Source organism: Pseudomonas sp. 9Ag, assembly GCF_902506445.1.
Classification (GTDB): Bacteria; Pseudomonadota; Gammaproteobacteria; order Pseudomonadales; family Pseudomonadaceae; genus Stutzerimonas; species Stutzerimonas stutzeri_AB.
Genome location: NZ_LR733836.1, coordinates 2,112,994 through 2,167,652 on the forward strand (window position 1 = coordinate 2,112,994; position 54,659 = coordinate 2,167,652).

Annotated in this window: 58 protein-coding genes, 4 tRNA genes and 1 riboswitch (1 of these 63 running past the window's edge); of the genes, 15 read left to right on the forward strand and 47 right to left on the reverse strand. The window is 58.7% G+C overall.

Annotation, left to right across the window (positions count from 1 at the left end; genetic code table 11):
- Positions 1-302 precede the first annotated feature (302 nt).
- From ALTERO38_RS09235 to ALTERO38_RS09315, 18 genes are all read right to left on the reverse strand, one after another.
- Positions 303-770, reverse strand: a complete 468-nt coding sequence (locus tag ALTERO38_RS09235) for a tetratricopeptide repeat protein (protein WP_159968198.1) — start codon at positions 768-770, stop codon at positions 303-305.
- The gene (locus ALTERO38_RS21515; RefSeq protein ID WP_102836179.1) at positions 771-1,166 is read right to left on the reverse strand and encodes a hypothetical protein; all 396 of its coding nucleotides are present in this window, start codon (positions 1,164-1,166) and stop codon (positions 771-773) included. It abuts the gene before it with no gap.
- The gene (locus ALTERO38_RS09240; protein ID WP_148926243.1) at positions 1,148-1,474 is read right to left on the reverse strand and encodes a helix-turn-helix transcriptional regulator; all 327 of its coding nucleotides are present in this window, start codon (positions 1,472-1,474) and stop codon (positions 1,148-1,150) included. The genes ALTERO38_RS21515 and ALTERO38_RS09240 overlap by 19 nt, the downstream gene beginning before the upstream one ends.
- A gap of 141 nt (positions 1,475-1,615) precedes the next feature.
- Entirely contained in the window at positions 1,616-2,083 is a 468-nt protein-coding gene (locus ALTERO38_RS09245) for a YkvA family protein (protein WP_159968199.1), read from the reverse strand.
- Positions 2,084-2,555: 472 nt separating this feature from the next.
- Positions 2,556-2,873 carry a helix-hairpin-helix domain-containing protein gene (locus ALTERO38_RS09250; protein ID WP_159968200.1) on the reverse strand — a complete coding sequence of 106 codons (318 nt, stop codon included), beginning with the start codon at positions 2,871-2,873 and terminating at the stop codon, positions 2,556-2,558.
- 125 nt (positions 2,874-2,998) lie between these two features.
- Entirely contained in the window at positions 2,999-4,270 is a 1,272-nt protein-coding gene (flgL, locus tag ALTERO38_RS09255; RefSeq protein WP_159968201.1) for a flagellar hook-associated protein FlgL, read from the reverse strand.
- A gap of 11 nt (positions 4,271-4,281) precedes the next feature.
- Positions 4,282-6,315 (reverse strand): flagellar hook-associated protein FlgK, encoded by a 2,034-nt coding sequence (gene flgK / locus ALTERO38_RS09260; RefSeq protein ID WP_159968202.1) that lies wholly within the window; start codon positions 6,313-6,315, stop codon positions 4,282-4,284.
- 2 nt (positions 6,316-6,317) lie between these two features.
- Positions 6,318-7,511, reverse strand: coding sequence for a flagellar assembly peptidoglycan hydrolase FlgJ (gene flgJ / locus ALTERO38_RS09265; RefSeq protein WP_159968203.1), 1,194 nt, complete (start codon positions 7,509-7,511; stop codon positions 6,318-6,320).
- Positions 7,512-7,521: 10 nt separating this feature from the next.
- Positions 7,522-8,625, reverse strand: coding sequence for a flagellar basal body P-ring protein FlgI (locus ALTERO38_RS09270; protein ID WP_019342803.1), 1,104 nt, complete (start codon positions 8,623-8,625; stop codon positions 7,522-7,524).
- Between the two features lie 13 nt (positions 8,626-8,638).
- Positions 8,639-9,334, reverse strand: a complete 696-nt coding sequence (flgH, locus tag ALTERO38_RS09275; RefSeq protein ID WP_102836172.1) for a flagellar basal body L-ring protein FlgH — start codon at positions 9,332-9,334, stop codon at positions 8,639-8,641.
- A 29-nt stretch (positions 9,335-9,363) separates the two neighbouring features.
- The gene (gene flgG / locus ALTERO38_RS09280) at positions 9,364-10,149 is read right to left on the reverse strand and encodes a flagellar basal-body rod protein FlgG (RefSeq protein ID WP_159968204.1); all 786 of its coding nucleotides are present in this window, start codon (positions 10,147-10,149) and stop codon (positions 9,364-9,366) included.
- Between the two features lie 44 nt (positions 10,150-10,193).
- Complete coding sequence (flgF, locus tag ALTERO38_RS09285; protein WP_159968205.1) at positions 10,194-10,934, reverse strand: flagellar basal-body rod protein FlgF; 741 nt, start codon at positions 10,932-10,934, stop codon at positions 10,194-10,196.
- 188 nt (positions 10,935-11,122) lie between these two features.
- Entirely contained in the window at positions 11,123-12,448 is a 1,326-nt protein-coding gene (gene flgE, locus ALTERO38_RS09290) for a flagellar hook protein FlgE (RefSeq protein ID WP_159968206.1), read from the reverse strand.
- A gap of 31 nt (positions 12,449-12,479) precedes the next feature.
- Positions 12,480-13,160: a flagellar hook assembly protein FlgD gene (flgD, locus tag ALTERO38_RS09295; RefSeq protein WP_159968207.1), complete on the reverse strand. Its 681-nt coding sequence runs from the start codon at positions 13,158-13,160 to the stop codon at positions 12,480-12,482.
- Between the two features lie 18 nt (positions 13,161-13,178).
- The gene (flgC, locus tag ALTERO38_RS09300; RefSeq protein WP_159968208.1) at positions 13,179-13,622 is read right to left on the reverse strand and encodes a flagellar basal body rod protein FlgC; all 444 of its coding nucleotides are present in this window, start codon (positions 13,620-13,622) and stop codon (positions 13,179-13,181) included.
- A gap of 14 nt (positions 13,623-13,636) precedes the next feature.
- On the reverse strand, positions 13,637-14,041 hold the full coding sequence (gene flgB, locus ALTERO38_RS09305) for a flagellar basal body rod protein FlgB (RefSeq protein ID WP_159968209.1): 405 nt from the start codon (positions 14,039-14,041) through the stop codon (positions 13,637-13,639).
- Positions 14,042-14,241: 200 nt separating this feature from the next.
- The gene (gene cheR / locus ALTERO38_RS09310) at positions 14,242-15,066 is read right to left on the reverse strand and encodes a protein-glutamate O-methyltransferase CheR (RefSeq protein WP_159968210.1); all 825 of its coding nucleotides are present in this window, start codon (positions 15,064-15,066) and stop codon (positions 14,242-14,244) included.
- Between the two features lie 37 nt (positions 15,067-15,103).
- A complete protein-coding gene (locus ALTERO38_RS09315; protein ID WP_102836166.1) occupies positions 15,104-16,036 on the reverse strand; it encodes a chemotaxis protein CheV in 933 nt (310 codons plus the stop codon).
- A gap of 158 nt (positions 16,037-16,194) precedes the next feature.
- Between ALTERO38_RS09315 and flgA the strand changes: the two genes are divergently transcribed.
- From flgA to ALTERO38_RS09335, 4 genes are all read left to right on the forward strand, one after another.
- A complete protein-coding gene (flgA, locus tag ALTERO38_RS09320; RefSeq protein WP_159968211.1) occupies positions 16,195-16,947 on the forward strand; it encodes a flagellar basal body P-ring formation chaperone FlgA in 753 nt (250 codons plus the stop codon).
- Positions 16,948-17,052: 105 nt separating this feature from the next.
- Complete coding sequence (flgM, locus tag ALTERO38_RS09325; protein WP_159968212.1) at positions 17,053-17,382, forward strand: flagellar biosynthesis anti-sigma factor FlgM; 330 nt, start codon at positions 17,053-17,055, stop codon at positions 17,380-17,382.
- 44 nt (positions 17,383-17,426) lie between these two features.
- The gene (locus tag ALTERO38_RS09330; protein WP_159968213.1) at positions 17,427-17,897 is read left to right on the forward strand and encodes a flagella synthesis protein FlgN; all 471 of its coding nucleotides are present in this window, start codon (positions 17,427-17,429) and stop codon (positions 17,895-17,897) included.
- Between the two features lie 73 nt (positions 17,898-17,970).
- Entirely contained in the window at positions 17,971-18,720 is a 750-nt protein-coding gene (locus ALTERO38_RS09335) for a flagellar brake protein (protein WP_159969672.1), read from the forward strand.
- 666 nt (positions 18,721-19,386) lie between these two features.
- Here the strand turns inward: ALTERO38_RS09335 and ALTERO38_RS09340 are convergent.
- Positions 19,387-19,463, reverse strand: a tRNA-Arg gene (locus tag ALTERO38_RS09340).
- 262 nt (positions 19,464-19,725) lie between these two features.
- Between ALTERO38_RS09340 and ALTERO38_RS09345 the strand changes: the two genes are divergently transcribed.
- The 3 genes from ALTERO38_RS09345 to ALTERO38_RS09355 all read left to right on the forward strand — a co-directional run bounded on the left by ALTERO38_RS09345 (position 19,726) and on the right by ALTERO38_RS09355 (position 20,692).
- The gene (locus tag ALTERO38_RS09345) at positions 19,726-19,929 is read left to right on the forward strand and encodes a hypothetical protein (protein ID WP_159968214.1); all 204 of its coding nucleotides are present in this window, start codon (positions 19,726-19,728) and stop codon (positions 19,927-19,929) included.
- Between the two features lie 38 nt (positions 19,930-19,967).
- Positions 19,968-20,150: a PA3371 family protein gene (locus tag ALTERO38_RS09350; RefSeq protein ID WP_159968215.1), complete on the forward strand. Its 183-nt coding sequence runs from the start codon at positions 19,968-19,970 to the stop codon at positions 20,148-20,150.
- Positions 20,151-20,365: 215 nt separating this feature from the next.
- Positions 20,366-20,692 (forward strand): Arc family DNA-binding protein, encoded by a 327-nt coding sequence (locus ALTERO38_RS09355; RefSeq protein ID WP_019342837.1) that lies wholly within the window; start codon positions 20,366-20,368, stop codon positions 20,690-20,692.
- Between the two features lie 188 nt (positions 20,693-20,880).
- Here ALTERO38_RS09355 and ALTERO38_RS09360 read toward each other — a convergent pair whose 3' ends face one another.
- From ALTERO38_RS09360 to mgtE, 4 genes are all read right to left on the reverse strand, one after another.
- Positions 20,881-22,017 carry a sodium ion-translocating decarboxylase subunit beta gene (locus ALTERO38_RS09360; RefSeq protein ID WP_102836158.1) on the reverse strand — a complete coding sequence of 379 codons (1,137 nt, stop codon included), beginning with the start codon at positions 22,015-22,017 and terminating at the stop codon, positions 20,881-20,883.
- Between the two features lie 10 nt (positions 22,018-22,027).
- Complete coding sequence (gene oadA / locus ALTERO38_RS09365; RefSeq protein WP_159968216.1) at positions 22,028-23,809, reverse strand: sodium-extruding oxaloacetate decarboxylase subunit alpha; 1,782 nt, start codon at positions 23,807-23,809, stop codon at positions 22,028-22,030.
- A gap of 22 nt (positions 23,810-23,831) precedes the next feature.
- Positions 23,832-24,074 carry an OadG family protein gene (locus ALTERO38_RS09370; protein ID WP_159968217.1) on the reverse strand — a complete coding sequence of 81 codons (243 nt, stop codon included), beginning with the start codon at positions 24,072-24,074 and terminating at the stop codon, positions 23,832-23,834.
- A 137-nt stretch (positions 24,075-24,211) separates the two neighbouring features.
- Entirely contained in the window at positions 24,212-25,660 is a 1,449-nt protein-coding gene (mgtE, locus tag ALTERO38_RS09375) for a magnesium transporter (RefSeq protein ID WP_148926261.1), read from the reverse strand.
- Between the two features lie 310 nt (positions 25,661-25,970).
- On the opposite strand from mgtE, the gene ALTERO38_RS09380 reads away from it, so the two are divergent.
- Positions 25,971-26,462 (forward strand): DUF4124 domain-containing protein, encoded by a 492-nt coding sequence (locus ALTERO38_RS09380; protein ID WP_159968218.1) that lies wholly within the window; start codon positions 25,971-25,973, stop codon positions 26,460-26,462.
- Positions 26,463-26,509: 47 nt separating this feature from the next.
- Here the strand turns inward: ALTERO38_RS09380 and ALTERO38_RS09385 are convergent.
- The 11 genes from ALTERO38_RS09385 to rnd form a co-directional block, all read right to left on the reverse strand.
- A tRNA-Arg gene (locus tag ALTERO38_RS09385) sits at positions 26,510-26,586 on the reverse strand.
- Positions 26,587-26,654: 68 nt separating this feature from the next.
- A tRNA-Arg gene (locus ALTERO38_RS09390) sits at positions 26,655-26,731 on the reverse strand.
- Positions 26,732-26,842: 111 nt separating this feature from the next.
- Positions 26,843-26,933: transfer RNA gene (locus ALTERO38_RS09395), tRNA-Ser, on the reverse strand.
- 62 nt (positions 26,934-26,995) lie between these two features.
- Entirely contained in the window at positions 26,996-27,181 is a 186-nt protein-coding gene (gene csrA / locus ALTERO38_RS09400) for a carbon storage regulator CsrA (RefSeq protein ID WP_003085981.1), read from the reverse strand.
- 180 nt (positions 27,182-27,361) lie between these two features.
- Positions 27,362-28,597 (reverse strand): aspartate kinase, encoded by a 1,236-nt coding sequence (locus ALTERO38_RS09405; protein ID WP_159968219.1) that lies wholly within the window; start codon positions 28,595-28,597, stop codon positions 27,362-27,364.
- 151 nt (positions 28,598-28,748) lie between these two features.
- Positions 28,749-31,373: an alanine--tRNA ligase gene (gene alaS, locus ALTERO38_RS09410; protein ID WP_159968220.1), complete on the reverse strand. Its 2,625-nt coding sequence runs from the start codon at positions 31,371-31,373 to the stop codon at positions 28,749-28,751.
- 179 nt (positions 31,374-31,552) lie between these two features.
- The gene (gene ltaE / locus ALTERO38_RS09415; protein ID WP_159968221.1) at positions 31,553-32,557 is read right to left on the reverse strand and encodes a low-specificity L-threonine aldolase; all 1,005 of its coding nucleotides are present in this window, start codon (positions 32,555-32,557) and stop codon (positions 31,553-31,555) included.
- A 63-nt stretch (positions 32,558-32,620) separates the two neighbouring features.
- Positions 32,621-33,847, reverse strand: coding sequence for a hypothetical protein (locus tag ALTERO38_RS09420; protein WP_159968222.1), 1,227 nt, complete (start codon positions 33,845-33,847; stop codon positions 32,621-32,623).
- 52 nt (positions 33,848-33,899) lie between these two features.
- Positions 33,900-34,349: a YcgN family cysteine cluster protein gene (locus ALTERO38_RS09425; RefSeq protein WP_102836411.1), complete on the reverse strand. Its 450-nt coding sequence runs from the start codon at positions 34,347-34,349 to the stop codon at positions 33,900-33,902.
- 117 nt (positions 34,350-34,466) lie between these two features.
- Entirely contained in the window at positions 34,467-34,760 is a 294-nt protein-coding gene (locus ALTERO38_RS09430) for a YcgL domain-containing protein (RefSeq protein ID WP_159968223.1), read from the reverse strand.
- Entirely contained in the window at positions 34,757-35,881 is a 1,125-nt protein-coding gene (gene rnd / locus ALTERO38_RS09435; RefSeq protein ID WP_159968224.1) for a ribonuclease D, read from the reverse strand. Before rnd ends, ALTERO38_RS09430 begins: the two co-directional genes overlap by 4 nt.
- Before the next feature lie 146 nt (positions 35,882-36,027).
- Here rnd and ALTERO38_RS09440 point away from each other — a divergent pair, with 146 nt between their 5' ends.
- Together ALTERO38_RS09440 and ALTERO38_RS09445 are read left to right on the forward strand one after the other, a co-directional pair.
- Positions 36,028-36,873, forward strand: coding sequence for a sulfurtransferase (locus ALTERO38_RS09440; RefSeq protein WP_159968225.1), 846 nt, complete (start codon positions 36,028-36,030; stop codon positions 36,871-36,873).
- A gap of 174 nt (positions 36,874-37,047) precedes the next feature.
- Positions 37,048-38,328 (forward strand): OmpP1/FadL family transporter, encoded by a 1,281-nt coding sequence (locus ALTERO38_RS09445; RefSeq protein ID WP_159968226.1) that lies wholly within the window; start codon positions 37,048-37,050, stop codon positions 38,326-38,328.
- Positions 38,329-38,367: 39 nt separating this feature from the next.
- Here the strand turns inward: ALTERO38_RS09445 and ALTERO38_RS09450 are convergent, their stop codons facing one another.
- Positions 38,368-38,916 carry a glutathione peroxidase gene (locus ALTERO38_RS09450; RefSeq protein ID WP_159968227.1) on the reverse strand — a complete coding sequence of 183 codons (549 nt, stop codon included), beginning with the start codon at positions 38,914-38,916 and terminating at the stop codon, positions 38,368-38,370.
- Between the two features lie 151 nt (positions 38,917-39,067).
- Between ALTERO38_RS09450 and ALTERO38_RS09455 the strand changes: the two genes are divergently transcribed.
- Genes ALTERO38_RS09455 through modC form a run of 4 tightly spaced genes read left to right on the forward strand, consistent with a single transcriptional unit; the run spans position 39,068 to position 42,422 of the window.
- On the forward strand, positions 39,068-39,880 hold the full coding sequence (locus tag ALTERO38_RS09455; protein WP_159968228.1) for a TOBE domain-containing protein: 813 nt from the start codon (positions 39,068-39,070) through the stop codon (positions 39,878-39,880).
- Positions 39,881-39,888: 8 nt separating this feature from the next.
- The gene (gene modA / locus ALTERO38_RS09460; RefSeq protein WP_159968229.1) at positions 39,889-40,641 is read left to right on the forward strand and encodes a molybdate ABC transporter substrate-binding protein; all 753 of its coding nucleotides are present in this window, start codon (positions 39,889-39,891) and stop codon (positions 40,639-40,641) included.
- Positions 40,642-40,644: 3 nt separating this feature from the next.
- Positions 40,645-41,334 (forward strand): molybdate ABC transporter permease subunit, encoded by a 690-nt coding sequence (gene modB, locus ALTERO38_RS09465; protein WP_159968230.1) that lies wholly within the window; start codon positions 40,645-40,647, stop codon positions 41,332-41,334.
- The gene (gene modC, locus ALTERO38_RS09470; RefSeq protein WP_159968231.1) at positions 41,331-42,422 is read left to right on the forward strand and encodes a molybdenum ABC transporter ATP-binding protein; all 1,092 of its coding nucleotides are present in this window, start codon (positions 41,331-41,333) and stop codon (positions 42,420-42,422) included. Before modB ends, modC begins: the two co-directional genes overlap by 4 nt.
- A 9-nt stretch (positions 42,423-42,431) precedes the next feature.
- Here the strand turns inward: modC and ALTERO38_RS09475 are convergent, their stop codons facing one another.
- Genes ALTERO38_RS09475 through btuB form a run of 12 tightly spaced genes read right to left on the reverse strand, consistent with a single transcriptional unit; the run spans position 42,432 to position 53,736 of the window.
- A complete protein-coding gene (locus ALTERO38_RS09475) occupies positions 42,432-43,163 on the reverse strand; it encodes an adenosylcobinamide-GDP ribazoletransferase (protein ID WP_102836140.1) in 732 nt (243 codons plus the stop codon).
- Complete coding sequence (gene cobC, locus ALTERO38_RS09480) at positions 43,148-43,741, reverse strand: alpha-ribazole phosphatase family protein (RefSeq protein ID WP_159968232.1); 594 nt, start codon at positions 43,739-43,741, stop codon at positions 43,148-43,150. Before cobC ends, ALTERO38_RS09475 begins: the two co-directional genes overlap by 16 nt.
- Positions 43,738-44,787, reverse strand: coding sequence for a nicotinate-nucleotide--dimethylbenzimidazole phosphoribosyltransferase (cobT, locus tag ALTERO38_RS09485; protein WP_102836138.1), 1,050 nt, complete (start codon positions 44,785-44,787; stop codon positions 43,738-43,740). Before cobT ends, cobC begins: the two co-directional genes overlap by 4 nt.
- The gene (gene cobU, locus ALTERO38_RS09490; protein ID WP_159968233.1) at positions 44,784-45,305 is read right to left on the reverse strand and encodes a bifunctional adenosylcobinamide kinase/adenosylcobinamide-phosphate guanylyltransferase; all 522 of its coding nucleotides are present in this window, start codon (positions 45,303-45,305) and stop codon (positions 44,784-44,786) included. Before cobU ends, cobT begins: the two co-directional genes overlap by 4 nt.
- A complete protein-coding gene (locus ALTERO38_RS09495; protein WP_159968234.1) occupies positions 45,298-46,770 on the reverse strand; it encodes a cobyric acid synthase in 1,473 nt (490 codons plus the stop codon). The genes cobU and ALTERO38_RS09495 overlap by 8 nt, the downstream gene beginning before the upstream one ends.
- Positions 46,767-47,759, reverse strand: a complete 993-nt coding sequence (gene cobD / locus ALTERO38_RS09500) for a threonine-phosphate decarboxylase CobD (protein ID WP_159968235.1) — start codon at positions 47,757-47,759, stop codon at positions 46,767-46,769. Before cobD ends, ALTERO38_RS09495 begins: the two co-directional genes overlap by 4 nt.
- A complete protein-coding gene (cbiB, locus tag ALTERO38_RS09505) occupies positions 47,752-48,663 on the reverse strand; it encodes an adenosylcobinamide-phosphate synthase CbiB (RefSeq protein WP_159968236.1) in 912 nt (303 codons plus the stop codon). The genes cobD and cbiB overlap by 8 nt, the downstream gene beginning before the upstream one ends.
- Positions 48,660-49,310, reverse strand: a complete 651-nt coding sequence (gene bluB, locus ALTERO38_RS09510; RefSeq protein WP_159968237.1) for a 5,6-dimethylbenzimidazole synthase — start codon at positions 49,308-49,310, stop codon at positions 48,660-48,662. Before bluB ends, cbiB begins: the two co-directional genes overlap by 4 nt.
- On the reverse strand, positions 49,307-50,602 hold the full coding sequence (locus tag ALTERO38_RS09515) for a cobyrinate a,c-diamide synthase (RefSeq protein WP_159968238.1): 1,296 nt from the start codon (positions 50,600-50,602) through the stop codon (positions 49,307-49,309). The genes bluB and ALTERO38_RS09515 overlap by 4 nt, the downstream gene beginning before the upstream one ends.
- 43 nt (positions 50,603-50,645) lie before the next feature.
- Positions 50,646-51,257 carry a cob(I)yrinic acid a,c-diamide adenosyltransferase gene (gene cobO / locus ALTERO38_RS09520; protein ID WP_159968239.1) on the reverse strand — a complete coding sequence of 204 codons (612 nt, stop codon included), beginning with the start codon at positions 51,255-51,257 and terminating at the stop codon, positions 50,646-50,648.
- Positions 51,254-51,823, reverse strand: coding sequence for a hypothetical protein (locus ALTERO38_RS09525; protein ID WP_159968240.1), 570 nt, complete (start codon positions 51,821-51,823; stop codon positions 51,254-51,256). The genes cobO and ALTERO38_RS09525 overlap by 4 nt, the downstream gene beginning before the upstream one ends.
- 38 nt (positions 51,824-51,861) lie before the next feature.
- Positions 51,862-53,736, reverse strand: coding sequence for a TonB-dependent vitamin B12 receptor (btuB, locus tag ALTERO38_RS09530; protein WP_159968241.1), 1,875 nt, complete (start codon positions 53,734-53,736; stop codon positions 51,862-51,864).
- A gap of 109 nt (positions 53,737-53,845) precedes the next feature.
- Positions 53,846-54,064, reverse strand: a riboswitch (cobalamin riboswitch).
- A gap of 159 nt (positions 54,065-54,223) precedes the next feature.
- Between btuB and ALTERO38_RS09535 the strand changes: the two genes are divergently transcribed.
- Positions 54,224-54,659: the 5' portion of a metallophosphoesterase gene (locus ALTERO38_RS09535; RefSeq protein WP_159968242.1), read on the forward strand. It continues 368 nt past the right edge of the window; the window shows 436 of its 804 coding nt (coding positions 1-436); it begins with the start codon at positions 54,224-54,226; the stop codon falls past the right edge of the window.

Genomic DNA, 54,659 nt, shown 5'->3' on the forward strand with positions numbered 1-54,659 from the left:
CGGACGTAAGCGCCGGTACGAAATCTGTGTATTACACTCAGCCGGCAGACTGAATGAGCAGGCGTATCGTGCAACCTACCGGTTATCGACTGACAATACCTCAGCTGTTTTGGCCCGCGTGATCAGCGCCCGACTGCTAGATGGAAAATCGATGATTTCAAGCGTTTAGGGACTTCAACGGCCACGCGATGGCCGAAAAGCGCTTGCTGGGTGGACCGCCGGCTCGATGGCGCTGGATGCCATGCACCAGACCTAAAGTAAGCAGTCTGCGCATATAGAGCACTCTCGCTCGTATTAGGCAATCAAAGACCGAGTCTGGCAGCGCTGGCTTTGTAATGCTCTGCCTGCTGAGTGTCTCGAGCCAGCCCATGGCCGCCAGCCATGTACAGCTGGGCCAACCGTGCCGCAGCTAACGGGTGCCCTGCCTCGACGGCAAGCTTCCACCAGTGCGCGGCTTTTGCACCGTCTGGCCCGTGAGTAGCGTCTTCGCCCAGGCAGATGACACCCATCTGGTAGGCAGCCTTGGCATCGCCTTTCTCAGCCGCCAGGCGCAGCAAACGTATGCCTTCCTGCCTTGCACCGTAACCTTGACCACGGAACAGCAGGATATGGCCATAAAAACTCTGCGCTTTGATATCACCAATCGCAGCCATCCGCGAAAACTGGCCCTCCATCCACCGCCACATTTTCGGTTGCCGAACAACCCGTCGAGAGCTCATCAGTCTGCGCGCAACCAGATAGCCGACTCGCGCTCGAATGTTGTTCAACATCTAAGGAATCCCCGGATAATCAAATTCGAACACTCGCGCAACCTCGCCCGCATGCCAGGATGCGGCAGCAGAACCATCTGCCGGACCAGAAAAGCGCCCGAGGCGCGTCGCACACTCGAAAAATCCTGTTCTTGGTAACCGACTGGCACCTTGACTGACGACCAATGCACTACGTAGCGGCCGATCAGCATGGGCATCCAGAGCCGCCAGATGCTCCAACGCGGCAGTCAACGTTTGCATGGCAGGCGCGGGTAGCTGGAGGCGTTCTATCAACGCTCGGTAGGTGACCAAATGGCGTTGTCGCCGGACTTCAGCTAATTCGTCCATCAACGCCTGCCAGTGAGGACGACTGATGCGAATTGACGCTGCGGTGCCTGTTACGCCTCCTGCTGCCATCCTTCAATCTCCAATGCACGGGCAAGTGCGCGACGTATAGCCTCACCAGGTTGGCGTTCGCCCCGCTCGATTAGATCCAGGTAAGCAGGGCTGATGCCGGCAGAGCGTGCCAGTGCCTCCTGGGTCAACCCTTTGGCCTCTCGCAACACCGGCAACGTGTTGAACTTCGGCAATGTGCCTGAAATACCGGCCCCCACCGGCACCGTGACACCTACGCTACGCCCGCTGCCTAATAGTGCCTGATACTCGTCCCAAGGCAGCACGGCATACTCCGGCATACCGTCCCGCATGATGACCTGAACGCTCATCCTCTACCCCGACCGTAGTCTCAAATTCAAAGACAAGATCTTATCAGCCCGGGCGACAATTCATTCATCATCAAACGCTCTACTAAAGAGTGAGGGGGGCGATGCTGAGTAAGCACTCGAAAGGATTAAGCCGTCGAGCTTCTAGAACTCGGGATTACGCCCTCTACCGACAGAGTCGGCGCCTGCTTCGTCAATGGAAGGCAGCTGATCGATATTTGCCCGCACATCTGCTGACTGGCTGTCTCGCCAGGTGCGAAACGCCTGCAACTCGCCAGACCATTTTCGGATTATCCAGCCCAGTACCGCCAGATCATCGACAAATCCGAGACCTGGAATCCAGTCTGGGATGGCGTCCATCGGTGACAGGAAATACAGCAAACCAGCGACTGCAGCGACCAGCGCGGGCCTGCTGACCTGCCGATACTCACCTCGCCACCACGCCACGCACAGCCCTTGCAACAGACTGAGATCTTCACGCAACCCTTTTACCAAGCCACCCCGAGCTGAGCGTTTTTTAGCGACCGCAAGCAGCACTATCGGTAACCTTCCACGAGCGAGAACGCCTCGCGCTACCGGCAGGTACTTTAAGAAATTCCAAGGTGCTTTCATCGAGTGCCTCCCACTAAAGCTGCTTTGCCACTGCCGGAAGAAATATCCACAGAACCTGTGGATAACCCTGTGAGCAGTTGCTTGATGACTAGCTGAAACGCCCGCGCGACGCGGCCTACGAACAGATCGGCGGCTTTTTGCCCAGAGCGCGTAACTCCTTTTAAATCAGCAACTTAAAAAACAGCACAGTACGCTTGGTGAGTCCGCAAAGACTCTCAGGCTTTACGAAAACGATTGTGAATAACCGTAACATGTCAACACCTTTTGGAAGGCCAATTGCACTTGAAAACAGGGTGCTAAAGCCGATTAAGCGTTCTAACAAGGACAACATCAGCCAGTCCACGTTCCTGCCCAACCGTCAGTCGTGACGCCGCACAACCAACACTATGGAGAGCAAGCGGCCAGCAACTTAAAATCACGGAAACAAAAAAGCCGGTCGAATGACCGGCTTCGTTGAAACAGGTTTTGGCTGTCAGTTTGCGCTCAACTTGGCTCTATTTTTTTCCAAAGTGGCCGCGCCTATTCCTTTGACTTCGAGCAATTGGTCGATCGAGCTGAATGGACCATGGGCATCGCGGTAGGCCACGATCGCCTTGGCCTTCGTAGCGCCTATCCCCTTGAGTTCACGGGTCAGGGTTTCAGCGTCGGCTGAATTGATGTTGATCGGCGCCACTTGGTGGGCCGCCGCAACCATCGCGGGTTCAGCGGACTTCGTCGGGCCAGCAACACTACCGAGAGAAACACTAGCGAGCAGAGCGATTATTGAAGCGGATAGCAAAGACTTAAGCATTGTTCATGTCCTTATGAGTATCGGATTAACGACGCGGTACTCCATGCGCCGCAATCACACTCTAAGTCGCACCAAGATCAAGTCAAATCGCGGTGCTTGTTCTGTGAACCGTGCCCGCCGGCGGTTCAACGCATCACGTTGAACAGGCTCAATCCAGCAATCTTCACATAACTTTGCTGGGCTGCCTCAAGCACCACCGTTTGCATCGATAGCCGAGACAGCGCCTCAGCGTAGTCGAGCTCCCGCAGCTCGGCCTGCACGCCCTTGTTGACTAGCGCAACGTCTTCGTTATCGGTTTGGGTGGTTTCGATGACGTTGAGACGAGCACCGATATTGCCGCGCGCCTGGTCCACACTGACCATACCGTGGTCAAGATTGGTTAAAGCCACCGCTACGGCGTCGCGTACGCCGGTATTGCCAGTGGAAGGGTTTTCCAGAGATGAGCGGAGGTTGGCGATGGTGTCGAGAATTCCCTGCTTGTTTCGAGGCTCGATTGGCGCGGTCAATTGAATCCTTTCGCCGCCCTGCGCCGCACCATCTAAATGCAGCGTTACTCCGCGGAATACAAGCAAGTCACTACTGCCAGCATCATCGTCCATGCTCAAATTGCTGTAACCCGGCAGGGCCGTATCGGTGAAATTGCCTGCCCCGTCATCCGTACGCGGCAACTGATAAATGGAATAAGAGGAGCCATCCGCAGCGAATTGTATTTCGATGCCTTGGGAAGGAAACGCCGGATCGCTCGCAAACGCTGTTTCATCACTAACCAGCGGCGCCGATACAGATAGCGTTGATTCCGGAGGCTTCGCAACGATATTGCTATTAAGGCGCCCCGCATTGGTCACGCTCTCAAATATAGATTTTCCGTTATCACTAATTGGAACGGTCAACGAGCTCGCAACTTGTAATTTCCGCTGCCCCTCGTCTCCCTTATATGTGTACTTACCGCCCTCCAGAACGAATGGGGGTGTTTTTCCCTGAAATCCCGAAAACAGGTACTCACCCCGAGCGTTGCGCGTGTTCATGAGCGACAGAAGCTCATCCTCGCGCTCGCCCAATTCAGCCGCGATGGACTTGCGATCCTGCGGATCCAGCGCACCGTTGCCGGCCTGTACCGCCAGCTCACGCACACGTTGCAAGACGGTGTTCACCGAGTTCAGGGTAACCTCTTCCTGAGTCAGGCTGTTCTTTGCCGCCGTCAGATTGGAGTTGTACCGGCTGAGCACATTCTGCTGCTGCTCAAGCTGCAACAGACGCACCGACGCAACCGGATCGTCCGCAGGCGTTAGGATGCGATTGCCCGTGCTGATCTGCTCCTGCGTACGAGTTGCATTGGAGTAGTTGCGCTGAATACCGGCTACACCGTTATTGAATGCTTGCAGTGTCGAGATGCGCATGGGCGGGCCTGTTACCTGAAGGTATTGATCAATGTATCGAACAAGGAGCGGGCAACTTGAATGATCTGAGCGGAAGCGTTGTAGTACTGCTCGAACTTGATCAGGTTCGCGGCTTCCTCATCGAGATTCACAGCCGACAGCGAATCGCGATTATCCGTGGCTTGCTTGAGAATCGCGCCGGTCGCTTCACTGTCCATGCGGGCCTGAGCGGTCAGGGTGCCGACGCGCTCAACCATTTCGCCATAACCATCGGTGAAGCTGAAGCCGGATCCTACAATCGCACTATCAACCCCGACCGTCTGTTTGGTCTGTAAATTGACCAGCGCTAGCGCGTTCCGGTTATCCGATACTCCGTTTGTATTGAAGCCTAGGCTGAACGCATCCCCCGACTGCGGACGACCACTTAGGGAAAACTCGAATAGGTAACGATCAGAGCTAGTCGATGGAGGGACTGGGGGTGGTGTATACGCCAGCCGTACAGTATTGGTAGTGCCGGACGCTAAGCTGGAGAGCGGATTGCCATTGCTATCGATCAGCTGCCACTCGGGCGGCAAGGTGCTAGACGAACTAAAAGTATAAGTTCCGTTTGCCACCGTGGCTTCAAACGCGGGAAGTGCGGCGAACGCACTTTTCAAACCGGGTACATCAATCGGCGACGGCCCGGATAGGAGAAGCGGTTGACTGATATTGCCAGTGCCCCGGTTCTGCAGGCTCGACTCACCGCGCACAATCGACGCGAAGGCCAACTGGTCCGCCTGATCCAAATCAACGGCGATATCGGTCGCGCCCCGGCGCGTCGGCATTGCCGTGTAGGTTGCGCCGGCCACACTAGCCGGTCCGACACTAAATCCCAGGCCCGCTATTTCACCGTTACTGACATCGAAGACCGTCGGCACACCGCTTGTTTGCAGCCAAGCGCCGCCTACGGGACGCACGCGAAACTGTTCCGTAGATCCTGAAACGAACTCAATCTGATAATCGCTGGTCGTCAGACTTGATGGGGTTTCGATTCGTACGTCCAACCCTGTTGGGTAGGTGCGTCTGCCGACTAGATCAGAGGAATTGATATCTTTGAACAGACCAACACCTACCTGCCCTTTTAGATCCAGACCTTGACCCAATTGGGTATTGACCTCATCGCTCACGACTAACGCCAGCCGCCCCAGCGAATTCATCGTCGAGTCCAACACCTCACTGCGATAGCGAATCAACCCGCCCAGCTCACCTCCGGTGATCTGCGAAGTGATGCCCTGCTCCGAGCCGCCGCTAACAAATCGAATCTCATGACGATTGGGATCGCTCAGCCCCGGAACAACCTTGAGCTGACTCACCGTCTTACCCACCACCAGCGGCTGACCACTGCCGACCGAGATATTGAAGCTATTGTCATCCTGCGGCGTCACGCTGATGCCGATATACGTCGACAATTGCCGCACGGCCTCGTCGCGCGCATCGAGCAAATCATTGGGCTGTTTGCCGTTGGCCGAAGCGGTCGCGATGGCGTCGTTCAAGCTGCCAATACTGCCAGCGAGCCGATTGACTTGGTCGGTCACCGCCGCCATCTGCTTGTTGGTGAAGTTGTTCTGCTCGGTAAGGCGGTCAGACACGGTGTTGAAACGGCGTGCCAAGCCTTCGGCTTCAGCCAACACCAGCTGACGTGCCGGAATATTGGCGGGGTCTTCCGCTGCGGTTTGCAGTGCCGAGAAAAACTTCTGCAGCGCTGGCGTGATGCCGGTCGTGCTGCCGGCCAGCAAGGAATCAAGCTGGTCGATCTGGCTTTTGTAGGCTTCGACATCGCTGCTCAGCGATGTGCTGCTGCGCAGCTGGCTAGTCAGAAATTCACTGTAGCTACGGCGTATTTCCACCAGCGTCGTGCCCGAGCCCACGTAGCCCGCGCCGCTGAATTGCGGCGTGCGCGTTGCTTGCGAGGCGTCCTGCCGGCTGAAGCCCGGCGTGTTGACGTTGCTGATGTTGTGACCCGTAACGGACAACTGGCTCTTGCTGGCGCTAAGGCCGGACAGGCCAATATTCAGTAGATCAGCCATGTTTAACCTCTAGTCCGAACCGCGGGCGACGTGCTGGCGTCGGCAATTGTCTGATAGGTCTGCACTTTTCGAGCGATCTGGTTGATCTTGCGTGCGTACTGCGGGTCGGTTGCATAACCTGCCCGCTGCAGTTCGTTAACGAAACGTTCAGAGTTGCCAGACGCACTGGCCACCTGAAGGGCTGGCTTGTAACGATCGTTGTTTTCCAACAGCCGGACGTAATCGTTAAAGCTGTGTTCGAACGAGTCATATGCCCGAAACCCGGCAACCTCTTTGGTTGCCTTGCCATTGATATATTCGGTCGTGGTGGCCTTCGCGGACGCACCGTCCCACCCTGTGGCTTTGATGCCGAACAGGTTGTGGCTATTGGTGCCGTCTTTTTGTTTGATCATCGACTTGCCCCAACCGGTTTCCAATGCGGCTTGTGCCACGAGGAAACGCGGCTCGACACCTAGGCGCTTCGCCGCTTTTTCGGCCATTGGCAACATGGTGGCGATGAATTCTGCGGGCGAGCTGAAACGCGTCTTGCTCGGCGCGCTTGGAGCAGTCGCCTCGACGCCGTTGATGGTCAACGGCGCGTCCTGAGGCGCTGCGAAAGCGGTAGCAGCCTTCCAGTCAAGATCGACCAGAGGCTGAGCCGTACCCGCCTGGCTAGCTTGAGCCGCCTGGGTATTTGCAGCTGTAACCTCCGCATGAGCGCGCTCGGCCAATCGTCCCGGCAATGCCAGACGACGCTGATTCAGCATTTGAGAATCGTTGCGCGCTGGGTCAACTGGAGCAATCTTCGAGTTGGGGTTGCTCGACCACTTTGCACCTTCGGTCTGTGCCACTTGGGCGAAAGGATTGGGCTTCTCGCTGGGCTCCTGCTGTTTACTAAGCTGACGAATCAGCACGTCGGCAAGCCCGATGCCACCGCCTTCTTTGGACAGCGTGACTGAAAGCTGCTGGTCGTGCATGTCCTGGTACTGTTTGCTGGCCTGGCTGTTGAATGGGTTGTCCTTCGACATGACTTCCGTGGCCGAACGCATCGACTTGAGCATCTCGTTCATGAACAGGGACTCGAACTCCTGCGCCACCTTGCGCACGTTCTCCGCACCATCCCGATCCTTGCCAACCTTGAGCTGGTTCAGACGATTCAGGTCGGAGTAGCTGCCACTGTCAGGCGTGCGCCGCCCGAGCCCCAGTCGATTTTCCATATCCCTGTCCTCAGATCACAATCAGGTCTGCTTGCAAAGCACCGGCCTGCTTGAGCGCTTCGAGAATGGCCATGAGATCGCTCGGCGCCGCGCCGACCTGATTCACCGCCCGAACGATTTCGTCCAGAGTCGTGCCAGGACCAAACTTGAACATCGGCTTGGCTTCCTGCTCTGCCTTGACCTTGGAATTGGGAACAACCACGGTCTGCCCATCAGAAAGCGGATTTGGCTGACTCACCTGCGGATCTTCGGAGATGGTCACGGTCAGGCTGCCGTGCGTCACTGCAGCTGGCTGAACGCGTACGTTCTGGCCGATGACGATGGTCCCGGTTCGCGAGTTGATGATGACCTTGGCCACCGCCTGCCCCACGTCCACTTCCAGATTTTCCAGGATCGATAGGTAATCCACACGCTGGCTTGGATCCAGCGGGGCGGTGATGCTGATCGAGCCGCCATCGAGCGCCTGAGCGACGCCCGGGCCTAGCAACTCATTTATGTGATCCACAATGTTCTTGGCGGTAGTGAAGTCGGGGCGATTGAGATTCATGGTCAGGGTCGTGCCCTGGTTGAAAGCGCTGGGCACCGGTCGCTCGACCGTCGCCCCGCCGGGGATTCGACCGGCAGAGGGAATGTTGACTGTGATGCGCGAGCCATCGGCGCCGCCGGCATCGAAACCGCCCACGACGAGATTACCCTGCGCAATCGCATAGACGTTTCCGTCGATCCCTTTAAGCGGCGCCATCAACAGGCTCCCGCCGCGCAGGCTTTTGGCATTGCCGATCGACGATACAGTGATGTCGATCGTCTGGCCCGGCTTGGCGAACGGCGGAAGTTCGGCGTGTATCGAGACAGCCGCCACGTTCTTCAGTTGGACATTGCCGCCCGCAGGCACCTTGATACCAAACTGCGCCATCATGTTATTGAAGGTCTGCACCGTGAAAGGCGTCTGGGTCGTCTGGTCGCCGCTACCGTTCAAGCCAACCACAAGACCGTAACCGATCAGCTGGTTGCTACGTACACCCTGAATGGTGGCGATGTCCTTCAACCGCTCGGCATGGGCCGGAAGCACCACTACACAGAGCAACGCAACCAAAATCGAGCTGAACAGTTTCATTGCCAGTACCTGCTTAGAACGGCCACAACGGGCTGATGAAGAAACGATCCAACCAACCTGGCTGGCTGGCATCGGCGAAGGCGCCGGTACCGGAGTAAGTGATACGGGCATCAGCAATACGGGTCGACGGGACGGTGTTGTCGGTGGCGATATCGTCCGAACGTACCAGCCCGGCAATTCGCACTAACTCATCACCAGTATTGAGCGTCATCCATTTTTCCCCGCGGATCGCGAGAATGCCGTTCGGCAGCACATCCGAGACGGTCACGGTGATCGAGCCGGAGAGGCTGTTGCTCTGCCCCGCCTGACCGGAACCAGAGGTATCCCGTGACGCTTCGTATTCAGCGCCCAACGTCATCTTGTTGTCAGTCAGCGGATTAACCATCGATACGGCACCGCCGAACAGCGAACCCAGCCCGATGTTGGCACTGCTGTCCTTGGCGATTTTCGAATTGGAATTCTTGCTCGCCTGGGTTTTTTCGTTGAGTGTGACGGTGATGATGTCGCCGACCCGATAGGCCTTACGATCGTCGTAAAAATTGGTCTCGAAGCCCGCCTGATAGATCGCGCCATTGTTCTGCGCGGCCGGCAGTGGCGTGCGCGGCAGAACTGGCGAGTAATAGGGATCGTTGGGCTTCGGAGCCGGCGCCATGCAACCGGACATAATCACGGCGGACACCAGTGGAAGGACAATCAACAAGCGGCGCATATTCACCTCAATCCAGCGGCTGACGGCTGTTACAGCTGCTGGGTGACAAAGGACAGCATCTGGTCGGCCGTGGAGATGACTTTCGAGTTCATCTCATAGGCGCGCTGCGTGGTGATCATGTTCACCAACTCCTCGACCACGCTGACGTTAGAGTTTTCCAGGGTGTTCTGCAGTACGGTGCCCAGGCCGTTGAGACCGGGTGTACTGACTTGTGGCGCACCGCTCGCGGCAGTTTCGAGGAACAGGTTGCTGCCCATCGCCTGCAGACCGGCCGGGTTGACGAAGTCAGCGGTCTGAATGTTGCCAATGATCTGTGGTGCCGGGGTGCCCAGCGTTGTAACGGAAACAGTGCCGTCCTCGCCCACGGTGAAGGTCTGCGTTTCCGGCGGCACGACAATCGCCGGCTCCAGCGAGTAACCGTTGGAGGTCACGATTTGGCCTTCGGCGTTCAGATGGAAACTGCCGTCACGCGAATAGGAGACTGTGCCGTCCGGCAGCAGCACCTGAAAGAAGCCCCGACCGTTGATCGCCATGTCGAGTGGCTGCTCGGTGGTTTGCAGACTGCCGGCGGTGAACTGCTTCTGCGTGCCAACGATTCGCACACCGGTACCCAGCTGCAAACCCGAAGGCAGCTCGCTGTCCTGGCTGGACTGACCACCCGGCTGCCGACGGATCTGATACAGCAGATCCTGGAATTCGGCCCGATCTTTCTTGAAGCCTGTGGTCGAGACGTTGGCCAGGTTGTTGGAAATGGTGGTCAGGTTCATGTCCTGCGCGGACAAACCGGTCTTGCTGACCCACAGTGCTGGAAGCATGTTCTTCTCCTCGTGCGCCGGAATTCGGGCGCCGCCTAGTTTGTTTAGCTGATCTGCAAGACTCGGGCCGCAGCGGCACCATCTTCTTCGGCAGTACGCATCATCTTCACGTGCAGCTCGAATTGCCGGGACAGCGCGAGCATCGAAGTCATCTCGGCAACGGCGTTGACGTTGCTCGCTTCAAGGAAGCCTGAGGTCACGCGAACCGCGGCGTCAGCCTCGACCGGCTGGCCATCCTTCATGCGGATAAGCCCGTCGGTGCCCTTCTCCAACTGCTTGGGGTCAGGATTGACCAGCTTCAAACGGTCGACCGTCACTACCACATTTGGATCTTCACCCAGCGCACGGATGCTGATCGAGCCGTCAGCTCCGATCTCCACTTTCTCTTCTGGCGGCACGGCGATCGGCCCGGCATTGCCGAGCACCGGCAAACCGTCGCCGGTCCGGAGCATGCCGAGCGTGTCGATATTCAGGCTGCCTGTCCGGGCATAGGCTTCACTGCCGTCCGGCGCCTGCACAGCGATCCAACCATCACCTTCAATCGCTACGTCCAGGTCTCGACCGGTCTCTTGCAAGGTGCCGGAACTGAAGTCCGTGCCTGGACGCTCGGTCATGGCGTAGACACGTGCCGGAAAGCTGTCTCCGAACACTTGCATCGAGCGCGCTTGCTCGAAGTCCCGCCGGAAGCCCGTGGTCGAGATGTTTGCCAGGTTGTTGGCATGTGCCTGCTGAGCACGAGCGTTTTGGCTCGCCCCCGTCATGGCCACATAGAGCATCTTGTCCATCGAACCTCCCCACGCAAATTGACGCTAACTGAACTGATATCAGCTACAAAGCAAGCGCTATGCCAAGCGACCAGTGCCTTATTAAGCTATTGAAACACATAGAGTTACTGGATAAAAAAAAGGCCCCGAAGGACCTTTTGAAAACGGAGCGGCAGTTTCCCGCCACCCCGCGCAGTGCCTGGTGGCAATTAACGGAGGTTGATGATCGTCTGGGTAATTGCGCTTTCGGTTTCGATCGTCTTGGCGTTGGCCTGGTAGTTGCGCTGCGCCACGATCAGGTTGACCAGCTGGTCCGAGAGTTCGACGTTGGAGTCTTCCAGTGCGCCAGCTTGCAACGAGCCCAGCGTGCCGCTGCCTGGCGGGTTGCGCACCGGCTCACCCGACTCGAACGACTGGACCCACTGCGTCTTGCCAACAGGAGTCAAACCCTGAACGTTGGCGAAGTTAGCCAGGATGATCTGCCCCTGCACCTTGGACTGACCATTCGTGTAACGAGCAAAGATTGCCCCGGTCTCGCTAATTTCCAGGCCCGCCAACTCACCCGTCGTGTATCCGTCCTGACTCACACTGTTTACGGCGAAGGCGCTGGCGTATTGTGTCGAGCCTCGCATATCAATTGTGACATCCAACCCATCAGCAGGCGCAGCATTGTTCAGCGACCAAGTTCCGTCGCTGTTCCGGACTGCTGGCTTCCAGTCGGATAGCACCACGCTGCCGTCAGTAGGGCTTTTCAAGCTTCCGGAAGGATTGAACTCAAGCGTCGTAACGGCGGGCTCGGTACCACTCCTAGCTTCTGTTGGAGGGATTACAGTCGTATCGGCTGGAATAGGAAGAGGTGACGCAGGATTGCGGCCGTCGACCAATACGTTCATTTGCCATGTATTGGCAGTGGCCGATTTAACGAAATATTGCGTCATGACGTGCGCATTACCCTGCTCATCGTAGATATTGGTAGAAGTCGACGCGTTATAGCTCAGCGGGTCAGCCGGGTTGAAGGGTGTGTTTAACGGCTGGACGTCTGTTGAGTTCAGGTTGAAACCCTGGACAACTTTAGTAGTAGCCTTGGGCTCTTGGCTGGCAGTCTGAATTTTAAGATCGCTCACCTGGCCAGTCTGGATGTTGCCATTGCCATCGACAGAATAACCCTGGAGGTTATAGCCAAAGTTGTCGACCAGATTACCTTCCTTGTCGGTACCAAAATAGCCAGCACGTGTGTAGCTCAACGCACCGTTGTTGCTAACTTGGAAAAAGCCGTTACCGTTAATAGCCAAGTCCAGTGCGTTCTGGGTGTAGTTGATATTGCCCTGATTGAACTGCTGCGACACGTTTGCAAGAAGAACTCCGCTTCCCTGAGGGTTCTTGCCTGTGCCAAGCACAGACGACGCGTAGACATCCGCAAACTCCGCCCGCGACTGTTTGAAGCCCGCAGTCCCAGCGTTGGCGATGTTGTTACCCGTGACATTGAGGTCTTTGCTGGCGGCACGCATGCCGCTGAGGCCGATATTGAACGACATGAACTGCTCCTGTTACCGGACGCGCCGGCAGTTACTGACCGATAACCTGGACTTGAGACAGCCCAATGCTGCCGACACCGGCTAGATTGAGCTGAAGCTCACCACCGTTTTGCCCAAGCGTGACGCTGTCAACGTTGGCAGGAAGCAGGGTATACAAGCCCTTCGTCTCGCCTTGATAAGTGGCTTGCGCCTCGAACCGATAAGTACCCGGCGGCAAGGTTTTGCCGCTCGAGTCCTTGCCATCCCACATGAATGAGATGTTGCCAGCTTGCTGCTGACCCATGTTGATTCGATTGACCACCGTGCCCGCGCTGTCGTAAACGTTAACCGCCACGTTGCTGCTGGTTGTGGGGAGAACGATGCTGGCCTTGAAGGTTTCGCTGGTATCTACGACTGCTTTGTCGGTCGGCACGATGACTTTGCGGCCGACCAGCGAAGAGGCTTGCAGCGCTTGGGATGACTGATAGCCGGACAGCATGGTTTCCATGCTTGAGTTCAGTTTTTCGACACCTTCAACGGTGCTGAACTGCGCGAGCTGGGCAATGAACTCGCCGTTTTCCTGTGGCTCCAGCGGGTTCTGGTTGTTCAGCTGGGTCACCAGCAGCTCCAGAAACTCATTCTTGCCAAGGTCGTTGCTTTTAACTTCGCGATCTTTGATCTGGTATTGGTCCAGTACCGAGCCGGTACCGCCGACGCCGCCTGTCGTGCTCATGGCAATCTCTCGTTAGGGTTACTGGCCCAAGGTCAGAACTTTCTGCAGCATGGTTTTGGCTGTATTCATCAATTCGGCATTGGTCTGGAACGAACGACTGGCAGAAATCATGTCGGCCATTTCTTCCACCACATTGACGTTTGGGTAGTACACGTAGCCCTCGTTGTTCGCCGCAGGATGGTTGGGTTCATAGCGGGCTTGCAGCTCGCTCTGGTCTTCCACGACACCAAGCACCTGAACGCCTGCGCCCGCCTGATCCTGTTCGGCGAACAACGACTCGTTCGGTGAACCGTTAGCCTGTTGCAGCATGGTCGCGAACACCGGGTGACGTGCACGGTAGGTTTGGTCAACGCTGGATGAGACTGTTTCGGCGTTAGCGATGTTGCTGGAAATGGTATTCAGGCGAGTGCTTTGGGCACTCATGCCGCTGCCGGCGATGTTAAAGACGCTGCTGAGGGACATGATTTTCGCTCCTTTTATTCGCCGCGCAGGGCGCTCATCAGCCCCCGGAACTTACTGTTGAGCAAGGTAAAGCTTGCCTGGAAGTCGATGGCATTCTCGGCGTAAGCCGCCTGCTCAACCTGAGCATCTACGGTGTTCTGATCGAGCGACGCATGCGCAGGGGTGCGGAAGCGCAAGCCAGGATCGGCAATTTCCATACCTTCGGCAGCGATATGTTTGCTGCTGGTTACGGCCACGCCGAATCCGCCCTGATTCTTGCCGTTCTGCGCAGCAAGAACCGAGCTGAAATCCAGATCACGCGCCTTGTAATTGGGGGTGTCAGCGTTGGTAATGTTGTTGGCCAGCACTTCGGCGCGCTGAGCGCGAAAGCCGAGTGCCTTCTCGTGGATGCCAAGTGCCTTGTCGAAACTGATGCTCATGATCTGGCCCTCTGCCGGATACAAGTCTGCTTAGCAAACCACCAGCAAAGCCCATGCCATTTTGTCAAATAGCTGATCTATAAGGATTTTTTTTTGAAAGGCTTGGGTTGCGCGTCAAAAGCGGCAAAGCGTGACCATGCTTTTGCCGCTTAGTAAGCCCGAAGCGACAGATTCCTGCCGCTACTCCGGCAAACGTAAGGCTACTTGGCCTTATAGATAATGCCCGGGCTGCACTGGACCATCTGATACAGCTCGGGAAGGCCGTTCAGCGCTTCGGATGCTCCCAGAAACAGGTATCCGCCTGGCTTCAGCGTTGCGTGAATCCGCTTGAGGATGTCTTTCTTAACATCGGCGGAGAAATAAATAAGGACGTTGCGGCAGAACACCAAGTCGAACTTGCCGAGCACCGCATAGCTGTCGAGCAGGTTTTGCACACGAAATTCGACGCGACTGCGGACTGCCGGCTTGACTACCCAACGGCCCGGGCTTTTCACATCGAAATAACGCTGCAGACGCTCGCTAGACAACCCGCGAGCAATGGCGAGACTGTCGTATTCGGCCGCTTTGGATGCCGCAAGCATGGCCCCGGACAATTCAGTGGCCACTATCTGTATGGTCGTTTTCGGCTGGCTAGGGCTGCTGCGTTCGTACTCATCGATGGTCATCGAAAGCGAGTAAGGCTCCTGCCCCGACGAACAAGCGGCAGACCAGATACGCAAGCGCTGACCCGGGGAGCCTTTCAACAGCTCAGGCAGAACCCGGCTCCGCAGCACCTCGAACGGATAGGTATCCCGAAACCAGAGCGTTTCATTGGTCGTCATCGCATCCACGACCTGCTCGCGCAGGCCGCTTCGCGGCTGAGCCTGGATCTTCCTGACCAAGTCACCGAGGCTCTTTAGGCCCTGCTGCTCCATCAGCTTGTTTAACCGGCTCGACACCAGGTACTGCTTGTTGCTACCCAGTAGGATGCCGCATGTCTTCTCGAGAAAGACGCGAAACTGATCGAAATCGGGATCAACAGACACTAATACTGCCCACCAGTCGAATTGAGAGGACGAGGCCTCATTTCTTATCCGTTGTCCGGATCCGCTCTATGACCCGATTGGCCAGATCATCCGCCTGAAACTTGGCAAGAAAATCGTCCGCACCGACCCGCTTGACCATACTCTGGTTGAACACCCCGGAAAGCGAAGTATGCAGGAGAATGTGCATATCGCGCATCGCGGGATCCTGACGCACTTCGGTCGTCAGTGTATAGCCATCCATTTCTGGCATTTCGATATCGGAAATCATCATCACGAATTCGTCAGACGGCTTCTTACCTTCCGCCACCAGCTTTCGCAAATAGGTCAGCGCCTGCCTTCCGTCGTTGTGCGCAACGACTTCGATCCCCAGATTCTGTAGACAACGCATGATCTGCTTTCTCGCGACAGACGAGTCGTCAACAATCAACACTCGACTGGTGGACGCCTTATTACTGGTCGCCTCATCTGCAATGCTGACAGAGAGCACCTCTGACACTGGCGCAACTTCGGCTAGCACTTTTTCAACGTCGATAATCTCGACCATCTGCTGATCCACATGGGTCACTGCAGTCAAATAATGGTCGTGCCCCACGCCTTTAGGCGGGGGAAGGATATCTTCCCAATTCATGTTGACTATCCGCTCCACTGAGCGGACAAGGAAACCGAGCACCTTCGTGTTGTACTCAACGATGATGGCAAAGCTGTTTGGCAAGTCCTGTAATACGGGTTTGCCAGTGGCAGCGGATAGATCAAGGATGGAAAGCGTACTTCCCCGAATGTTCGCTACCCCTCTTACAACAGGGCTCGACCGAGGCATGACCGTAAGCCGCGGGCACTGCAGCACCTCTTTGACCTTGAATACGTTGATGCCATAGAGCTGCTTGTCGTCCAGTCTGAACAACAGCAGCTCCAAACGGTTCTGCCCCACTAGCTGGGTACGCTGGTTAACCGAATCCAATACACCGGCCATGCCAGTTTCCTCTTGTATGTGAGATGGGTAGGCAGACATCTGTAGCTCAGACAATCTGGCGCGCAGTGCCCTGATTTGACAACGGAGTTGCTGACCCGCCTTGCCTGCCTCAGCCATTAATTACCGGCAAACGGCACGCCCCTTGCTTCGAGCAAGCCATGAACAGACAGACGACTTTTTTCCGGCATCCATGCAAGGCGCTTTGCCAACTGGGCCTGTTGGCAACTTTATGCCTGCTGAACCAGCTGGCTGTTTCAGCGAGCTTCACGCGCCCCGAACAGCTTATCGACGCGACCCGCGCTTTTCTTGAGCGTGAAGTCACTGACTATTTACAAAGTAGCCAAATCAAAGCACGCCATGAAATTGAACTGAACAGGCTTGACCCGCGCCTGCGCCTGGCGGCTTGCGATCAAGCATTGACGACCAGACTCGAAAGCCCGGCACAACCCGTTGGTCGCACTACCGTGCGGGTTAGCTGCGAAGGCACATCACCCTGGTCCGTTTTCGTCCCCGCTCAGGTACATTTGTTCCGCGAAGTGATCGTAGCCAGACGGCCCTTAGCCCGTGAAAGCATCGTCGAGCTCGCTGATGTCGCCCTTGCCGAGCGCGACGTCGGCTTGTTGACCCAGGGCTATCTGACATCGTTCGATCAAGTGCTGGGAAATAAAATCACCCGCAGCGCCCTACCCGATCAGGTATTACCACCAACTTACTTATCCGCGGCTGAAATAGTCCGAAAGGGTGATCAGGTGGTAATCAGCGCGAAAAACTCTACGATAAATGTAAGAATGCCAGGTGAGGCCCTTTCCAATGGCGCACTTGGCAGTCAGATCCGAGTCAAAAACCAACGATCCGGACGAACTATCAAAGCTCGCGTCACTGGCCCCGGGCAGGTTGAAGTGGCGATGTGAGGACGAGGCGCTGCGGCGTCAGGTCTTAGCATGAAAAAAGACTAAAGTTTCATGAGGATTTGCCGAAAAGCAGGCAAGCGTCCTGACTTATTCGAGGTTTCGATCATGGTTATCGATTTCAACCGGCCTAACAGCGCCGTCAATTCTTCAAGCAATGCGCGGAACAACAGCGTCCAGAACACAGAGCGACCAACCGCGCAGCAGGCTCCTGCTGAAGAAGTGAAGACCACCGGTAACAGCTCCGTGTCGGGAGAAAGCGTTCAGCTGAGCCCCGAAGCCCAGCGTCTTCAGCAGACAACCGAAAAGCTGAGTCAGCAGCCCGCTGTTGATCAGGAGCGTGTCGCCCAGATCAAACAAGCAATCGCCGATGGCAGCTATCAAGTCGACAGCCAGCGAGTAGCATCGAAGCTGCTGTCATTCGAAAGCCAGCGCTGAGCCGGGCACCAAGGCGAGCAGGCGTGAGTGCAACAGAGGCCACTATGCTAGATACCGAATTGCTCCAGCAGCTGACTGACGATATCGGCACCGCCCGAACACTACTCGAGCTCACCGATGCAGAATACCAGACGCTTGCAGAGCGCAATCTAGCTGGACTGGAGCAGCTGCTCACGCAAAAGCAGGCACTGCTAGCACTTCTGGGCCAACACGGCACCCTACGCAGCCAGGCATTGGCTAAGGCGCAGCTAAGCTCCGACCGGAATGGCTTGGCGAAGCTTGCCGCAGGCTCGGCAATAGGCGATGAGATCCTTGTCCAGGCGGAACAACTGGAGGGCATTCTCGAAGACTGCCGCAAAGCCAATGAACGCAACGGCAAACTTATCCGCGCCAACCAGAGCGCCGTTGGCACAATGTTGCAGGTATTGCAGGGCACCACCACGACCCCGGATCTATACGATCGGCGCGGAAGCGCCGCTAAAAGCACTCATCATCGCCCGCTCAGCCAGGCCTGAACCATCCGCAGCACAATGACATCATAGTGCTATCATGCGGCTGACGTCGTTACATGCCGGAGAGCAATGCCAAGTGTCTAGTCCTTTCGCTGAGGGTGAAGGCCCTCAGCCTCCTCAGATACTCAAGACTCCAGTCGAAGTCCAGGCGAATCTACGCCCCCTGCTGGACAACCATATCCCTCTGCAGCTTCGCTTTGCCGAGCGCACGCTGCGGTATCAAACCTACCTGGTTGAGATAAATCGTGAAAAGGGCTGGCTAGCATTAGACGAGCTGATACCTAGTGATGGCGAGCGGCTGATGGGATCAGGAGAAGCTTTCCAAATCGAAGGCTTTTATGAAGGCGTGCGGATTGCCTGGAACAATCCACACCCAGCACATATCGGCGAACTGGACGATGCGCGCTGCTATTGGATCCCTCTGCCCGACGAGATTCTCTACCACCAGCGGCGGAACGCCTATCGCGCCACATTGAGCGGGCAGAGCATCGCTGCCGAACTGAGCGGCAAGATGGTCAAGAAGCATCTCGCCGGCAAGGTGCTGGACATGTCAGCTACGGGTTGCAAGTTGAGCTTTCCAGGTAACCTGCAAACAAACCTCCAGTCAGGGCAGGTGTATGATCAGCTCCGTTTGGAGTTGCCGTTTGGCGTTGTGACAACTGCAGCCGAGCTAAGGCACGTGGTGTTCGACGAGAAACTTGATCTGACATTCTGCGGAATGCGCTTTTACCGCATCAGTGGCCTGACGCAACGGCAGGTCGAACGATTCGTCTATCAACTACAGCGCGAAGCCCGACGCGACCAGGTCACCGACCGATTTAGCTGATACTGCCGAGCCCACAGGCTATAGTTCTTATCGAAGCTGCAGCCGGCCTTCGTTACCGGATCCAGCACAGCCAGATCCCCAGCCAGTGGGCCGACTCGTCAGCTCGAGGTTAACTATGACGGTTAGCCACTTCGAGCACACAATAAGTCGACGCTTTCCAAGCAAGCGACCCCTCCCACGGCGACAACCCCATAGCGCTTGAGATCCGCTCAGCAGACCTCGGGCGCAGACTTCTCTGCTAGATCACACCGCGACCGCAAAGGCAGGCGTCACAGTTGCACTGCTGGCTGGACGTGATCGCTGAATATCCACGCTGCGCAACAACGGCTGAGCTGTCCGCTACGGACTGCATCATTGCCACCAGACCAGCCGCTGAAACAGCGTACGAAGCTATCGGCGGCGCCTGTGATGGGGGCTATCCCTTGCAGCTCCCGCTACTTGTCAGCAACGTATTAATTCGCCGCTGCGACGAACCCCTAGGGCCGCGCAGTTTCCTTTCGAGCAGCCGGCGGATTGGCATTCAGCGCCAGCCAGGCGCATACGGGCATAGTTTGGAATGAGGAAGGCGGGAATAGTGTCATTCAAGACAGCGACAAGCAGCGAGACAGACAAAGCAAAGGCTGCAGAAATTGCCAGAAGCTTCGACGGACAAAACGCTCTGATATGTGGCGTCCCAGGCGAGGTTCGAACTCACAACCTTCCCCTTAGGAGGGGGATGCTCTATCCAATTGAGCTACTGGGACACGCGGGCGGCAGCATGTTAGCGAGCCTTGGCGCATTTGTCATGCTCGCCCATGATGCATCAGACAACTACATGCACACCGAACTGAAGCAGCACATCGCCCGCCTTGCAATTTGCATGACCTTGACTCAACTAATCTTGCAAAACGCATTGCGCATCTTCGATATTCACCGGCATGTATTTGATTTACAACGGTTTTATTTCCGAAAGCCATTGGCATGGGAGGTGCTTAATTACATGAACGTTAAGCGAAGGAAACGCCAATGCTACGCCCAGCCTACCTACTCAGCACTGCCGTCTTGGCCGCTGCCGCGATCCCGCTGCTCGAGAACTTCCCAGATGCGGAGCCAATGCAGACGCTGTCGAAAACCTCCCAGGCGACCACTCCAAGACTTTCGGTGCCTGCAAGCACCATCAGCGGCAATGCGCTGATCAAACCTACTCAAGCACAACGCTGGGTCTTTTAAACGTAGATTGCTGCACGCGGTTCTATAGGAGATTAAAAGTGTCGATTTATGGATATCTATTCTTTGTGCTCGGCGTGCTGTGCGGTGCCCTTAGTATCGGCTCTACGCTTCCGAACTTCTGGGATACGCTCGTCACAACCGGTTCGGCGGTCTTCGCAGTGCTGTTTGCGATTACGCTATTGGTAGGCCGACGCATCAAGTTCGATCCAGTGCTTCGCTAGCGGTCGATTATGCGGGCGAGACAAGCGCTGGATCACATAAAGGCCATTAGCCACCACAATCGGCTTTACTCCTTTTTTGTACGCCGTATAATTGGCGTCATTAAGTTGTCCGGCAACTTTTTCGCAGGTCGTGGAACAGCATGTGCTGTTTGGTGTCAGACCGGTGACTAGAACGGCAATAAGCCACCATCGCCCACCTGACTATCCGGTTTAATATGCGCCCAATGAAGCAGGCAGTTTACTCCAGCCGCACGGCTGACAAATTCGTGGTTCGCCTCCCAGACGGCATGCGAGAGCGTATTGCAGAGGTTGCGCGAAACCATCATCGCAGCATGAATTCGGAGATCATTGCGCGGCTGGAGCAAAGCCTTCTGCAGGAAGGTGCGCTTGACGATGATTCAGCAATGCGGCTGGACAGCCCAGAGCTAACGCTGCATGAGCGCGAGTTGCTTCAGCGTTTTCGCCAACTGGCCCACCGCCAGCAAAACGCCTTGATCGCACTCATAGCGCAAGATGCCGAAGCTGCAAAAGAAGAAGATTGATCCGCTCAGTACTAATGAGCAGCGTAATTGCCCTGACAGCAGTCAGGGCAATTGCTTTTGGCAAAATCTTACTGCCCAGCTAGGCAATACTTTGGGCTTATGCGGGACATGAAAACGCAAGATGCCTGCGCTTTCAGCGCAGGCATCCTCCAGTTCTCGCTGCCCGTAGCCACACATCAACCGAAGCGCTAGCCAACAAAGCTGAGCAGAATTCCCGCGGCGACCGCTGAGCCAATGACCCCCGCTACGTTCGGCCCCATGGCATGCATGAGCAAGAAGTTCTGCGGGTTCGCCTCTAGCCCCACCTTATTCGACACTCGCGCCGCCATTGGCACCGCCGACACACCTGCCGATCCAATCAGCGGATTGATCTTGTTTGTGCTGAAGATATTCATAACCTTCGCCATAAGCACACCCGCCGCCGTACCGCCACAGAAGGCAACCATACCAAGCAGTAGGATCCCAAGGGTCTTCATCTGCAGGAAGGCTTCGGCGGACAGCTTGGAGCCGACAGTTAGCCCCAGCGCAATGGTCACGATGTTGATCAGCGCATTACGTGAAGTGTCGGCCAGACGATCCACGACCCCACATTCGCGCAACAGGTTACCGAACGCGAACATCCCCACCAGCGGCGCGGCATCCGGCAATAGCAAACCAACCATAAGAGCAAGCATGAGCGGAAAGACGATCTTTTCTGTCTGACCGACATGGCGCAGCTGCGTCATGACAATGGCGCGCTCCTCCTTCGTCGTCAGTGCACGCATGATGGGCGGCTGAATCAACGGCACCAGCGCCATGTAAGAGTAGGCTGCGACAGCGATGGGCCCCAGCAGATGCGGCGCGAGCTTTGCCGTTACGAAAATCGAGGTCGGGCCGTCTGCACCGCCGATAATTGCAATCGAAGCAGCCTCGCGCAGGGTGAACTCCATGCCCGGAACCCCCATTGCGGCCAGCGACAAAGCGCCAAGCAAGGTGGCGAAAATACCGAACTGCGCCGCTGCGCCAAGAAGCAACGTCTTCGGATTCGCCAGCATTGGCCCGAAGTCGGTCATCGCACCGACGCCCATGAAGATCAATAGCGGGAACACACTGGTCGGCAAACCAACTTCGTAGAAAAGATGGAGGATCCCTGCCCCCTCGGCCATGTTGGCGACGGGAATATTGGCTAGCACCCCTCCAAATCCGATAGGGATTAGCAGCAAGGGCTCGAACCCCTTGCGAATCGCCAGATAGATCAGTCCCAGGCACACCACGATCATCAGCAGCTGACCAGGCTCAATGTGATAGAGACCTGTGCTGTGCCAAAGCTTGAGCAACTTATCCATTCAGTGCTCCTTAAGCGATGGTCAGCAGGCTATCGCCCACCGACACCGCGTCGCCGACCTTAACGCTCACACCTGAGACGGTGCCGGCTTTGAACGCACGGATTTCAGTCTCCATTTTCATGGCCTCGAGGATGATCACCAGATCCCCCTCCTGAACCAGCTGACCGGGCTGCACGAGGACCTTGAAGATGTTGCCAGCCAACGGAGCCGGCTGAGGCTCGCCTGCACCGGAGACCGGTGCGCTAGTAGCTGTTAGTGGGACGCCTGCCCCACCGCCGACCGCCTTGATCCCCTCGATATCGCCACCCTCGTTGACCTGGACGACGAAAGACTTACCGTTAACTTCGACCGTGTAAGTTTCAGGCACGCCTGCTGCGCGCGGCGCCTGTTCCTTGCCAGTCGGCACCGGCTCGAAAGCAGAGGCGTTGCCCCGGTTCTCAAGAAACTTGAGGCCTATCTGAGGAAACAATGCATAGGTGAGGACGTCATCAATCTCGTTCGAAGCAAGCTTGATGCCTTTCTCCTGGGCCAGTCCTTTCAGCTCTGCCGTCAGCTTTTCCATTTCCGGCTGCAGAAGATCAGCAGGGCGGCAGGTAATCACGTCAGCACCATCAAGAACGCGCCGCTGCAGTTCAGCATTGAAAGGGGCCGGTGCGGCGCCGTATTCACCCTTAAGGATGCCCGCTGTTTCCTTGGTGATGGACTTGAAACGCTCACCGGTGAGCACGTTGATGACTGCCTGGGTCCCGACGATTTGAGAAGTCGGCGTTACCAACGGAATGAACCCGAGATCTTCACGGACGCGAGGAATCTCAGCAAGCACCTCATCAAACTTGTCGAGAGCTCCCTGCTCCTTCAATTGGCCTTCCATGTTGGTCAGCATGCCGCCTGGCACCTGCGCCACGAGAATGCGCGAGTCGACGCCCTTGAGCGTCCCTTCGAACTTTGCGTACTTCTTGCGCACCTCTCGGAAGTAGGCAGCGATTTCCTCCAGCAGCAAAAGATCAAGCCCGGTGTCACGCTCGGTGCCCTGGAAAATGGCCACCACCGACTCGGTTGGCGAATGCCCATAGGTCATCGAGAGCGAGGAAATGGCCGTATCGACGTTATCAATGCCTGCTTCGACAGCCTTCAGAATAGCCGCCGTAGACAGGCCCGCCGTCGCGTGACACTGCATATGGATCGGAATGGACAGACTTGCCTTCAACCGCGAGACCAGCTCGTAGGCCATATATGGCGTAAGAATGCCGGCCATGTCCTTGATCGCCACCGAGTCGGCGCCCATGTCCTCGATCTGCTTGGCCAGGTCAACCCACATTTCTAGGGTATGCACCGGGCTGGTGGTGTAGGAAATAGTGCCTTGTGCGTGCTTGCCCTGCAGCTTGACCGCTCGCAGAGCGGTTTCCAGGTTGCGCGGATCGTTCATAGCATCGAACACACGAAACACGTCAACGCCGTTGATCGCCGCGCGCTCAACAAATTTTTCGACCACGTCATCGGCGTAATGCCGATAGCCCAACAGGTTCTGGCCACGCAGCAGCATTTGCTGTCGGGTATTAGGCATCGCTTTCTTCAGTTCGCGAATGCGCTCCCAAGGGTCTTCACCAAGATAGCGAATACAGGAATCGAAGGTCGCCCCACCCCAGGATTCGACGGACCAGAAGCCAACCTGATCAAGCTTGGCGGCAATCGGCAGCATGTCTTCAAGACGAACGCGGGTGGCCAGAATAGATTGATGCGCATCACGAAGCACCACATCGGTAATGCCGAGCGGTTGTTTGACAGATGTCATGAGGGGAACTCCCTGTTCTGAATCAACCACGACGAGCGCGGTGCTGATGGATAGCGGTCTGGATTGCCTTAATGACATCGGCATCCACTTCAGCCACAGCGGGTTCGCTGGAAGCCAACTGAGCGGTGGGCGCACTGTCGAAGCGGGCGATCACAACAGACATCAGGCGAATGCAGGCAATCAACAAAACGAGGAAGACAAAAACAGAACCTAAGCCGAACAGCATAAGTTCGACGCCTTCAAGGAGGAGTTCGCTGGGGGTCATCGGGATTCCCTTTCTATCAGCGGCTCGAGCCGCCTGTTATTCGCTTCAAGTTGGGGCCTTCGCTAGTGCGAAACTTCAGAACAGTAGCCTGAACAACAGGCGCAAGGCAAACGCCAAGTCGACGCAGGAGGGGCGGGTCAGAGAAGAAAAATCGTTGCGAGCCCGAGAAATATAAAGAAACCACCACTGTCGGTTACGGCAGTGATCATGACACTGGCACCCAGCGCTGGGTCTCGCCCCATTCGCGCTAACGTCACCGGGATCAGCACGCCCATCAAGGCCGCCAGTAGAAGATTGAGCGTCATGGCTGCAGTCATGACTACCCCCAGCGACCAGCTTCCGTACAGCCAATAGACCACGACGCCGATAACTCCACCCCATATCAAGCCATTCAGCATCCCGACACCCGCTTCCTTACGCAGTAAGCGAGCGCTGTTACCAGTACCCATCTGATCAAGCGCCATTGCCCTCACAATCATGGTGATTGTCTGGTTGCCTGAATTACCGCCAATCCCTGCAACTATCGGCATCAGCGCAGCCAATGCAACCAGCTTCTCGATTGAGCCATCGAACAGACCGATGACGCGTGAAGCAACAAAGGCGGTAACGAGATTGACTGCCAGCCAGGCCCAACGGTTGCGCAGCGACTTCCACACAGAGGCGAAGATATCTTCTTCTTCACGCAGACCCGCCATGTTGAGCACTTCGCTTTCGCTCTCCTCGCGGATCAAGTCCACCATCTCATCGATGGTCAGACGCCCGATCAGCTTGCCGCTCTTGTCCACGACAGGCGTTGATACCAAGTCGTAGCGCTCGAATGCCTGGGCCGCCTCATAAGCATCCTCATCCGGATGAAAGGTCACCGGATCACTGGCCATCACCTCAGCCACATGCCGCTCCGGATCATTGACCAGCAATCGCTTGATCGGAAGAACACCCTTAAGCACGCCGTCGTAATCGACAACGAACAACTTGTCGGTATGACCAGGCAGCTCTTTGAGCCGCCGTAGATACCGCAGCACGACTTCCAGGCTCACATCCTCTCGAATCGTGACCATCTCGAAGTCCATCAGCGCGCCAACCTGATCCTCCTCATAGGACAGCGCCGAGCGGACACGCTCACGCTGTTGCGCATCGAGCGTTTCCATCAGCTCGTGAACAACGTCTCGGGGCAATTCGGCCGCCAGGTCGGCCAGCTCGTCAGCGTCCATTTCCTTGGCAGCCGCAAGAAGCTCGTGGTCATCCATGTCGGCGATCAGCGTCTCGCGAACCGCGTCGGAGACCTCGAGCAGAATGTCGCCGTCGCGATCGGACTTGACCAGTTGCCAGACGGTCAGCCGGTCATCAAGGGGTAAGGCTTCAAGGATATGAGCGATATCCGCGGGGTGTAGCGCCTCGAGCTTGCGCTGCAGCTCAACGAGGTTTTGGCGATGCACCAGATTCTCGACAAGATCCTGATGCTGCCCTTCCTGGCTCTGACGATGCGCCAGATCTTCTACGATCCTGTGGCGATGGAGCAGCTCGACGACTTGCGCCAGACGATCCTGGAGACTTTCCTGCGGCTTTTTTGCTTCTACTTCAGTCATGGCGCACTCCACCCCCAGCGGAGCGCACCAGGGGATCAATCATTCAAAAATTGATTGGCAAGCGAAGGTTTTATACGACTACTGGGCAAATCCATGAGGGGGATCCAGGAGCCCGAAGGGCGGACCGCGCAATAATACCACCGCAACCGCGATGCACGACCGCGAAATACAGGCAATACAATCGCTTGCGCGTAGCCACAGAGGGATCGCGCGCTATCAATGTGGACGCATTCACGTTGCGGAAAGGCACCACTGCGAGCCAAGAAGTATTTGGCTAGGCTGGGCCAACCTATCGTCAAGGAGGACGACCATGAACAAACTGATTACAGGAAGCTGCTGCGCCCTGCTCCTCTCGACCGCCCCGACATTCGCCGCAAGCATCTATCGCTGCAGTGATGCCGCAGGCCACGTTACCTTTACTCGACAGGGGTGTCCGATCGATCAGTCGGCACAGCGCCAGGAAGCCGTAAACCCTACGCCTAGTTCCGGCAAAGCGGTACCGTTGGCCAATCCCTCAAAACAACGCAAGCGCCGAACGGAAGAGCTGACTCGAAGCCTTATCGTGGTCGGCGCGCAGGATGATGGATGCGGAAACCGAATAATTGGACGCGCCAGAAGAGATGCGTTGATTAAACAGCAAGTTCGTCCAGGCATGACCCGCGACGATATCGATAGCACCTTCGGCAAACCCGACACGGTCACCAGCCGCAATGGCCGCGTACAGTATCGTTACAGCAGCAAAACGGGCCGAACGCAGACCATCAGCTTCGACGAGCACGGCTGCGTTCAGGGAAAGCGCTGACTCCCAAATAAAAAAGGGCCTGCATCACTGCAGGCCCTTTCTTAAGTTGGTGCACTCAGGAGGATTCGAACCTCCGACCGCTCGGTTCGTAGCCGAGTACTCTATCCAGCTGAGCTATGAGTGCAAAAGCGATTGATAAACCAGATCACTGCTGGCTACAACAAAGAACCACATTTCTGGGATTCTCTAAAATGGTGCACTCAGGAGGATTCGAACCTCCGACCGCTCGGTTCGTAGCCGAGTACTCTATCCAGCTGAGCTATGAGTGCACTTGAGGGTGCGCATTATAAGTTTGTGAATTTGTTGGTCAAGCTCTTTTAGCTCAATGATTTACCATCAAACTGAACCGCAAAACCTATTCACAACCAAACTATGCAAAATGGCGGAGAGGGGGGGATTCGAACCCCCGACACCCTTTTGAGATGTACTCCCTTAGCAGGGGAGCGCCTTCGGCCACTCGGCCACCTCTCCGCAACACGGGGCGCATGATACCCATCTTCGCCCCGCTTGCAAAGCCAAAAATCACATAAATATTAATGGTTTGGTTCTTGATCTTTTTCTTTCTGGATCCGTTGATAAATCTCCTCGCGATGCACCGCTACCTCTTTGGGTGCATTCACTCCTATTCGCACTTGATTTCCTTTGACACCCAGCACAGTGACAGTCACATCGTCACCCACCATCAGGGTCTCTCCGACCCGGCGAGTCAGAATCAGCATTCCTTTCTCCTTAAAAACGGATTCAATTCAGTAAACAGTCTGCAAAGATAAAGACGGATAATGTTCCGTGAAACATCGACCTAGAGCCTTTCACCAGCTATTGACCAGTAACCACGACTCTAAAGTTCCTTCAGCCCCGGCGAAATCGACGGAAGGCTCGAATCTATCGCACTTAGCGTGTCATTCTCCCTTGCCCGCAGGCGCATCCAGCTCGAATGCGGTATGCAACGCCCGCACCGCCAGCTCAAGGTACTTTTCCTCGATCACGACCGACACCTTGATCTCAGAGGTAGAGATCATCTGTATGTTGATGTTCTCCTTTGCCAGCGCTTCAAACATGCGACTGGCAACGCCAGCATGAGAGCGCATGCCTACGCCGACAATCGAAACCTTGGCAATCTCGGTATCGCCTATGACTTCGCGAGCGCCCATATCGCGAGCAATGCCTTCCAGCACTTGCAGCGCGTTGTGATAGTCATTGCGGTGAACAGTGAAGGTGAAGTCGGTGGTGTTATCGTGCGCGACGTTCTGCACGATCATGTCCACCTCGACATTCGCCGCACTGATCGGCCCGAGAATCTTGAAGGCCACCCCCGGAGTATCCGGCACGCCACGAATAGTCAGCTTGGCTTCGTCACGATTGAACGCGATGCCGGAAATGATGGGCTGTTCCATGGATTCCTCTTCATCAAGGGTAATGAGGGTTCCTGGACCCTCTTGAAAACTGTGCAGCACACGCAACGGTACGCTGTACTTGCCGGCAAACTCCACGGCGCGGATCTGCAAGACCTTGGAGCCGAGACTCGCCATCTCGAGCATCTCTTCAAACGTGATCTTGTCCAGACGCTGAGCCTTGGCAACAACACGCGGGTCAGTCGTGTAAACCCCATCGACGTCGGTATATATCTGGCACTCGTCAGCCTTCAGCGCAGCGGCCAGCGCTACACCGGTGGTATCTGAGCCGCCACGACCAAGGGTGGTGATGTTGCCGCTTTCGTCCACGCCCTGGAAACCGGCCACGACGACGACACGCCCGGCCTTGAGCTCTTTCTGGATCTGCTGCGAATCGATCTGGAGGATGCGCGCCTTGGTATGGGCGCTGTCGGTCAGAATGCGAACCTGGCTGCCTGTATAGGACACGGCAGGCACACCGATCTTGATCAGCGCCATCGCCAGCAGAGCAATAGTCACCTGCTCCCCTGTAGACACCATCACGTCCAGCTCGCGGGCCACAGGTTGCTCGCTGATCTGCTTAGCCAGATCAATGAGCCGATTGGTCTCCCCGCTCATGGCCGAGACCACTACGACTATATCGTCGCCTTTTTCGCGGAACTTTTTGACCTTCGCCGCTACTTGCTCGATGCGCTCGACGGAGCCAACCGAGGTACCTCCAAACTTTTGTACGATCAAAGCCATCTCATCGCCGCCTAAGCCCGTCAAGGGCGCTTGTTAATCATTCCAGCCAGCATCACGTAGTGCTAACGACATCGGCCCGACCAGGCTCAGATTCGACACAGGCACCGAACCAACAGTCCCTTGCGGCCAGGCGAACCTGGCACTCCCCTGCTTACAAGCCGTTCGCGACGAACCCCTCGGCGATGGCTAATGCTTCGTCGAGGCGACTCACATCGCTCCCACCGCCTTGTGCCATATCCGGGCGACCGCCGCCTTTGCCGCCAACAACCGCAGCAGCCTGCTTCATCAGTTCACCAGCCTTCAAACGGCCGGTGAGATCCTGCGTAACGCCAGCCACGAGCACAATTTTTTCGTCCTGCACGCCGCCGAGCAGAATGACGCCACTGCCGAGCTTGTTTTTCAATTGATCCACCAAGGCCAGGAGCGCCTTGCCGTCCAAACCATCAATGCGAGCGGCCAAGGTTTTCACGCCTTTAACGTCCACGGCGGCGCTGGCCAGATCATTGCCAGTAGCACTGGCCGCTTTAGCCTTGAGCTGCTCCAATTCCTTTTCCAGCTGGCGGTTGCGTTCGAGCATCGCGCCCAGCTTGTCTAGCAAATTGTCACGGCTGCCTTTTACCAAGCCGGCAACCTCTTTCAACTGCTCCTCGGCACGGTTCAGATAGGCTAGCGCCTGCTCGCCAGTGACCGCTTCGATGCGCCGAACGCCTGCAGCCACACCACCTTCACTGACGATCTTGAACAAGCCTATGTCGCCGGTCCGTTTGACATGAGTCCCGCCGCACAGCTCGACAGAGAAACCGCCCCCCATGGTCAACACGCGCACCTGATCGCCGTACTTTTCGCCGAACAGCGCCATCGCACCCTTGCTCTTAGCCGTCTCGATGTCGGTTTCCTCAGTCTCAACTGCCGAATTGTTACGGATCTCGGCGTTGACCTTGTCTTCGAGCGCCTTCAGCTGTTCGGGCTTGATCGCCTCGAAATGGCTGAAGTCAAAGCGCAGCCGCTGACTGTCGACCAGCGAGCCTTTCTGACTCACGTGTTCACCAAGCATCTGGCGCAGCGCTGCGTGCAAGAGGTGAGTCGCAGAGTGGTTCAGCGCCGTGGATTGGCGCACGGAAGAGTCGACCGTCGCATCTACGGTCGCACCCACCTGCAGATTGCCACTGTCCAGGATGCCGTGATGCAGGAACGCACCACCGGCCTTGCTGGTGTCGCGCACATCGAAGCGCAGGTCATCTGCCGAAAGGTATCCGCAGTCGCCGGCCTGCCCGCCGGATTCGGCGTAGAACGGCGTCTCGTCGAGAACGACCACACCCTCCTCGCCTGCCGACAGGCTCTGTACAGCAATGCCTTCCTTGAACAACGCCAGCACCTTGCCGCTGCCGGAGGTACCCATATAACCCGTGAAACGCGTTTCACCCTCGACCTTGACCAGACTGTTGTAGTCCATGCCGAAGGCACTGGCCGAACGCGCCCGCTCACGCTGCGCCTCCATTTCACGCTCGAACCCTTCTTCGTCGAGCGTCAACTCGCGCTCACGCGCAATGTCGCCGGTCAGGTCGACAGGAAAGCCGTAGGTGTCATACAGCTTGAAGATCACGTCACCAGGAATCACGGAACCCTGAAGGTCAGCCAGATCCTGTTCGAGAATTTTCAGGCCCTGCTCAAGGGTTTTTGCAAACTGCTCTTCTTCAGTCTTCAGCACGCGCTCGATGTGCGCCTGCAGGGTTCTCAACTCGGAAAAGGCATCGCCCATTTCCGCAGCCAATGCGGCGACGAGCTTGTAAAAGAAGCTGCCCTTGGCGCCGAGCTTGTTGCCATGGCGACAGGCACGACGAACGATACGACGAAGCACATAGCCGCGACCTTCATTTGAAGGCGTCACGCCGTCGGCGATCAGGAAGCCGCAGGAACGAATGTGATCGGCCACAACCTTGAGCGAAGCCTGACCCTCGTTGCTGCAGCCAATGGCCTGAGCAGCGGCGTTCAAGAGACTCTGGAAAAGGTCGATCTCGTAGTTCGAATTGACGTGCTGCAGCACAGCACTGATGCGCTCGAGCCCCATGCCGGTATCGACACTCGGAGCTGGCAGCGGATGCATCACACCATCCGCGGTGCGATTGAACTGCATGAATACGTTGTTCCAGATCTCGATGTAACGGTCACCGTCTTCTTCTGGCGAACCCGGTGGGCCGCCCCAGATGTGGTCGCCGTGGTCGAAGAAAATCTCGGTACAGGGACCACATGGGCCAGTGTCGCCCATGGCCCAGAAATTGTCGGAGGCGTACGGCACGCCCTTATTGTCACCAATACGGACCATACGCTCCGCGGGGACGCCCACTTCCTTCGTCCAGATGTCATAGGCTTCGTCATCGCTGGCGTAGACGGTTACCCAGAGCTTTGCTTTTGGCAGGTTCAGCCACTTGTCAGAGGTCAGGAATTCCCAGGCGTAGTTGATCGCATCGCGCTTGAAATAATCGCCAAAACTGAAGTTGCCGAGCATTTCGAAAAAGGTGTGATGGCGCGCGGTGTAGCCGACGTTCTCCAGATCGTTGTGCTTACCGCCGGCGCGCACGCACTTCTGGCTGGTGGCTGCGCGGGTGTAGGCGCGTTTTTCCAGCCCGAGGAAGCAGTCCTTGAACTGATTCATGCCTGCGTTGGTGAACAACAGGGTCGGATCGTTCGCGGGAATCAGCGAACTGGAGGCCACACGGGTGTGGCCCTTCTCTTCGAAGAAGCGGAGGAAGGCTTCACGGATTTCTGCGCTTTTCATAGATCTCTTCCAGAGGACTGCGGCCGAACGGCTGCAAAACGACGCGGCGAGGCGGCACCGGGAGCCGGTTCACAGCTAACCATACGGATAGCCGGCAAAGGGCCGCATTATATCGGCCCTTTGCCGCGCGCATAGAGGATAAATAAGATTGAATCAAGCTATTCGACAGCGATTCGAACCTATGCCATGAGGAAGGCGGCGAAGGTTTCGAGAATTGGCTCGACATGCTCGGGCAATACGTCCATGTGCGTTACCAGCCGCAACCGAGGCGCCGCCGTGAGGACGATCCGGCGCCCCGAGCAAAACGCTTTGAGCGACGCCGCACGATCGCCCATATCGACGTACACCATGTTGGTCTGGACCGGCTCGACCCGATAGCCCAGCGCTACCAAGCCCCCGGCAATGTCATGCGCCCGCTGGTGATCCTCGGCGAGGCGCTGCACCTGGTGATCCAGCGCGTAGAGCCCTGCCGCTGCCAGCACGCCGGCCTGACGCATGCCACCGCCGACCATTTTACGCAGCCGCCTAGCCTTGGCGATAAAGGCTTCCTCACCGCATAGCACCGAACCGACAGGCGCACCCAACCCCTTCGACAAACACACCGACACCGAATCGAAATGGCGGCCGATGTCTTCAGCCGTGCAACCCAACTTGACCACCGCATTGAACAGTCGAGCACCATCCAGATGAAGAGCAAGCCCACGTTCCTGCGTGAACGCTCTTGCCTCAGCCAGGTAGGCGAGCGGCAGGACCTTGCCATGCATCGTGTTTTCAAGAGTTAGCAAACGCGTGCGGGCGAAATGGAAGTCGTCCGGCTTTATCGCAGCCGCGACGCGTGCCAGATCCAACGAACCATCCGGCTCCATCTCGACAGGCTGCGGCTGGATCGAGCCAAGCACCGCGGCGCCGCCTGCCTCGTACTTGTAAACGTGGGCCAACTGTCCGGCGATGTACTCGTCGCCCCGCTCGCAATGCGACATCAGCGCCAATAGATTGCTCATGGTTCCGCTGGGGACAAACAATCCAGCCTGCAACCCCAGCTGCGCCGCCAGCCTCTGTTCTAGCTGGCGTACCGTAGGGTCCTCGCCATACACATCATCGCCGGTGACGGCCTCCAGCATGGCCTCGCGCATCCCCGAGGTCGGCTGCGTGACCGTATCGCTGCGCAGATCAATCAGATTCATCAAGGATCCTTACCCGAATGGATTCGTCCACAGGTCACACGCGCCTGTGCAGCCTGGACGACCTTAGCGCAACAACCGAGTATCCAGAACCTTCGAGCCACCACCCAGCATGGTTTCGGTGATATTGATGAAGTCGTCGGTGGTTACCCGGTCCAGGCGCATCAAACCCCGCGCAACGTCATCCAGTGAGTGGCGACCCTTGCTGCGCTGGCGGATCTCCCGGTCAAGCTCCTGTAGCAGCAGCACAGCTCTGGCTGTGATCGGGCCACTGGATCGCTCGGTACGCAGACTATCGACCTTGCGACTCCATTTGGTCAGGTGCTCCCTGACCGCCTGGTAGCGATCCTCGCTCATGCCGCCGGCGCGGCGCATCAGTTCGATTGCGTAGTACTCGGCCAGCCCTTCGCTGATCCAGTCACTGCGGTCTGCATCGGAGATTCGGCTGAACACATGAACCAGCTCGTGCACCAGCGAACTGGTGCCATTCTCACTGACCAATGGCCGGTCGGCGTGCATGAACAACGAGTTAGGGCCAGACAAGCCGCCCCGCCACATCGGGTCACCAGCCCCGACAACCAATAGTTTTGCGGGATCGCGCGGGAATACATTCTGCATTTCAGGCCAGACGAAGGTTAGCAAGGTGAGGATATCCATCCTGCGCAGCCCCTCGCCCACCGGACCTGACACCGATACATCAGTCTCGCCCAGTCGGGCACGGCGACTGCCAAGCTTGCCGGCGAGAACCCAGCCGGTCGGACGATCAAAAAGGCGCTCGGGATTGTCGATGCGGAAGCGATTCTTGCCGATACGTGGCCAGCCGGTCTCTACGCTCTTCCAATCTGCCGGCAGCTCGAACTGCAGTCGAGAAACCAGCCTGACGCCATCCTGCTGGTCAAGCCGACCGGCAGGCACCAGATCGTCCCCGCGCAGCAATGCCCAGTCGTCGGTCATACGCGCATCGAAGCGGCCGCTTTTGCGCTGATGACTGATCTTGACCCGGTAATTCAGCCGCGCCTTGCCAGGCGCGGGCCGCCAGACACCGCGACCACCCTGCTGCTCCCAGCTGCTTTCGCCATCGGTTTGAAAATCGCTGTAGGCACCTTCCCCGCCGAGATTCAAATCGAGAAACTTAACGGCGCTGCCATCCTCAAGGAGGAGCTCCACTTCTGCCGCATCCTGTTCGGGAACGAACTTGACGGTGTAGTCCAGATCGACCCGTTTGGCCGCTTGAAGTGGCGTCACGAATGAGAGCAACAGAACGGCAAGCAGCGGTAACTGACGGCGGGGCATCGAGCGGCTCCAGATTGGGTTCAGTGCTATGACGACGCGGGTCGATGTAGATTCAACCGGCCCGGAATATCAGATGATCTTCCCAGTCTTCGTCAGCCACGGAGCCTTCGGCGATCATACGGCCCGACTGGGAAATTCGCTCGGCATGTACGGCATCCGGATCGCCACACACCAGATGATGCCAAAGCGGAAGATCCTTGCCTTCAGCTACGAGGCGATAGCCACAGGTTGGCGGCAACCATTTGAATTGCGCCGCGTCTTTAGCTGTCAGTTGGACACAGTCAGGAACACTGGCACGGCGATTGGGGTAGTCAGTGCATCGACAACTTTTCAGATCAAGCAGTTTGCAGGCGATCCGGGTGTAATAGACGCTGCCATCCTCTTCATCCTCGAGCTTTTGCAGGCAGCACAGGCCACAGCCGTCGCACAGCGACTCCCACTCGGCCGCATCCAGCTCGGCCAGAGTCTTGCGCATCCAGAAGGGTTCGACTTTTGCCGCCATGAAAATAGCCATCTCAAGGAAAGTTGCGAGTCTAGCCACTGCCGAGGAGCTGGCCAAGCACGTGGAAGTTCGGAGCGGTTAAGTCAGCGCTAAGCCGACCGAAGGCCGCCCAGAGCTCTACATCGGATCATTTCGCCGGAGTAATTCTTCCGGCAAGTGCTCGATATAGTCCTCCTCAGGAGGCGGCATCTGCAGGTGATAACCTTGTTTCTCAAGGTTATCGAGCACCGTCGCAATGTCCTCCTGCGCCAGCTTGCGTTCAGGCGTAAGGACGATATCAAAGGCAAGCTGCGGCGGGCCGAAGGCCGCAAGCAGGGCTTCAGGGACCCGGGCGAGCGCTTCGCTGCGCTCGACGTACAGGTACATCCCGCTCTTGCGCGGGCTTCTATAAATGGAGCAGATGCGTTTCATGATTTCTCTTCCAGCACTTCGAGAAGGGCCTGCCCCATTCGTTCACGACGCCAACCACGCAGCGAATCAGGCAGTTCGTAAGGACCGTCGGGATATCCGGTTTTCAACAAGGCTTCCAGCACCTTCTTGCGCAGCATCAGTTCCGGTGCGATGTCCATGACTTGGGCTTCCCGCTGACCGACAGCACGTAGTTTTTTCAGCAGTCCCGACGCATCGAGTGGCAACGGCTCCGGTAAAGATTGCGGCCAGTCCTGCTCGGGCGTAGAGGCGGCCGTACGGATCAGTTCGAGCAAAGTCTCGCCATCCTGGCGCACCGTGCGCGGGTGCATGTCATCGATACGCGCCAGGCTTACAAGATCAGTCGGCTGGGTGCGCGCCAACGGCCACAGGCTGTGCTCACGTAGCACCCGATTGCGCGGCTGATTACGTGCTCGCGCCTGCCGCTCACGCCAGGCCGTCAGGACTCGCAGCACTGCAAGCTGACGCGGCTTGAGGCGCCACGCCTGTTTGACCTCACGGTAGGCTTCGTCAGGATCGGTTTCACGCTGCAGATTGGCGACCAGCTCCGCACCGTCCTCCATCACCCAGGCACGCTTCTCCTCGGACAGCTTTGGCAGCAGCGCCTCGTACAACTCCGCCAGGTGCTGTGCGTCTTCGGCTGCGTAGCGCACTTGCATCTCGCTCAACGGCCGCTGAAGCCAATCGGAACGAGTCTCGCCTTTCGGCAACTCGATGTTCAGCACGCTCTGCACCAACCGCGAGTAGCCCATTGAGAATCCGATGTTCAGATAGCCAGCGGCCAGTTGCGTATCGAACAACGGCACCGGCAGGCTACCGGTAAGCCGCCAGAGAACTTCCAGATCCTCGCTGCAGGCATGCAGGACTTTCACAACCGACGGGTCCGTCAGCAGACCCGCAAACGCAGACCAATCGGTAATCAGCAACGGGTCGATCAGATAGGCACAACGCCCGTCACCGACCTGCAGCAGCGCGGCGATCGGGTAAAAGGTATCGACCCGCATGAACTCAGTGTCCACCGCTACATAAGGCAGCTGGCGCCACTCGGCACAAAGTCGGGTCAGCTGCGCATCATCCAGCACCCATTGAGTTTCGATGGCCACTAGGCCCTCCTTGTTGTTCGGTGTTACGACCGACGAGCGGGCGAAAAGGCACGCAGTATATATCGCGTCCCGGTATTCGCAGCGCATTGATCGGCCACGCCGGCCTGCGTGATAACGTTCCCGCAAAATCCGCACGGAGACCTGCCATGCCGCTTGCTCAACTGATCGACCCCGCTAAACTGACCGCACGACGCTCGGAGCCAAACCTGTGCATTCTGGATTGTCGGTTCGCGCTCGAAGACGCTGATCAAGGTAGGCGCAGCTATGAGCAGTCGCATATCCCCGGGGCGCGCTTTCTCGATCTGGAAAAGGATCTCTCAGGCCCAGCAGTTAGCGGCCAGACCGGTCGACATCCGTTGCCGCAGCCGGAGCATCTGATCGCGCGCCTTCGCGCTGCAGGTCTGAACAACGACAGCGAGGTCGTGCTCTATGACGACGGCCCTGGCGCCTTCGCCGCGCGGGCATGGTGGCTGCTGGCATGGGTAGGCAAACGCAGCGGTGTTTATGTGCTGGATGGCGGATTCAAAGCCTGGTGTGAGGTTGGCGGGCTGGTAACCGAAGAATCGGCAGATCGTCAGCCCGGCCAGTTCGACGGCACGCCCGACGACGACCTGCTGATCTCTGCACAACAACTGACGGAACGCCTTGGGCAGCCAGGCCTGACCTTAATTGATGCTCGTGCCCTACCCCGATTTCTCGGCGAGCACGAACCGATCGACCCCGTGGCTGGGCATATTCCTGGCGCTCGCTGCGTGCCGTTCACTGAAAATCTTGACGCCATGGGGCACTTTCTCTCCCCCGACCAGCTGCGCTCTCGATTCGATCGACTACTGACCAATCAGCCAGCAGAGACCGTGGTTGCTTATTGCGGATCTGGCGTAACGGCCTGTCATAACCTGTTTGCCCTGTGTCTGGCCGGCCACCCACTGGCCAAACTGTATCCAGGCTCATGGAGCGAGTGGATCACCGATCCTGCACGCCCTGTAGCCTGACCCAAGCAGCGAAATATGACTGCATGGTCAATTTAGGCCCAACGGCTTTTATCGGCTATTCAGCCGTTTATCGGCGCCGATCGTCGCGCTTTACGAAAAATTGCACTCTTTCGTTTGCGGCTAATCAGAGAAGCTTGATAGGGTCCGAGCCGCTTTTTCCCCTGGAGTACAACAATGAAAAAAACATGGTTGAAGACCGCGATTGCAGTAGCCGTAGGCGCCCTTTCCACTCAGGCCATGGCTGCCGGCTTCGCCCTTAACGAACAAAGCATCAGCGGCATGGGCACCTCATTTGCCGGTCGCTCTTCTTCTGCCGATGATGCCACCACCCTCTTCGGCAACCCTGCTGGGATGTCACGCCTTGACCGTGAACAGGTCAGCTTTGGTATGGCGGCAATTAACGCAAAGACGGATATCAACGACACCAGCAGTTTTCCCGCCAGCGGTAGCAACGACGGCGATATGGTCCCTGTCACCGCGGTCCCGATGGGCTACTACGTCAAGCCGCTGGACGATAAATGGGCGGTTGGCGTTGGTGTGTACGTACCCTTCGGCCTGATTACCGACTATGAGAGCGGCTTCGAAGGTCGCTATTTTGGGGATTACAGTGAAGTCCGTGTGATCACCGTACAGCCCACCGTCAGCTATCGTTTCAACGAAAAGCTTTCGGTCGGCTTCGGCCCAACGATCAACCGGATCGACGGGCAACTTGAAAGCGCGGTCCCGCCAGCCACCCCCGGCGCGACAGCCGATAGCCGCGTCAAGATCAAAGGTGACGACACGGCTTTGGGTTTCAACGTTGGCGTACTGTACGAGTTCACCCAACACACTCGCGCTGGCATTACCTACCGTTCCAAAGTCGACTACACCCTCGAAGGTGATACTCGAGTATCTGGTAACGACCCAACTCTGGCCTTCATAGGCGCGTACGGCGAATACGATGCGTCGCTGGATCTCGAAACGCCTGAATCTATCGACGTCTCGATTACCCACGAATTGAACGATCAGTGGACCCTATACGGCGGCGCGATGCTGACCCGCTGGAGCCGTCTCGAGTCAATTATTGTCGAAAATGGCGGTGTCGCAGCAGGCCCGGCCACCGCTGCCTTTGGCACCATTGAGGAAGAGCAGGACTGGCACGACACTTGGTCCTACGCACTCGGTGCAGCATATAAGCTGAACAAGCAGTGGACGCTTCGTACCGGCCTGGCGTTCGACCAGAGTCCGACCAACAACACCCACCGCTCACCACGCATCCCGACTGGCGACCGCACTGCGGTGAGCTTCGGTCTGGCCTGGAACCCTACCGACGACATGACGGTTGATCTGGCCTATTCCTACCTGTGGGAAGAGGACACCAAAATCCAGCAGACTAGCGCAACTCGTGGCGTTTACAACGCCACCTACGAAAACAGCGCTCACGGTTTCGGCGCTGCCATGACCTACCGCTTCTGATGCACCCCGCCCCGACCGCTCGGTCGGGGCATCCCTCCGCTACTTTGCCAACGCCTTTTCCACCGCAGCGATCAGCTCTGGATCGTCCGGTTCAACTTTGCTCGAGAAGTAATCGACCACCTTGCCGTTGCGATCGACTACATACTTGTAGAAGTTCCAGCGCGGGGCCCCGCCGGCCTGCTCGGCCAGCTCGCGAAACAACGGGATTGCATCGCCGCCACGCACAGGCTGTGTCTGCGTCATCGGAAAGGTCACGCCGTAATTGACGTAGCAAACCTCAGCCGTCTCCGCCGCATCGTCTGACTCCTGAAAGAAGTCATCGGACGGCACGCCAAGAATCATCAGCCCATCATCTTTGTAGCGCTGATACAGCGCCTCCAGCCCTTTGAACTGAGGGGCGAAGCCGCAAAAGCTGGCGGTATTGACCACTACTAACGCCTTGCCCTGAAACTGCTCACAGAGATCGATGATTTCCTTTGATCGCAGCTTCGGAAGCTCATGCTGAAGCAACGCTGGGCACTGCTCGGCCGCTGCAGGACTAGCCACTAAAAGCAGCGCAAGTGAGGCGGCAATCCATTCGATTTTCATAACAGAGCTCCAGGTGGAATCGAAGCCACGCTACTCCCGTGTCACGCCGGGAGCAACGGTGTCTATCGGCCAAGACCAGGGCCACCACAAAAACGCTATATACAACTCTATATAGCGCTTGCCAGAATGGTCACCCCGACCGGAGCCGATCATGAGCGATCCCAGACAATTCGAGCCATTGCGCATTGACGGACAACTCTGGTTCAACCGTGGCGAAAAAGGCTACCTCGGCGGCAAACGCATCGAGCTGCTCGAACAAATCGAGGCTACCGGATCCATTACCCGGGCTGCCAAGGCCATCAATCTCAGCTACAAGGCGGCTTGGGATGCGGTGGATGCGATGAACAACCTTTCCGAGCGCCCACTGGTAATGCGCAGCGCAGGCGGCGCTAAAGGCGGCGGGACGCAACTAACCGATTTCGGTCGAGAGATGCTGCACATCTGGCAGCGCATGCAGCACGAGTACGAACGCTTCCTGGCACAGGTCGCCCAGGGTATCGATGGATTCGAAGATTTCGACAAACTACTTCGGGCGATCGCGATGAAAACCAGTGCACGCAACCAGTTCCGCGGCCGCATCACCCAAGTTGAAAGAGGCGCGGTGAATGGCAGCGTCAGCCTGGATATCGGCGACGGGCAAACCATGACCGCGACGCTGACCAACGACAGCATCGACGAGCTTCAGCTCACGACCGGCAAGATAGCCATGGCGCTGGTTAAAGCTAGCTTCGTCCTGCTGTCGCCCGATCCAGAGGTGAAAATAAGCGCCCGCAACCGCTTGAGCGGGACAGTCAGCGCGATCACGCCGGGCGCGGTCAGCTGCGAGGTCAAGCTGCAGCTTCCCGGCAACCGCACGCTGAGCGCGGTCATCACCAACGAAAGCACAGAGGCGCTCGGATTAGCCGTAGGCCAGCCCTGTACGGCACTGGTCAAGGCCTCCCACGTAATAATCGCGGTAGATTGACGAAGATGATGAATCGAACCCGTATGACGCTCATCGCGGCTTTCGCTGCACTCACCCCCTTGATGGGCCTCGCTGGAGAAGTCCAGGTTGCGGTTGCGTCGAACTTCACCGCGCCCATGCGCGTCATCGCCGAACGATTTGAGCGAGACACCGGGCACAAGGCGCTGCTGGCCTTTGGCTCGACGGGCAAGCTCTACGCACAGATTCGCAACGGCGCGCCTTTCTCAATACTGCTGGCAGCGGATGAACAGGTTCCCGCCAGGCTGGAAGACGAAGGGTTGGGCGTCGCTGGAAGCCGCTTCACTTATGCCATTGGCACACTGGTGTTGTGGTCGGCCCAACAAGACCTCGTTGATGATCAGGCCGCCGTGCTCAGTGACCAAGCGTTTCGCCACCTGGCCATCGCCAACCCAAAGACCGCGCCCTACGGGGCCGCGGCTGTGGCCACGCTAAAAAAGCTGGGCCTGTCAGATTCGGTCCGGGGCAAGTTGGTGCAGGGCGAAAACATCGCACAAACACATCAGTTCGTTGCCAGCGGCAACGCCGAACTCGGCTTCGTTGCCCTTTCGCAGGTAGTTGAAGATGGAGTGATACGGCAAGGTTCAGGCTGGGTGGTGCCTGCCGCCTACCATCCACCGATTCGCCAGGACGCCATTTTGCTGAACAAAGGTCAGCACAACCCAGCGGCGCGAGCGCTGCTCGATTACCTGCAAAGCGCAGAGGCAGCCGAGGTGATCAAAGCCTACGGTTATGACCGGTAGGTGATGGAAATGCCCACTCTGGATGACGCCAGCCTTTCGGCCATCTGGCTAACACTCAAACTCGCCAGCGTCACCACCCTCCTGCTGCTGCTATTAGGTACGCCGATTGCCTGGTGGCTGGCGCGGACCCGCTCACGCCTTAAAGGCCCCATTGGCGCCGTGGTGGCGCTGCCTCTGGTGCTACCGCCCAGTGTGCTCGGTTTCTATCTACTGGTCGCGATGGGACCCAATGGACCCGTTGGGCAACTGACCCAGTCGCTCGGTCTGGGTGTCTTGCCGTTCACCTTTGCCGGCCTGGTAGTGGGGTCGGTTTTCTACTCGATGCCCTTCGTGGTGCAACCGTTGCAGAACGCTTTCGAAGCGATTGGTGAACGCCCCCTGGAAGCCGCGATGACCTTGCGTGCAGGGCCAGTGGACACCTTCTTCAGCGTCGTGTTGCCGCTGGCTCGGCCAGGCTTCGTAACCGCCAGCATTCTCGGCTTTGCCCATACAGTCGGCGAGTTCGGTGTGGTGTTGATGATCGGCGGCAACATTCCGGAGAAAACCCGCGTGCTGTCCGTGCAGATCTACGATCACGTCGAAGCCTTGGAATATACCCAGGCACACTGGCTCGCCGGCGGGATGCTGCTGTTTTCCTTTCTTGTACTGCTCACGCTCTATGCGAGCCCCATTCGGCAGGGGTGGCGCGGATGACCAGCAACCCGAGCGGGATCCATGCTCGCCTGCGCCTGACCCATCCAGGCTTCACGCTGGACGTCGATGTCGAACTACCGGGGCGAGGTGTTACCGCTCTGTTCGGTCCTTCGGGCTCGGGCAAGACCAGTTGCCTGCGTTGCATCGCCGGGCTCGAACGCGGCAGCACGGGCGCGCTGATGGTCAACGGCGAGCGCTGGCAGGACTCAAGCCGTGAGTGGTTTATGCCACCGCACCAGCGCGCCATTGGCTACGTGTTTCAGGACGCCAATCTTTTTGCCCATCTGTCTGTCAGAGGCAATCTCGAATTCGGCATGAAGCGCATCCCGGCGAGGGACCGGCGCGTCGCTTGGGATCAGGCTGTCGAGTTGCTGGGTATCGAGCACCTCTTGGAGCGCATGCCGGAGCGGCTTTCCGGTGGAGAAAGGCAACGGGTCGGCATCGCGCGCGCCCTGCTTACCAGTCCTCGCCTGCTGTTGATGGACGAGCCGCTGGCTGCGCTCGATGTGAAGCGCAAACAGGAAATCCTGCCGTACCTTGAACGTCTGCACGACGAGTTGGATATCCCCCTGCTCTATGTCAGCCACGCGCCAGACGAAGTGGCGCGACTGGCTGACCACCTGGTCCTGCTCGATGAGGGCAAGGTGGTGGCGCAGGGAGCACTTCATGAAACCCTGGCACGCCTGGATCTGCCGACCGCGTTCGGTGAGGATGCTGGCGTTGTCATCGAGTCGGAAATTACGGGACACGACCTGGATTATCACCTCACTCGCCTGACGTTTCAGGGCGGTGATGTGCTGGTGGCGCAGCGGAGCGAAGCGGTCGGGCATCGGCTGCGCTTTCGCGTCCATGCGCGGGATGTCAGCCTGACGCTGGAACGTGCAGAGGGCACCAGCATCAGCAACCTGCTACCGGTGCAGGTGGATGAAGTCGTCAGTGCCGATACGCCCGCGCATGTCCTGGTCCGTCTAAATGCCCAGGGCACACCGCTGCTGGCTCGCATTACGCGGCGCTCGGCCGACCAGCTCGGCGTCATCGAAGGTAAAGCGCTTTGGGCGCAGATCAAGACAGTCGCTCTGCTGGGATGAGGTGCCTGGCTAGCCCAGCAGCGCCAGACCAACCAGCACCGCGCATTCCACCAGTTCCAGCAAAGCTCCGGCAGTGTCGCCTGTGGTTCCGCCCAGACGCCGGACCAGACTACGACGCACTAGCATTCCAACCGCCGCTGCGACCCCCAGCGCAAGCCAGCCACTGGCTCCCATCAGCACGCCAGCAAGCACGATCAGCGCCAGTACGAACCGAGCCTCTGAGCGCGGCATGTGCTCGGCTAAGGCTTGGCCCAAACCACCCGGCCGCACATAGGCGGTGGTAAGAAACAGCCCCAACATTGCGCTTCGCCCCAACAGTGGTACTGCCAACAGCATCAACAGGTTGCCTTGCTCAAGCAGCGTCCATAGCGCGACGAATTTCAACAGCAGCAATAACACCAGCACGGCGACCGCAACCGGACCGCTGCAGGGGTCTTTCATGATCGCCAGGGTTCGTTCCCGGTCGCCGAATCCGCCCAGCCAGGCATCCGCGCTATCGGCCAGGCCATCGAGGTGCAACGCACCGGTCAGCCAGACCCACGCGGCTAACAGCAGAGCAGCTTTTAGTGGCGCCGCCGCATTGCCAAGCGCCATGCCGAGGAAGCAGAGCATGCTGCCCAACAGCAACCCAACTAACGGGTAATACAGCAGGGATCTGCCGATCAACCGTGGCTCGGGGATGCTGTGCAGTCGCACCGGGAGGCAGGTCAGAAACTGCAGCGCAATCAGAAAGGGCTGCATCGTTCTTCCAGCCAGAGCGTGGCGTCGTTGAAACCGGTTCTCAGGCCGAACAACGCGCCATGACTGACCTCGACCTGCAACAGACATTCTCGCGGCAGACCACGGGCCTCTGCCAGCAGCAGCCGCATCACGCCCGCGTGGGTGACGAGTAATACACGTTCGCCCGCGCAACGATCGGTCAGTCGCTCGATTGCCGCCAGCACGCGCTTCTCAAAGTCCGCGACGGGCTCCGCACCGGGCGGAGTGAATCCGTACGGGTCGTTCCAGAAGCGCCCCAGGGCTTCGCTCTGATCGATCATCAGGTCGGCGGCGGTGCGCCCCTCCCAATCGCCAAAGTTCAGCTCGCGCAGGTCAGGCTCAAGATTGAGCTCAAGGGATTGTTGCTCGGCGAGTTCAGTTGCAAAGTCTGCGCAGCGGCGCAGGGGCGAACTGATGATTCGGTCCCAAGGCCCGGCACCGGCGACGGCGGCGCGCATCTGCTGCCAACCCTTTACGGTAAGCGCATCATCCAGCCGCCCTCGAAATCCGCCACCGGACTCGGTTTCGCCATGTCGCACCAACTCCAGCTGAACACTCATGAGTGCTTCGCCGCGACAGCAGCTTCGTCGAACGTGGCCATGCCGTCGTGAAGCGCGCAGGCCAGCCGAAGCAGCGGAACCGCCAGCGCCGCGCCGCTGCCCTCGCCTAGCCGCAGACCGAGATCCAGAAGCGGGCTTGCATCCAGGGCTGTAAGCACAGCGAGATGGCCCGGCTCGGCCGAGCGGTGCGCGAAGAGCAGCCAGTCACGACACGCCGGATTCAGCCGCACGGCGCACAACGCTGCCACACTGCAGATATAACCGTCGACCAGCGCGACGATTCCTAGCTGCGCGCAGGCAATATAAGCGCTGGTGAGCGCGGCCAGTTCGAAACCACCGACCCGCTGCATCCAGCCAAAGGTGTCGTGCGGCCCCGCATGCAGCGCCAGCGCCCGTTCGATGACTGCACTCTTTTGGGCAATACCAGCCGCATCCAGGCCGGTGCCTGGCCCAGCCAGTTCGTGAGGCGCGCAACCCAGCAAGGCGCAGGCCAGCGCCGCCGCAGTAGTGGTATTGCCGATGCCCATTTCGCCGCCAATGAACAGCTCGCTGCGCTGTTGTTGCGCCCGCAGCACAGTGTCGCGCCCAGCCTCCATGGCGAGCTGGCAGGTTTCGGCACTCATGGCCGATTCTCTGGTGAAATTGCGGGTGCCCGGCCCCAGCGAAAGATGGCGCACCCGAGGCAGCGACAACGGAGCCACCGTTCCCAGATCAATCACCTCCAGCATCGCGTCGAGCTGCTTGGCAAGCACACTGATCGCGGCGCCGCCGTTGACGAAGTTACCAAGCATCTGACCAGTGACCGATTGCGGAAATGCCGAGATACCTTCCTCGGCGACACCGTGATCTCCGGCAAAAATGGCGATGAAAATACGCTGAACCGAGGGTCGCTCGCGCCCTTGCAAAGACGCCAGCTGGGGGATCACCGAGTCGATACGCCCCAGCGCACCCGCCGGTTTAGTCAGCTGAGCATCGCGCTGCTGTGCCGCCCGGCGTGCCACTTCGTCCGGTACCCGGCAGGCCTCCAACCACCACTGCGTGTTCAAAGCGCCACTCCTTTAAGGGTCATTGGCAAGCCCGCCACGGTAAAGATCACCCGCTGACAACGCTCGGCGAGGGCTTGATGTAACAGGCCGGTTTCATCGACATAACGGCGGGTCAGCTCGCCCAGCGGCACCACACCCAGCCCGGTTTCATTGCTCACCATCAGTACCCGTCCCGGCAGCTCATGAAGACACTCGAGCAAGGCATCGCGCTCCTCAACCAGGCGACTCGCGTCGTCCAGCATCAGCAAATTGGTGAGCCATAGTGTCAGGCAGTCCACCAGCAGGCAGCGATCCGCACGGGCGTGTTCGCGCAGTATCGAAGCCAGCGCCAGCGGTTCTTCAATCAGCCTCCAGCTGGCAGGGCGCCGGGCACGATGATGAGCGATGCGCTCGCTCATCTCGCCGTCAAGCGGCTGGCTCGTGGCGATGTAGGTGACCGCCAGGCCACTTTCAACGGCAAGCCGCTCGGCCAACCGGCTCTTTCCGGACCGCGCCCCACCAAGGATGAGCTCAATCATGCCCCGTCTCCCTTGATAACCCGCAGAGCGCCAACAGCTGCGAGGCGTCCAGATGCTTGTCCACCAGATCCGCCAGGCGCTCGATGTCGCGTTCGCGCAGTGCCTGGTAATCGACCCGCTGCGCCTTCTCCAGCCCGGCCCAGCGCAACAGTGACTCGCAAGCAGCGGGAGACTCGAACAGGCCATGGAGGTAGGTGCCGAGCACCTGACCATCCTCGCTGATCGCACCATCACCGCGCCCCTCTTCGAGTCGTACGGCAGCACGCTCCAGTGCCGGTCCGTCACTGATGCCCGCGTGAATCTCGTAGCCGGTGATGTCGGCGCCATCAATCGCCAGTCGACCCCTGACGTTGCGCAGCTGCTTGTGCGCAGCCAGCGTTGTGGAGAACCTCAGCAGTCCCAGCCCGTCGCTTTGCCCAGCCGGTCCTTCCAGCCCCAGCGGGTCGGCAATTGCGTCGCCCAGCATCTGCAGGCCGCCACAAATCCCCAGCACCTTGCCGCCGTAGCGCAGATGCCGCTGGATCGACGGCTCCCAACCTTGCGCGCGCAGCCATGCGAGGTCCGCGCGCACGCTTTTTGAGCCCGGCAGAATAATCAGATCGGCAGATGGCACAGTTTGCCCCGGCCCGATAAAGCAGAGATCAACCTGCGGATGCAAACGCAGCGGATCGAAGTCGGTGTGGTTGCTGATACGCGGCAACACCGGCACCACCACTTTCAGGGTCTGCTCGCTCTTCGCCGACTGACGCACGTCGACGGCGTCCTCTGCTTCGAGGTGGAAATCCATAAGGTAAGGCAGCACCCCGAGAACGGGCTTGCCCGTGCGCTGCTCGAGCCAGTCGAGGCCCGGCTGCAGCAGCGCAATATCACCGCGAAAGCGGTTGATCACAAAGCCTTTGACCCGTGCTTGCTCACTTGGGCTGAGCAATTCCAGTGTCCCGAATAGATGCGCTAACACTCCGCCCTTATCGATATCGGCGATGAGGATCACCGGGCAGTCCACCTTTTCGGCAAAGCCCATATTGGCGATATCGTTGGCGCGCAGATTGATCTCGGCCGGCGAACCCGCGCCCTCGACCATCACCACCTGATAGCCATCGCTGAGGCGCTTGTGCGACGCCAGCACCGCCTCCATCGCCACGCGTTTGTAGTCGTGATAGGCCACCGCATCCATGTTGCCGACGGCCCGGCCGTGAATGATCACCTGCGCGCCAACATCGCTGTTGGGCTTGAGCAGGATTGGATTCATGTCGGTGTGCGGCGGCAATCCTGCGGCCTGGGCCTGCACTGCTTGCGCGCGGCCGATTTCGCCCCCGTCGGCGGTAACTGCGCTGTTCAGCGCCATGTTCTGCGGTTTGAACGGCACGACGGTGATGCCCTTTCGCTTGAGCCAGCGACAAAGCGCGGTCACCAGCGTGCTCTTGCCAGCGTCGGAGGTTGTGCCCTGAACCATCAAGGTGCTCATGTGCGTACCGCCTGATAGCTGATCAGCGCCCGGGTCAGCCGCGCCCATCCGGCTTCGTCCGCCGGCAGCCCGAAGCGCACACTCGACGGATACAGGAAGCGACGCACCAGAATGCCCTGGCAGGCCAGAAACTCATGGAGCATCGTGGCTTCCTCCGTCATAACCCAATGAAAAAGCCCGCAGCCCCCGGTGGGCGGCAACCCCTGCTCTGTAAGCAGCTGCGCCAGTCGCTCGCTATCGCCTCGCAAGAGCTCGCGTTGACGGTGCTGCCCCTCACGATCACCAAGCAAGACGGTACCGATGAAACGTGACGGGCCGGCAATCGGCCATGGCCCAAGGGCATCGCCGAGCACGGACAGCAAGCCTTGCTCCGCCAGCACGAAACCCAGCCGCGCACCGGCCATGCCGAAAAACTTGCCGAACGAGCGCAAGACGATCAGCCCTGGTAAGTGGCTATGCGGGGCCAAGCTGTGAGACGGGGTTGGGTCCATGAAAGCTTCGTCGACAATCAGCCAGCCACCACGCTCGGCAAGACGGCCATGCCAGTCGAGTAATTGCTCCGGTGGCAGCAGACGTCCGGTGGGATTATTCGGGTTGACCACAACCAGCACGTCGAGACCGTCGAGGGCCCGCGGCACGCTGCCCTCACTGAATTCACTGAGGCGGTGCCCTTCCCGACGCCATGCCGCTGCGTGCTCTGCATAACAGGGCGAGACGATTCCGACCTGCAGCGGCCCGCGCAGGCGCGGCAACATTTGGATCGCGGCCTGGGAGCCGGCCACTGGCAGTAGCGAGGTGGCACCGAAATAGGCCTGTGCGGCGGGCTCCAGTTCGTCTTCTGTTTCCGGCAGACGCCTCCAGGCTTCGGCGGGAATGGCCGGCAGATCGAAACCGTAAGGTGCGATGCCAGTGGAAAGATCCAGCCAATCCTGCAGCGGAATATCGAAATGCTCGGCCGCCCTGCGCAGCCTTCCTCCATGCTCAAGCACTCAACCAGTCTCCAAACAACAGCACCAACAACCACAGACCGACGCCCGCCCAGACCATGTCCAGTGCGCGTTCGATGTCGCGCGCCTGAGGCGCTTGGCCCTCGCCAAGCACGGGTCTGTGGTGCAGCTCGCCGTGGTAGACCGCCGAACCGCCCAACGCCACGCCCAATGCCCCCGCCCCGGCAGCCATCACGGGCCCGGCGTTGGGGCTGTCCCACAGCGGCGCCTGGGTGCGCCAGCAACGCCAGGCTCGGCGCGTCTGGCCCAACAAGGCATAGGTCAGCGCAACCAGCCGGGCAGGTATGAAGTTGAGCACGTCATCGATACGCGCCGCGGCCCAGCCGAATCGCTCGAAGCGCTCATTGCGGTAGCCCCACATGGCATCGAGCGTATTGCTCAGCCGGTACAGAACCACGCCCGGCGCGCCCGCCAGCACGAACCAGAAAAGCGCGGCGAATACCGCATCGCTCCCGTTCTCCAGTGCCGACTCGGTCGCCGCCCGGGCGACGCCGTGCTCGTCGAGGTCGCGTGTATCACGGCTGACGATGAAACCGACACGCAAGCGCGCCACGGCCAGGTCACCCTGTCGCAGCGCACGGGCAACCGGCAGCAAATGGTCGCCAAGACTGCGCAGACCCAGAGCCATATAGAGCAAGCAGATCTCAACCAGCCAGCCAACGCCCGGCAATGAACCGAGTAGCCACGCCAATCCCGTAAGCGGCAGCACGGCGAGGCACCAGGCAGTTACGCCGTGGCTGCGCCAACCGCGACCGTCGGGCCCGTTGAAGTGACGCTCGAGCCGGTCAGCCAGCGTGCCGAATGCAACCAGCGGGTGACCGCGACGCGGTTCGCCGAGTGCCGCATCCAGCGCAACCCCCGCTAAACAGCTTAGGGCCACGCTCACGACTGCTGATCCCAGTAATTATCGAACAGCAACTCGGAGAGTTGTTGCGGCTGGGTCCAACCTTCGAGCGCGAGCATTGGCGCAGGGTAGAACTCAGCCACCGGGCCAAGGCAAATCACCGCAACCGGCTTGGCCCCCGTGGGCATCTGCAGCAGATCGGCTAGCGCTTGAGGATCGAAAAGCGATACCCAGCCCATGCCCAGCCCTTCAGCCCGCGCAGCGAGCCAGAGATTCTGGATCGCACAGGCAGCCGAAGCGAGGTCCATGTCCGGCATTGTGCGACGGCCAAACACATGGGCCTCGCGACCCTCCATCAACGCGACGACCAGCAACTCAGCGCAATCGTGAATGCCCTCAACCTTGAGCTTCATGAACGCCTCGCCACGCTCGCCCAGCGCATCAGCGGTCAGGAGTCGCTCCTCCTCGACCAGATCGGCAATGGCGCTTCGCAATTCAGGAAGGCTGATACGCAGAAAACGCCAAGGCTGCATCAAGCCCACGCTGGGCGCCTGATGCGCGGCTTCGAGCAGGCGCGCCAGCAGCGCCGGGGCGACCTCGCCTCCGTTGAAATGCCGCATGTCGCGACGCTCGCCAATGGCCCGGTAAACTCCGGCCCGCTGCTCGTCGGTGAAGGCTGAATCGTTCATGGACAGAGCATTGCCGCAGCCGCGCGGAAATCGGACGGCATGTAGAAGTGAATATAGGAAGCCGTCAGCCGACCCTGTCGGTACACCGCCTCAGCCGTTCGTTTGTAGTTCGGGCATTCGCCTCTCGCCAGTGGCTGCATTGGCGATTCGAGCGAGGAATGGTGAAAGGTGTGGCCGCGCAGGCGTCCTTCCGGCAGCTGCACCTCCTGCAGCGCCAGTGCGGTAAAGCGCATCTGCATCTGCGCTTCGCCAGGAATCAAGCCGAGCATGCTTTCCCGGATTCCGTCCTGGCCGGTCAGGCCGTCGAGCAGATAAAGCATGCCGCCACATTCGGCAAGCATTGGCTTGCCTGCATCGTGATGAGCGCGTATCGCCTCTGCCATCGCATGGTTGCGGCTCAAGGCTCGCAGATGCAGCTCCGGGTAGCCGCCAGGCAAGTAAAGGCTATCCACAGCAGGCAAACGGGAAAATCGCAGTGGTGAGAAGAACAGCAGCTCCGCGCCCAGCGCTTGCAACAGATCGAGATTTGCCTGATAGACAAAGGAAAAGGCGGCGTCACGTGCTACACCGATACGCACCCCGCTCAACAGTTTCGGCAGTGTCTCGGGTGCCGGTGGCGGAAAGCTGATCGCTGCTGGCAGGCTGCAATCCGCGCTCGCCGCCAGGGAGTCGGCAGCCGCGTCGAGTCGGGCGTCCAGATCGGCCAGTTCCTGCGCCTGTACGAGACCCAGATGACGGCTGGGCAGGCCAACGGATTCAGCGCGCGGCAGGGCGCCGAACCAGCCAAGATTCTCAGGCAGGCAGTCCCGAAGGATTTCACCGTGTCGGCTGCTACCGACCCGGTTGGCCAACACACCGGCAAACGGCAGATCCGGCTGATAACTGGCCAAACCGTGGGCGAGCGCTCCGAAGGTCTGTGCCATCGCCGAACCATCGACTACCGCCAGAACCGGTACTCCGAACTGGCGCGCCAGATCCGCTGCCGAGGGCGTGCCATCGAACAGTCCCATGACCCCTTCGATAAGAATCAGATCGGCATCGCGCGCCGCTTCCCAGAGCAGGCGGCGACTTTCGGCCTCGCCCACCATCCACAGGTCGAGCTGATAAACCGGGTGGCCGCTGGCGCGCGCCAGCACCATGGGATCCAGGAAATCCGGACCGCACTTGAATACACGCACCCGTTTACCTTGACGGGTGTGCAAGCGAGCCAGGCCAGCCGTTACCGTGGTTTTACCCTGGCCTGAGGCGGGTGCGGCTATCAGCAAGGCCGGGCAATGATGCGACGTGTTCATCGCCCGCCTCCGCCTCCAGCAGCACACACCCTTAGCTCAAGCGTCAAAATTCGATCCCCTTCTGCGCTTTCACACCCGCTTTGAAAGCATGCTTGACCAAGCTCATTTCAGTCACGGTGTCGGCGGCTTCAATCAACCCCGGCGGCGCGCCGCGGCCGGTGACCACCACATGCTGCAACAGCGGTCGCGACTCGATATCAGCCAGCACCGGATCAAGCTCCAGGTAACCGTATTTGAGCGCGATGTTCAGCTCATCCAGCACCACCAGGCCAATCTCCGGATCGGCCAACAGTTGAGCCGCGACGCTCCACGCCTCCTTTGCTTTGGCGATATCACGCTGGCGGTCCTGGGTTTCCCAGGTGAACCCTTCGCCCATCACGTGGTAGCGAACCTCGTCGGGGAAGCGTCGGAAGAAACTCTCCTCGCCGGTGCTGGCAGCGCCTTTGATGAACTGCACCACGCCAACCTTGATACCGTGGCCGAGGGCACGAGCCACCATGCCAAAGGCCGAGCTGCTCTTGCCCTTGCCATTGCCGGTGTGGACCAGCAGCAGACCGTACTCGTCCTGCGCTTCGGCAATCTTCTCGTCTACCACGGCTTTTTTACGCTGCATGCGCGCCTTGTGGCGGGCATCGCGCTCGCTGGATTCACTCATGCGCGAGCGCCTTCGCGCTGTGCAGTCCAGGCACGCAGCCCGACGAACAAGACCGCAGCGGTGCCGACATACAGCGCCAGATTGCCCAGGTAACGGGGGTAGTAGGTGCCGATGCGCTCAGCCAGCTGCGCCAGGCTCGGTTCCGGATAGCGGCCGGAGAAAAACAGGAAACCACCGCCGGAAAACAGGTAGCACACGAAGGCGCTGAGCACCACGACGCCCGCCAGCAACGCCAGGCTGCTCAGTTGGTCACGGTGCAACCGCGCATACATCCGTCCGCCGAACCACAGGGAGCCGTAGGCAGGCACAAGCATCCAGTAAGCCGGTGACATGCAATAACTGCTCACGCCCTGCCATTGGATGGCGGCGAAATCCAGCAGCGACGCCTCGACAAACAAAGCCGGAAACACCCAGCGCGGCGCCAGCAGCACACCCGCCAGAAAGAACACCGCCCATGAAGCGCTTGGCAAATTTACCGAGGCGAAGTGTTGGCCACGGGTCATAGCCATCAGCACCGCCAGCGCAATACCGACAGCCAGTTGGGCTCTTGGGGACAGTTTTATCATCGGTGTTCTCCTTTGGGACAACGCGCCAGCGGGCGCGATTAGAGTGCCTGGTAGCGGATCGTGAAATGGATCGCGCGGCCTGGCTGTTCATAGGTCTGGGCGGTTTCGTAATCGCGGTCGAACAGGTTGCTCAGCTTTGCCTGCAGTCGCCAGGCATCATCGAGACGGTACTCACCACGCAAGTCTACGAGGGCGTAGCCGGGCAAACGCTCGGCTTCGGTATTGCTGGATTTGTCGAAACGCTCACTCGCTGCGTACAGCGTTGTGCCGACAGCAAAGCGGCCAATGGCACGGTCCAGGTCCACATTCAGCGTCCGTTTGGCGCGCCGCGGCAGCAGATGCCCGTGATTGGCTTTGCTACGGTCCTGTGGGTCTAGGACGGTCACCGAGGTGACGACATCCCAGCCCAGCAGCTCGGTGCCGACCACGCCTTCTATCCCGCGAATGCGCGCCACATCGACGTTCTGCGGCTGCATTGGACTGCTGCCACTCCAGATGATCAGGTCCTCAATCTGATTTTCGAACGCGTTGAGGCCCCACTCGCCCCATTGCTGCTCACCCTTCAGGCCCAGCTCATAGCTCTGCGACTCCTCCGGCTGCAGGTCGGGGTTGCCGGCAGTGAAGCCGGTGTCCGGCGCGTAGAGATCGTTGAAGGTGGGCGCCTTGAATGCCGTGCCGTAGGACGCGCTCAGTATCAGGTTGTCACGCAGGTCATAGCTCCAGCCGAGATTGCCGGTGTCATGGTTGCCGAACTGCTCGTTGTCATCGCGACGCAGGCCGGCCAACACGCCGTGACGGCCGAAGCGGCCCTGGTACTGAAGATAGGCGCCTTTGTTGTCGCGCGTGTCGACCGCATAGTCGTCCGTCACGTCGATGCGGTCTTGCTGGTAGTCGAAACCAAGGGTTAGCAGCTGATCTTCAGCCACGCTGAAGTCATTCTGCCAATTGAAAGAATCGCGCTTGGTATCGAAACGCGAATAGAAACGACCGTCGCGGAAGTTGTCGGTGTTGTCTTCGCTATGCCCGGCCTGCAGGGTGACCAGCCATGGATCGATCGGCGTGAATCGTGCCCGGCCGCCTATGACTTGCTGGCTGCCGTCGCTGTAGGCAAAGCGGCCCGTAGCACCCGAAGTGGACCGAGAGTCGTAGTCGCTGTGAGTGTCGACGTGCAGCCAGCTGCCATCCAGCACCAGTCCACTGTCGAAGCGGTAGCCGCCGCGCAAGGCGCCCGACAGCTCACGATAACCGTCGGCATCAGCTTCATAGGCGCGAGGCGAAGTGGGCCGATAGGCTCGCGAATTGATGCCGTCGGTTGACGCGCTCGCCACGCCGAGATTGAACCAACCGGCACCCTGGCTACCGGATATGCCGGCGGTACCGTCAAAGCTGGAGCGACTGCCCGCGCCTGCGGAGAAATAGGGTTTGAACCCTTCGCCATCGCCGCGCCGCGTGAAGATCTGCATGACCCCACCCACCGCTTCCGAGCCGTACAGGCTGGAACGCGGACCGCGGACGAGTTCGATACGCTCGATCTGCTCGACCGGTATGTTCTCAAGCGACGCACCGCCCGATGTGGCCGATCCGATTTTCACCCCATCAACCAGAACAAGCAGATGCTGGCTGCTGGTACCGCGCACATAGACCGAAGAGGTCTTGCCGCGTCCGCCGTTGGAAGCGACGTTGACGCCAGCCAGGCCGCGCAGCAGTTCAGGAACGCTCTGCACCTGACTGCGCACAATCTGCTCGCGAGTAATAACGCTGGTGGAGGCAATCGGGCTGAGCACCTGCTCGGTCCGCGTGGCCGTGACCACCTGTTCGTTGAGATTCAGCGGCTGTACCGGCTGAGCATGGGAAAGCGAAGCATAGCCAAGCAGCACGAACGCTGCCGAGGTGTTGAGGGTCTTGCAGGTCAAGTTCAGGTCTCCGTCGTGCCCGCCGCACGACAACAGTCGATAAGGGCAGACGGAGAATGCGAAGGGAGCGCAGGTGCAAGCAGCCGCACCCCGATCAGCGCCCGCCGCACTGCCGTGGAATGCGACAGGCCGGTCTCCGGGCTTGCGAGCGGATGCCTTGCATCCTGGAACCGCAGCCTTCCCATGCCTGTGGCACAGTGGCTGTGAGCGGTGTCCTGTCTCGCCTACCGTTGCGGGGGCAGCGCCGGAATCTTCATCGAATGAACCGGCTTCCCTGTTTCACCCCTCTGGCGTTTCGCCAGGGGGCACCTGAAGCAGCGCGGAGGGTAGTCCAAGGCCCTGCGCAGCGCAACCGAAAGCGATCAGGACCCGAGCCAGAACAGGTTTCGGGAGCGCTGCTTGCGATTTACCGGAACGCCGGGCGCCGATTGGCTTCGAATGCAACAATGCCACCCGTCACAGACATCAGACGAGAAGACAGCCACCCATGACCAGCATCGTGCAGATCTCCGACACTCACTTCGGCACCGAACAGCCCGCCGTCGTGCAAGCCATGGAAGACCACGTGCGCGAGCACGGCGCGGACCTGCTGATCTTTTCCGGCGACATCACGCAGCGCGCCAGGGCTGGACAGTTCGCAGCTGCTCAGGCCTTCGTGCAGCGCCTGCATGGGCATGGCATCCCGAAGGCGCTAGTGATCCCGGGGAACCATGACATCCCGCTGTATAACGTCTTTGCGCGTTTGTTCATGCCCTACCGCAACTACCGTCGCCACTTTGGTGACGATCTGGAGCCGACCTTCGAAAACGACGAGATGCTGGTCATCGGCCTCAACACCACCCACCCCAGGCGCCACAAGGATGGACTGGTGACCGACAAGCAGGTGCATGCGGTTGCCCGGCGCCTCAAGCAGAGCGACCCGA

Excerpts from the sequence above, each read along its gene's own strand:
- ALTERO38_RS09235 (WP_159968198.1), bottom strand. The coding sequence starts at position 770 with ATGTTGAACAACATTCGAGCGCGAGTCGGCTATCTGGTTGCGCGCAGA.
- ALTERO38_RS21515 (WP_102836179.1), bottom strand. The coding sequence starts at position 1,166 with ATGGCAGCAGGAGGCGTAACAGGCACCGCAGCGTCAATTCGCATCAGT.
- ALTERO38_RS09240 (WP_148926243.1), bottom strand. The coding sequence starts at position 1,474 with ATGAGCGTTCAGGTCATCATGCGGGACGGTATGCCGGAGTATGCCGTG.
- ALTERO38_RS09245 (WP_159968199.1), bottom strand. The coding sequence starts at position 2,083 with ATGAAAGCACCTTGGAATTTCTTAAAGTACCTGCCGGTAGCGCGAGGC.
- ALTERO38_RS09250 (WP_159968200.1), bottom strand. The coding sequence starts at position 2,873 with ATGCTTAAGTCTTTGCTATCCGCTTCAATAATCGCTCTGCTCGCTAGT.
- flgL (WP_159968201.1), bottom strand. The coding sequence starts at position 4,270 with ATGCGCATCTCGACACTGCAAGCATTCAATAACGGTGTAGCCGGTATT.
- flgK (WP_159968202.1), bottom strand. The coding sequence starts at position 6,315 with ATGGCTGATCTACTGAATATTGGCCTGTCCGGCCTTAGCGCCAGCAAG.
- flgJ (WP_159968203.1), bottom strand. The coding sequence starts at position 7,511 with ATGGAAAATCGACTGGGGCTCGGGCGGCGCACGCCTGACAGTGGCAGC.
- ALTERO38_RS09270 (WP_019342803.1), bottom strand. The coding sequence starts at position 8,625 with ATGAAACTGTTCAGCTCGATTTTGGTTGCGTTGCTCTGTGTAGTGGTG.
- flgH (WP_102836172.1), bottom strand. The coding sequence starts at position 9,334 with ATGCGCCGCTTGTTGATTGTCCTTCCACTGGTGTCCGCCGTGATTATG.
- flgG (WP_159968204.1), bottom strand. The coding sequence starts at position 10,149 with ATGCTTCCAGCACTGTGGGTCAGCAAGACCGGTTTGTCCGCGCAGGAC.
- flgF (WP_159968205.1), bottom strand. The coding sequence starts at position 10,934 with ATGGACAAGATGCTCTATGTGGCCATGACGGGGGCGAGCCAAAACGCT.
- flgE (WP_159968206.1), bottom strand. The coding sequence starts at position 12,448 with ATGTCGTTCAATATCGGCCTCAGCGGCATGCGTGCCGCCAGCAAAGAC.
- flgD (WP_159968207.1), bottom strand. The coding sequence starts at position 13,160 with ATGAGCACGACAGGCGGCGTCGGCGGTACCGGCTCGGTACTGGACCAA.
- flgC (WP_159968208.1), bottom strand. The coding sequence starts at position 13,622 with ATGTCCCTCAGCAGCGTCTTTAACATCGCCGGCAGCGGCATGAGTGCC.
- flgB (WP_159968209.1), bottom strand. The coding sequence starts at position 14,041 with ATGAGCATCAGTTTCGACAAGGCACTTGGCATCCACGAGAAGGCACTC.
- ALTERO38_RS09315 (WP_102836166.1), bottom strand. The coding sequence starts at position 16,036 with ATGGCCGGTGTATTGGATTCGGTTAACCAGCGTACCCAGCTAGTGGGG.
- flgA (WP_159968211.1), top strand. The coding sequence starts at position 16,195 with ATGAACAGACAGACGACTTTTTTCCGGCATCCATGCAAGGCGCTTTGC.
- flgM (WP_159968212.1), top strand. The coding sequence starts at position 17,053 with ATGGTTATCGATTTCAACCGGCCTAACAGCGCCGTCAATTCTTCAAGC.
- ALTERO38_RS09330 (WP_159968213.1), top strand. The coding sequence starts at position 17,427 with ATGCTAGATACCGAATTGCTCCAGCAGCTGACTGACGATATCGGCACC.
- ALTERO38_RS09345 (WP_159968214.1), top strand. The coding sequence starts at position 19,726 with ATGCTACGCCCAGCCTACCTACTCAGCACTGCCGTCTTGGCCGCTGCC.
- ALTERO38_RS09355 (WP_019342837.1), top strand. The coding sequence starts at position 20,366 with ATGCGCCCAATGAAGCAGGCAGTTTACTCCAGCCGCACGGCTGACAAA.
- ALTERO38_RS09360 (WP_102836158.1), bottom strand. The coding sequence starts at position 22,017 with ATGGATAAGTTGCTCAAGCTTTGGCACAGCACAGGTCTCTATCACATT.
- oadA (WP_159968216.1), bottom strand. The coding sequence starts at position 23,809 with ATGACATCTGTCAAACAACCGCTCGGCATTACCGATGTGGTGCTTCGT.
- ALTERO38_RS09370 (WP_159968217.1), bottom strand. The coding sequence starts at position 24,074 with ATGACCCCCAGCGAACTCCTCCTTGAAGGCGTCGAACTTATGCTGTTC.
- mgtE (WP_148926261.1), bottom strand. The coding sequence starts at position 25,660 with ATGACTGAAGTAGAAGCAAAAAAGCCGCAGGAAAGTCTCCAGGATCGT.
- ALTERO38_RS09380 (WP_159968218.1), top strand. The coding sequence starts at position 25,971 with ATGAACAAACTGATTACAGGAAGCTGCTGCGCCCTGCTCCTCTCGACC.
- csrA (WP_003085981.1), bottom strand. The coding sequence starts at position 27,181 with ATGCTGATTCTGACTCGCCGGGTCGGAGAGACCCTGATGGTGGGTGAC.
- ALTERO38_RS09405 (WP_159968219.1), bottom strand. The coding sequence starts at position 28,597 with ATGGCTTTGATCGTACAAAAGTTTGGAGGTACCTCGGTTGGCTCCGTC.
- alaS (WP_159968220.1), bottom strand. The coding sequence starts at position 31,373 with ATGAAAAGCGCAGAAATCCGTGAAGCCTTCCTCCGCTTCTTCGAAGAG.
- ltaE (WP_159968221.1), bottom strand. The coding sequence starts at position 32,557 with ATGAATCTGATTGATCTGCGCAGCGATACGGTCACGCAGCCGACCTCG.
- ALTERO38_RS09420 (WP_159968222.1), bottom strand. The coding sequence starts at position 33,847 with ATGCCCCGCCGTCAGTTACCGCTGCTTGCCGTTCTGTTGCTCTCATTC.
- ALTERO38_RS09425 (WP_102836411.1), bottom strand. The coding sequence starts at position 34,349 with ATGGCGGCAAAAGTCGAACCCTTCTGGATGCGCAAGACTCTGGCCGAG.
- ALTERO38_RS09430 (WP_159968223.1), bottom strand. The coding sequence starts at position 34,760 with ATGAAACGCATCTGCTCCATTTATAGAAGCCCGCGCAAGAGCGGGATG.
- ALTERO38_RS09440 (WP_159968225.1), top strand. The coding sequence starts at position 36,028 with ATGCCGCTTGCTCAACTGATCGACCCCGCTAAACTGACCGCACGACGC.
- ALTERO38_RS09445 (WP_159968226.1), top strand. The coding sequence starts at position 37,048 with ATGAAAAAAACATGGTTGAAGACCGCGATTGCAGTAGCCGTAGGCGCC.
- ALTERO38_RS09450 (WP_159968227.1), bottom strand. The coding sequence starts at position 38,916 with ATGAAAATCGAATGGATTGCCGCCTCACTTGCGCTGCTTTTAGTGGCT.
- ALTERO38_RS09455 (WP_159968228.1), top strand. The coding sequence starts at position 39,068 with ATGAGCGATCCCAGACAATTCGAGCCATTGCGCATTGACGGACAACTC.
- modA (WP_159968229.1), top strand. The coding sequence starts at position 39,889 with ATGAATCGAACCCGTATGACGCTCATCGCGGCTTTCGCTGCACTCACC.
- modB (WP_159968230.1), top strand. The coding sequence starts at position 40,645 with ATGGAAATGCCCACTCTGGATGACGCCAGCCTTTCGGCCATCTGGCTA.
- modC (WP_159968231.1), top strand. The coding sequence starts at position 41,331 with ATGACCAGCAACCCGAGCGGGATCCATGCTCGCCTGCGCCTGACCCAT.
- ALTERO38_RS09475 (WP_102836140.1), bottom strand. The coding sequence starts at position 43,163 with ATGCAGCCCTTTCTGATTGCGCTGCAGTTTCTGACCTGCCTCCCGGTG.
- cobC (WP_159968232.1), bottom strand. The coding sequence starts at position 43,741 with ATGAGTGTTCAGCTGGAGTTGGTGCGACATGGCGAAACCGAGTCCGGT.
- cobU (WP_159968233.1), bottom strand. The coding sequence starts at position 45,305 with ATGATTGAGCTCATCCTTGGTGGGGCGCGGTCCGGAAAGAGCCGGTTG.
- ALTERO38_RS09495 (WP_159968234.1), bottom strand. The coding sequence starts at position 46,770 with ATGAGCACCTTGATGGTTCAGGGCACAACCTCCGACGCTGGCAAGAGC.
- bluB (WP_159968237.1), bottom strand. The coding sequence starts at position 49,310 with ATGAACGATTCAGCCTTCACCGACGAGCAGCGGGCCGGAGTTTACCGG.
- ALTERO38_RS09515 (WP_159968238.1), bottom strand. The coding sequence starts at position 50,602 with ATGAACACGTCGCATCATTGCCCGGCCTTGCTGATAGCCGCACCCGCC.
- cobO (WP_159968239.1), bottom strand. The coding sequence starts at position 51,257 with ATGAGTGAATCCAGCGAGCGCGATGCCCGCCACAAGGCGCGCATGCAG.
- ALTERO38_RS09525 (WP_159968240.1), bottom strand. The coding sequence starts at position 51,823 with ATGATAAAACTGTCCCCAAGAGCCCAACTGGCTGTCGGTATTGCGCTG.